Source organism: Pseudoalteromonas piscicida (assembly GCF_002744175.1).
Taxonomy (GTDB): Bacteria; Pseudomonadota; Gammaproteobacteria; order Enterobacterales; family Alteromonadaceae; genus Pseudoalteromonas; species Pseudoalteromonas piscicida_B.
On sequence record NZ_NKHF01000068.1, the window covers coordinates 1 to 57,671 of the forward strand.

General features: G+C 43.0%; 46 protein-coding genes (1 of these 46 running past the window's edge). 19 read left to right on the forward strand and 27 right to left on the reverse strand.

The window, feature by feature from the left end:
- Positions 1-406: 406 nt before the first annotated feature.
- The 3 genes from CEX98_RS14775 to CEX98_RS14785 all read right to left on the reverse strand — a co-directional run bounded on the left by CEX98_RS14775 (position 407) and on the right by CEX98_RS14785 (position 2,691).
- Positions 407-1,033 (reverse strand): NADAR family protein, encoded by a 627-nt coding sequence (locus CEX98_RS14775; RefSeq protein WP_099642817.1) that lies wholly within the window; start codon positions 1,031-1,033, stop codon positions 407-409.
- 4 nt (positions 1,034-1,037) lie between these two features.
- Entirely contained in the window at positions 1,038-2,045 is a 1,008-nt protein-coding gene (locus tag CEX98_RS14780; RefSeq protein WP_099642818.1) for a phosphoribosyltransferase-like protein, read from the reverse strand.
- 427 nt (positions 2,046-2,472) lie between these two features.
- Positions 2,473-2,691 (reverse strand): hypothetical protein, encoded by a 219-nt coding sequence (locus CEX98_RS14785; protein ID WP_099642819.1) that lies wholly within the window; start codon positions 2,689-2,691, stop codon positions 2,473-2,475.
- Between the two features lie 810 nt (positions 2,692-3,501).
- Between CEX98_RS14785 and CEX98_RS14795 the strand changes: the two genes are divergently transcribed.
- Positions 3,502-4,950 carry a RimK family protein gene (locus CEX98_RS14795; RefSeq protein ID WP_099642820.1) on the forward strand — a complete coding sequence of 483 codons (1,449 nt, stop codon included), beginning with the start codon at positions 3,502-3,504 and terminating at the stop codon, positions 4,948-4,950.
- Positions 4,950-6,059, forward strand: coding sequence for a GNAT family N-acetyltransferase/peptidase C39 family protein (locus CEX98_RS14800; RefSeq protein ID WP_099642821.1), 1,110 nt, complete (start codon positions 4,950-4,952; stop codon positions 6,057-6,059). The genes CEX98_RS14795 and CEX98_RS14800 overlap by 1 nt, the downstream gene beginning before the upstream one ends.
- 65 nt (positions 6,060-6,124) lie before the next feature.
- Here the strand turns inward: CEX98_RS14800 and CEX98_RS14805 are convergent, their stop codons facing one another.
- The gene (locus tag CEX98_RS14805) at positions 6,125-7,963 is read right to left on the reverse strand and encodes a di-heme-cytochrome C peroxidase (RefSeq protein ID WP_099642822.1); all 1,839 of its coding nucleotides are present in this window, start codon (positions 7,961-7,963) and stop codon (positions 6,125-6,127) included.
- A 184-nt stretch (positions 7,964-8,147) separates the two neighbouring features.
- Here CEX98_RS14805 and CEX98_RS23470 point away from each other — a divergent pair, with 184 nt between their 5' ends.
- From CEX98_RS23470 to CEX98_RS14825, 5 genes are all read left to right on the forward strand, one after another.
- Complete coding sequence (locus CEX98_RS23470) at positions 8,148-9,266, forward strand: ethylbenzene dehydrogenase-related protein (RefSeq protein WP_277948925.1); 1,119 nt, start codon at positions 8,148-8,150, stop codon at positions 9,264-9,266.
- On the forward strand, positions 9,266-9,658 hold the full coding sequence (locus CEX98_RS23475; protein ID WP_277948926.1) for an ethylbenzene dehydrogenase-related protein: 393 nt from the start codon (positions 9,266-9,268) through the stop codon (positions 9,656-9,658). The genes CEX98_RS23470 and CEX98_RS23475 overlap by 1 nt, the downstream gene beginning before the upstream one ends.
- Positions 9,655-10,326 carry a DUF1566 domain-containing protein gene (locus CEX98_RS14815; protein ID WP_099642823.1) on the forward strand — a complete coding sequence of 224 codons (672 nt, stop codon included), beginning with the start codon at positions 9,655-9,657 and terminating at the stop codon, positions 10,324-10,326. The genes CEX98_RS23475 and CEX98_RS14815 overlap by 4 nt, the downstream gene beginning before the upstream one ends.
- Positions 10,327-10,337: 11 nt before the next feature.
- Positions 10,338-12,302: a pre-peptidase C-terminal domain-containing protein gene (locus CEX98_RS14820; RefSeq protein WP_099642824.1), complete on the forward strand. Its 1,965-nt coding sequence runs from the start codon at positions 10,338-10,340 to the stop codon at positions 12,300-12,302.
- A gap of 243 nt (positions 12,303-12,545) precedes the next feature.
- Positions 12,546-14,276: a hypothetical protein gene (locus tag CEX98_RS14825; protein ID WP_099642911.1), complete on the forward strand. Its 1,731-nt coding sequence runs from the start codon at positions 12,546-12,548 to the stop codon at positions 14,274-14,276.
- Positions 14,277-14,350: 74 nt separating this feature from the next.
- Here CEX98_RS14825 and CEX98_RS14830 read toward each other — a convergent pair whose 3' ends face one another.
- Positions 14,351-16,579, reverse strand: a complete 2,229-nt coding sequence (locus CEX98_RS14830) for a TonB-dependent receptor domain-containing protein (protein ID WP_099642825.1) — start codon at positions 16,577-16,579, stop codon at positions 14,351-14,353.
- A 139-nt stretch (positions 16,580-16,718) separates the two neighbouring features.
- Between CEX98_RS14830 and CEX98_RS14835 the strand changes: the two genes are divergently transcribed.
- Complete coding sequence (locus CEX98_RS14835) at positions 16,719-17,183, forward strand: DUF4920 domain-containing protein (RefSeq protein WP_099642826.1); 465 nt, start codon at positions 16,719-16,721, stop codon at positions 17,181-17,183.
- Between the two features lie 7 nt (positions 17,184-17,190).
- Here the strand turns inward: CEX98_RS14835 and CEX98_RS14840 are convergent, their stop codons facing one another.
- The 5 genes from CEX98_RS14840 to CEX98_RS14860 form a co-directional block, all read right to left on the reverse strand.
- Positions 17,191-17,679 carry a hypothetical protein gene (locus tag CEX98_RS14840; RefSeq protein ID WP_099642827.1) on the reverse strand — a complete coding sequence of 163 codons (489 nt, stop codon included), beginning with the start codon at positions 17,677-17,679 and terminating at the stop codon, positions 17,191-17,193.
- A 113-nt stretch (positions 17,680-17,792) separates the two neighbouring features.
- The gene (locus CEX98_RS14845; protein ID WP_099642828.1) at positions 17,793-18,470 is read right to left on the reverse strand and encodes a glycine-rich domain-containing protein; all 678 of its coding nucleotides are present in this window, start codon (positions 18,468-18,470) and stop codon (positions 17,793-17,795) included.
- Between the two features lie 107 nt (positions 18,471-18,577).
- Positions 18,578-20,344, reverse strand: a complete 1,767-nt coding sequence (gene phaC / locus CEX98_RS14850; RefSeq protein ID WP_099642829.1) for a class I poly(R)-hydroxyalkanoic acid synthase — start codon at positions 20,342-20,344, stop codon at positions 18,578-18,580.
- Between the two features lie 62 nt (positions 20,345-20,406).
- Positions 20,407-20,754: a phasin family protein gene (locus CEX98_RS14855; RefSeq protein ID WP_099642830.1), complete on the reverse strand. Its 348-nt coding sequence runs from the start codon at positions 20,752-20,754 to the stop codon at positions 20,407-20,409.
- A gap of 110 nt (positions 20,755-20,864) precedes the next feature.
- Complete coding sequence (locus tag CEX98_RS14860; protein ID WP_099642831.1) at positions 20,865-21,614, reverse strand: SDR family oxidoreductase; 750 nt, start codon at positions 21,612-21,614, stop codon at positions 20,865-20,867.
- 272 nt (positions 21,615-21,886) lie between these two features.
- On the opposite strand from CEX98_RS14860, the gene CEX98_RS14865 reads away from it, so the two are divergent.
- Entirely contained in the window at positions 21,887-22,429 is a 543-nt protein-coding gene (locus tag CEX98_RS14865; RefSeq protein ID WP_099642832.1) for a hypothetical protein, read from the forward strand.
- A gap of 146 nt (positions 22,430-22,575) precedes the next feature.
- On the forward strand, positions 22,576-23,421 hold the full coding sequence (locus CEX98_RS14870) for a PD40 domain-containing protein (protein ID WP_099642833.1): 846 nt from the start codon (positions 22,576-22,578) through the stop codon (positions 23,419-23,421).
- 116 nt (positions 23,422-23,537) lie between these two features.
- Here the strand turns inward: CEX98_RS14870 and CEX98_RS14875 are convergent, their stop codons facing one another.
- Positions 23,538-25,166: a methyl-accepting chemotaxis protein gene (locus CEX98_RS14875; RefSeq protein WP_099642834.1), complete on the reverse strand. Its 1,629-nt coding sequence runs from the start codon at positions 25,164-25,166 to the stop codon at positions 23,538-23,540.
- Positions 25,167-25,793: 627 nt separating this feature from the next.
- Here CEX98_RS14875 and CEX98_RS14880 point away from each other — a divergent pair.
- The 4 genes from CEX98_RS14880 to map all read left to right on the forward strand — a co-directional run bounded on the left by CEX98_RS14880 (position 25,794) and on the right by map (position 29,767).
- The gene (locus tag CEX98_RS14880) at positions 25,794-26,171 is read left to right on the forward strand and encodes a rhodanese-like domain-containing protein (protein ID WP_099642835.1); all 378 of its coding nucleotides are present in this window, start codon (positions 25,794-25,796) and stop codon (positions 26,169-26,171) included.
- Between the two features lie 195 nt (positions 26,172-26,366).
- Positions 26,367-28,649: a TonB-dependent siderophore receptor gene (locus CEX98_RS14885; protein WP_099642836.1), complete on the forward strand. Its 2,283-nt coding sequence runs from the start codon at positions 26,367-26,369 to the stop codon at positions 28,647-28,649.
- A 145-nt stretch (positions 28,650-28,794) separates the two neighbouring features.
- Positions 28,795-29,028: a ParD-like family protein gene (locus tag CEX98_RS14890; protein ID WP_099642837.1), complete on the forward strand. Its 234-nt coding sequence runs from the start codon at positions 28,795-28,797 to the stop codon at positions 29,026-29,028.
- The gene (map, locus tag CEX98_RS14895; protein WP_099642838.1) at positions 28,997-29,767 is read left to right on the forward strand and encodes a type I methionyl aminopeptidase; all 771 of its coding nucleotides are present in this window, start codon (positions 28,997-28,999) and stop codon (positions 29,765-29,767) included. The genes CEX98_RS14890 and map overlap by 32 nt, the downstream gene beginning before the upstream one ends.
- Positions 29,768-29,780: 13 nt before the next feature.
- On the opposite strand, the gene CEX98_RS14900 is transcribed toward map, so the two are convergent.
- From CEX98_RS14900 to CEX98_RS23480, 5 genes are all read right to left on the reverse strand, one after another.
- A complete protein-coding gene (locus CEX98_RS14900) occupies positions 29,781-30,584 on the reverse strand; it encodes a methyltransferase domain-containing protein (protein ID WP_099642839.1) in 804 nt (267 codons plus the stop codon).
- Positions 30,585-30,604: 20 nt separating this feature from the next.
- Positions 30,605-31,360, reverse strand: a complete 756-nt coding sequence (locus CEX98_RS14905) for a Nif3-like dinuclear metal center hexameric protein (protein ID WP_099642840.1) — start codon at positions 31,358-31,360, stop codon at positions 30,605-30,607.
- Positions 31,361-31,486: 126 nt separating this feature from the next.
- Positions 31,487-32,560: an efflux RND transporter periplasmic adaptor subunit gene (locus CEX98_RS14910; protein ID WP_099642841.1), complete on the reverse strand. Its 1,074-nt coding sequence runs from the start codon at positions 32,558-32,560 to the stop codon at positions 31,487-31,489.
- 14 nt (positions 32,561-32,574) lie between these two features.
- Positions 32,575-35,685 carry an efflux RND transporter permease subunit gene (locus CEX98_RS14915; protein ID WP_099642842.1) on the reverse strand — a complete coding sequence of 1,037 codons (3,111 nt, stop codon included), beginning with the start codon at positions 35,683-35,685 and terminating at the stop codon, positions 32,575-32,577.
- On the reverse strand, positions 35,682-35,807 hold the full coding sequence (locus CEX98_RS23480; RefSeq protein WP_277948927.1) for a hypothetical protein: 126 nt from the start codon (positions 35,805-35,807) through the stop codon (positions 35,682-35,684). The genes CEX98_RS14915 and CEX98_RS23480 overlap by 4 nt, the downstream gene beginning before the upstream one ends.
- Positions 35,808-36,264: 457 nt before the next feature.
- Between CEX98_RS23480 and CEX98_RS14925 the strand changes: the two genes are divergently transcribed.
- Positions 36,265-36,732, forward strand: a complete 468-nt coding sequence (locus CEX98_RS14925; protein WP_099642844.1) for a hypothetical protein — start codon at positions 36,265-36,267, stop codon at positions 36,730-36,732.
- A gap of 62 nt (positions 36,733-36,794) precedes the next feature.
- Here the strand turns inward: CEX98_RS14925 and CEX98_RS14930 are convergent, their stop codons facing one another.
- The 7 genes from CEX98_RS14930 to dinG all read right to left on the reverse strand — a co-directional run bounded on the left by CEX98_RS14930 (position 36,795) and on the right by dinG (position 42,654).
- Positions 36,795-37,589, reverse strand: a complete 795-nt coding sequence (locus CEX98_RS14930) for an NPP1 family protein (protein ID WP_099642845.1) — start codon at positions 37,587-37,589, stop codon at positions 36,795-36,797.
- A gap of 253 nt (positions 37,590-37,842) precedes the next feature.
- Complete coding sequence (locus CEX98_RS14935; protein ID WP_099642846.1) at positions 37,843-38,004, reverse strand: YbaM family protein; 162 nt, start codon at positions 38,002-38,004, stop codon at positions 37,843-37,845.
- Complete coding sequence (locus tag CEX98_RS14940; RefSeq protein ID WP_099642847.1) at positions 38,001-38,273, reverse strand: late competence development ComFB family protein; 273 nt, start codon at positions 38,271-38,273, stop codon at positions 38,001-38,003. The genes CEX98_RS14935 and CEX98_RS14940 overlap by 4 nt, the downstream gene beginning before the upstream one ends.
- Before the next feature lie 28 nt (positions 38,274-38,301).
- Positions 38,302-39,207: a histone deacetylase family protein gene (locus CEX98_RS14945; protein ID WP_099642848.1), complete on the reverse strand. Its 906-nt coding sequence runs from the start codon at positions 39,205-39,207 to the stop codon at positions 38,302-38,304.
- Entirely contained in the window at positions 39,207-39,806 is a 600-nt protein-coding gene (locus tag CEX98_RS14950; RefSeq protein ID WP_099642849.1) for a primosomal replication protein, read from the reverse strand. Before CEX98_RS14950 ends, CEX98_RS14945 begins: the two co-directional genes overlap by 1 nt.
- A complete protein-coding gene (locus CEX98_RS14955; protein ID WP_099642850.1) occupies positions 39,803-40,582 on the reverse strand; it encodes a TSUP family transporter in 780 nt (259 codons plus the stop codon). Before CEX98_RS14955 ends, CEX98_RS14950 begins: the two co-directional genes overlap by 4 nt.
- Before the next feature lie 2 nt (positions 40,583-40,584).
- Positions 40,585-42,654, reverse strand: coding sequence for an ATP-dependent DNA helicase DinG (gene dinG, locus CEX98_RS14960; RefSeq protein ID WP_099642851.1), 2,070 nt, complete (start codon positions 42,652-42,654; stop codon positions 40,585-40,587).
- 166 nt (positions 42,655-42,820) lie between these two features.
- Here dinG and CEX98_RS14965 point away from each other — a divergent pair, with 166 nt between their 5' ends.
- The 3 genes from CEX98_RS14965 (at position 42,821) to CEX98_RS14980 (ending at position 51,697) form a co-directional block, all read left to right on the forward strand.
- Positions 42,821-45,157 (forward strand): DNA polymerase II, encoded by a 2,337-nt coding sequence (locus CEX98_RS14965; protein ID WP_099642852.1) that lies wholly within the window; start codon positions 42,821-42,823, stop codon positions 45,155-45,157.
- 446 nt (positions 45,158-45,603) lie between these two features.
- Positions 45,604-48,441: a TonB-dependent receptor domain-containing protein gene (locus CEX98_RS14975; protein WP_172439781.1), complete on the forward strand. Its 2,838-nt coding sequence runs from the start codon at positions 45,604-45,606 to the stop codon at positions 48,439-48,441.
- A 571-nt stretch (positions 48,442-49,012) separates the two neighbouring features.
- Positions 49,013-51,697 (forward strand): TonB-dependent receptor plug domain-containing protein, encoded by a 2,685-nt coding sequence (locus CEX98_RS14980; protein ID WP_099642854.1) that lies wholly within the window; start codon positions 49,013-49,015, stop codon positions 51,695-51,697.
- A gap of 98 nt (positions 51,698-51,795) precedes the next feature.
- Here the strand turns inward: CEX98_RS14980 and CEX98_RS14985 are convergent, their stop codons facing one another.
- Positions 51,796-54,132 carry a DEAD/DEAH box helicase gene (locus tag CEX98_RS14985; RefSeq protein WP_099642855.1) on the reverse strand — a complete coding sequence of 779 codons (2,337 nt, stop codon included), beginning with the start codon at positions 54,130-54,132 and terminating at the stop codon, positions 51,796-51,798.
- 153 nt (positions 54,133-54,285) lie between these two features.
- On the opposite strand from CEX98_RS14985, the gene CEX98_RS14990 reads away from it, so the two are divergent.
- Positions 54,286-55,116: a M90 family metallopeptidase gene (locus tag CEX98_RS14990; RefSeq protein WP_099642856.1), complete on the forward strand. Its 831-nt coding sequence runs from the start codon at positions 54,286-54,288 to the stop codon at positions 55,114-55,116.
- A gap of 57 nt (positions 55,117-55,173) precedes the next feature.
- On the opposite strand, the gene CEX98_RS14995 is transcribed toward CEX98_RS14990, so the two are convergent.
- From CEX98_RS14995 to CEX98_RS15005, 3 genes are all read right to left on the reverse strand, one after another.
- Positions 55,174-56,985 (reverse strand): DEAD/DEAH box helicase, encoded by a 1,812-nt coding sequence (locus CEX98_RS14995; RefSeq protein ID WP_099642857.1) that lies wholly within the window; start codon positions 56,983-56,985, stop codon positions 55,174-55,176.
- Positions 56,986-57,115: 130 nt separating this feature from the next.
- On the reverse strand, positions 57,116-57,379 hold the full coding sequence (locus CEX98_RS15000) for a GrxA family glutaredoxin (RefSeq protein WP_010378880.1): 264 nt from the start codon (positions 57,377-57,379) through the stop codon (positions 57,116-57,118).
- A gap of 92 nt (positions 57,380-57,471) precedes the next feature.
- On the reverse strand, positions 57,472-57,671 hold the 3' portion of the coding sequence (locus tag CEX98_RS15005; RefSeq protein ID WP_099642858.1) for a peptidylprolyl isomerase. The gene runs 79 nt beyond the window's last position; only the last 200 of its 279 coding nucleotides appear in the window; the start codon falls outside the window, past its right edge; it ends in the stop codon at positions 57,472-57,474.

The following is a 57,671-nucleotide window of genomic DNA, read 5'->3' on the forward strand; positions in this document are numbered from 1 at the left end:
CCTCCTCATTGAAGTTTGGAAATAGCTTAATCATTTTACTGAGTTACTGGCAGGTGCATTTTGCTAGACGCTTACCATCATATTACGTGGTAATTGCATAGCGTAGGCTCCTTGCTATTAGTAAACTCTATGAAAGATAGGCAAATATCACACCAACTAAATAAAACGCTTAGGTTTTTTAAGAGATATATATGCGATTAATTATCAAGTACACCCAAATCCCACCCTGCTTCAGATTGGCGTGTTCTAAAAATATCATTTAAGTTTTAATACTGAAGTGTATTGATGGGGGTCATTGATTTCCTCTCTTTTTGTACCAGCGTTGATGCAAATAGTAGTGGGTGTAGTGGTCAACTAGTTCCACAGTAGTGATAGGTGTCATCTGTTCGCTTTGATCGGTCTCTTGTTAAACGTCAAATATGTTGATTTGTGGGGCGGCTAAAATATTAGAGTCTGGTTTATTTACTGGCAAAATATCTTGGTTATAGAGTTTAAATTGAGAAATATTTAATGGAGGGACAATCATAAAGCGCTCTTTTTTATTATGTGTAACTTGCTCTCTAAGTTCCATCAGCAATCGCCCTAGCGCATTTACACCAACATACAAGTTTTGCTCCACAGGTTTTGCCCCCCAGAAGTCATCTTTATTCGAAAGCTCAACAATTGGCATATCCTGTGTACTCAGGAGGAGTGACGAAAACTCATCCCAATTTTGAGCTAACTTTACTCTTAAACACCACTTCATTACTAAAATTCTAACAGCAAGCCAGTCGTCTCTTGACTGTTCTCTAAATGGTTTGCCTACCATTTTCGCTGTCATAGGACTCCCTTGCGTTAGGATTTTTTCTTGTACATCTGGCAGGTGTGGAAAACGACAAGCTTGATACAGTGCTTCTACGCTTTTAATCGCCACGTTATTTACAACAACAGGAAAACCGCCCGCCATATTTGACAAACCACCCCACTGCTCGGTGGTTTTCTTAAATGCAGCTGCATTTCTTATGTCATATTGCTTTTTTTCATGTTGTTTCATAATACTAGCCGTATGTTTTCCTTTGTAGTAAAGGATACCACTTACCAAACGGATGTGCCGAAGAGTAATTAGGGTCCCCCCACCAAAACGCTAATGGGTTGTTATTTGGACAGTTTCGGAAACTAAAAACCGTAGAACCAAAGCCGAATCCATCAAAACGATTGTAGCCCAATGGCTTAACCACTTCGTTTGGAGATTGGCAGTAACCTAATATTTGTAAGCCCGCTTTGGTAATCGCCAACTCATATTGAGTTCTGCGCTTGCGAGAGAAAACTTTGTTTTTGAGATCATTCTGAACTCTAAACGTCGGCTCTCGTTCTTGTCCGGCAATGTATTCAAGAGCTTCTGGAATTTCCATTACAACTTCTTCTGGCCAAAATACATGAGACTTATCTTTATAGGTCAATCGATTTTCAAGTCGAAAATCCTCGATTGACCAGTATTTGAATGTAATGTTTTTTCCGTGTGTTTCTGCTAACTTTGGCAAAGTCCGCTGTACATACCAAATACCACTTTGATACCACCCCATAAGGACCACACTTATATGACAATTTTCAGGGGCATCGTTAATAATCCATTGACGAAGATCAGACACTAGGCGATTCCCCGAAAATAGGAAATCATCTAAATATATATAGTGCTCTGAGTGGCTATTTACCTTTGGCTGCAATCCGTACTTATTTTGAACATGTTCACGTACCAAAGAGACTAATTCAGTCTGGCTATTACCATTTAACTGAACATCGCAAAGAGACACCTTTGACCAAAAGTCGGCTTGATCCTCTGTAGAAAATTTCGGAGATGTGATCAATGACGATATGAAATTTGAGAATTCTTCTTTTGTAATATATGTACGTTTTAGAATTCTATTGGTCTCAGCCAAAACAACTTCACGGTCGGCCTCATCAAACTGTTCAATCCATCTTCGAACATGCGCTTCATCTAATCGACCAAACTCTCCATCTGCATAATCTACTATTATACTTGATATACTACTGATCAAATCTTCCACGATCCTATCCTTATCAATAATTACAAAACTCAAATTTGACGTTTAACACCCCCACTCACCGGAGTTTTAGGTGCGGAGCGAGTAAAATTTCCGAGTGCAGTGGCTTTTTAGTTTTTATTTGCTGCATACAGACTTATCAGCGACAACCCTTACGAATTAGCAATTTGGTAAAATTACGCCAATTTTGATATTTCTCTGAAACCTATTGCCGCAGCTTTTACAAACAAAGAAGTAAGGTGGTCTAGGATAAAGCCCTGCCATAAATCACTTCAATTCTTTTCCATTACTATTTCTGCTTCATACTCTGTTCCATCTGGTGTTTTAACCTTTGTCTTTCCTTTGATCGAGTAGCCGTTATAGATTGCGTAGATAAAAGTCGTGCCAACACCAAGAGCGATTATCGCTGTTAATGTTGAGCCACCGGCCACTAAGCCGACAGCACCTGCCCCCCAACAACAGGATTCCAAAAGTTGGTTGCTGCAACACCTGCTGCTCCGATAGCTGTAACTAATGCGGCTTTAGAAGCTGTTTTAACTGTTTCAATATTTGAAGCTAGGTCTGGATTAATAATGATAATTTTACGAGTATCTCGTTCCACTGCCCGCTTCAATTCTTCTTTTGTATTGACTACTGCGTAATCGTCCATTTTAAACTCCGTTTCTGATGTGAAATCTAACAGCTAATTAGCATGAACTCTTGAATATCCTACTTACCTACAAGTAAAAGCAACAATTATCAAGTCTTCTCTTGGCTCGCTAAGAACTAGTTGCAACTAGCTAAAGTATTAAAAGTACTCAACTTTAAATATCACAGGTGAGGTATCTGAGACCTTTTCACTTCTCATTGTATAGCAAATTTGCAACATACTTTTATCATTTATATTGAATAATTTAAATTACACTACATTACACATTCGCATTGCTTTCTCTTGATCGCGGCACAAGTAACCCAATTGCTGACATTCTTAACGATTCGAGAGACCATTAAATACCTATCTTGAATTCATCAATAGGGTGTAGCTCTGTGCACTCTCGCTGTTTACTCACGACGTCCTATCAGATGAACTTAAGGCTTATCAACTTGCGAATATAGGCAACAACAACCAAAGTACTCACTGCTCGTGGTGTTCCTAAGCATGCCTACGGCTTGCTATTTCATCCTTGATATCTGTTTGTAAACACGAGAAATCTTAATCGTTTCAATCAAATCTGATTGTACGTGCTTTTATGGTTTTTAACTGTTTGAAAATAAAGTGCTTTATTCCATTCGTCGACAGCAAAAAAGATTTATCTTGAGAATCAAAATTACTCAATTGCTAAGTGCGATATTTAAGATTACAACTACTCCACTTTAATGTGGGCCTTTGAATTTGCCCACTAACCCTATGTTAAATCGTGGGGTGCCTAAACCATCATGTACTGATGTGCCAACGCATCGCCACCTAAGGATTATTTAGATGCTATCTACTCTGTTCGTTGTTGATCAAAATGCAGATGTACTGCCTTTGGCAAATAACGTAGTGACGTTTGAAACGTATTTGCAAGAGTACCCAAAGCTCGGTGAATCAAAACTTCGAGTGATTAATTTATGTGACTGTGACCGTTATTTAAGCCAAGGTTATTACTGCTCTTTACTTGCTGAAGCGCGTAATCACCAAGTGCTTCCGAGTCTAAAAGTTATTAACGGTTTACGTGATGGCGATAATGCGTTGTTTTTATCGCAAGCTTGGTTTGATAAGCGTGGGATAGCGATTACTGATGACGCTGAGTTGATCATTTGTATGGGCGAAACCCAACAGCCAGAGTTTAGTAAGTTGGCGGCGTATTTATTTCAGCAATTTCCAGCGCCTTTACTAAAAGTGACACTACAGCAGCAAGACAAAGGCGTGCGTGTGCAGGTGCAGCGACGCGACTTTTCGACTCTGCAGGTGGCGCAGCTTGAGTTTTGTACTCAAGTATTAGGTCATGTGCATGCCACTCAGTGGAACAAACGTAAGAGTCACAAAAAGTATCGCTGGGATATTGCGATGCTGGTGGACCACGATGAAAAGTTGCCGCCAAGTAATAAAGGGGCGATCAGCCGCTTTGTTAAAGCCGGTGAAAAGCTTGGCATTAAAGTACATCCATTAGAAGCGGCCGAGTTATACAACTTAGGCCAATACGATGGGCTATTTATTCGTGAAACCACAGCGATTGACCACCATACTTATCGCCTTGCGCAAGAAGCAGAGCAAAAAGATTTAGTGGTAATTGATGACCCAAGCTCGATCCTACGCTGTTGTAATAAGGTGTTTTTGCATGATGCCTTTAATTACAAGAAGGTGCCAAGTTTAGAAACGCGATTTGTGAGTCAGTGTAATGAACAAGTAATCGATAAACTTGTTGCTGAGTTATCGCTACCTATGGTGCTTAAAATGCCTGAGAGTTCGTTCTCAAAAGGCGTATTTAAAGTAAAAACCAAAGAAGAGCTTGGCGAACGTTTACAAGAGCTGATGAGCGTTTCTGCGATTGTGCTGGCGCAAGCTTACTTATACACAGATTACGACTGGCGTATTGGGGTGTTAAACGGCCGTGCGATCTACGCATGCCGTTACCATATGGCACGTAACCATTGGCAAATCTATAACCATGAGTCAAAACGTAATTTCTCGGGTGGGTTTGACACGTTACCAACGTTTGAAGTGCCAAAGGCGGTGTTACGTGCAGCGTTAAAAGCGGCGGCAGTCGTGGGTAATGGTTTGTATGGTATTGATATTAAAGAGCACAACGGCAAAGCCTACGTGCTTGAAGTAAACGACAACCCGAATATTGATCAAGGGGTTGAAGACAAATATCTCGGTGACGAGCTGTACATGCAAGTGATGTCTGAATTTTCAAGACGTCTTGAAGCGAGAGGTAAAAAGTAATGTTGCAAGCCGCGTTGGTGCTTGAAAAGGCGACACTGCAAGATTTAACTGAGCTGAATGCGCTAGAGCAAAGCTGCTTTAGTGCAGATAGACTGAGTCGTCGCCAACTCAAGCATTACATCAGTTTTGAACATAGCCTGCTGCTCACTGCAAAGTTGGCAGGGGAACTTGTGGGCTATGGGCTGCTTTGGTTGCACCAAGGAACGCGGCTAGCAAGGCTTTATTCATTGGCGGTATCGCCTCATCATCAAGGAAAAGGGATCGCACGCCAGCTGATGTCAGAGCTTGAAGCCAGAGCGGGTGAAATGGGCTGGTTATATATGCGTTTAGAAGTGGCTAAACGTAATGACGCGGCCATCGGCTTATATAAACGCATGGGTTATCGTGTGTTTGGCGAGTATCAAAACTATTATGCGGATCATGACGACGCCCTAAGAATGCAAAAATGCGTGCGTAAGCTGTCGCAAAAGGCGGTGTTGCATCAGGCACCTTGGTATCAGCAAACAACGGAATTTACCTGCGGACCGGCGTCACTGATGATGGCAATGGCAAGTATAGATCCAGGCTGTATGGGCGATCAGGCCTTAGAGCTTGAGATATGGCGTGAAGCGACCACCATCTTTATGACCGCAGGCCACGGTGGCTGTCACCCATTTGGTTTGGCACTTGCGGCAGAGCGCCGTGGTTTTGCGGCAGAGGTGATGGTGAATACGGCGGGCCCGCTATTTTTAGATGGCGTGAGAAGCGCGCAAAAAAAACAGGTGATGACCTTAGTTCATGAGCAATTCCGTCAAGAGTGTGAATATCGTGATATTGCTATTCACCAAGCCGATGTAAAGCTTGAACAGGTTGAGCAATGGTTATTGCAGGGCAGTGCGGTATTGGCTTTGATCAGCACTTATCGGCTAAACGGTAAAAAAGCGCCGCATTGGGTGCTTATAACGGGGTTGGATGAGTTGTGTTTATATCTTAATGACCCAGATGTCGAGGACGATCAAAACCCTATCGACTGCCAGCAAGTACCCATCGCAAGGTCGGATTTTGAAAAAATGATGACGTTTGGTGCAAGCAAGTTAAGTGCGCTGGTGGTGTTGCACGAGTCATTTTAAATAACGTTTTCGGTTATAAGTCAAAGGGCCTGCATCGGCCCTTTGTTTTTAGCGGTAAATAGCGTTTATAACGTTTTCAAAAACTCAACGATTTGCCATTTTTCATTGTCACTTAACGTAGTGCCGTAAACGTGGCCGCTGTTATCATTGCCTGGCATAACCTCACCGCTGGCTTTGTTTACTTTAAACTCGTTCATGCCTTGATGGGTAATATAGCCAACGTTGATAGGATCGAATTCGCGACTGCCAACCCAGAAAGTATCCGGACGCGACTCTGGTGATTGTAATAGCGACCATAGGTTTGGCACAGAGCCATTATGTAAATAAGGTGCGGTAGCCCAAATTCCATTTAACGGCCTTGCTTTGTAGACACCCGCGTCGTAGAAACCATCAACACAATCTTCATTAGTGTTAGGACTCAACTTGTGTCTATTTTCGAGGTAGACTTTAAGGCGCTCTTCAATGGACTTTTTGACCGTGGTTTTTTGACCATCTGGCCCTGTTCTCTCTGCGACTAAGCCAGCCTCAATTGCTTTGATAGGATCTTTTAAGACTAAACCAACCACACCGTTGACTGGAATATCAATGGCGCTATCCACTGCTTGGAATTTGTCACCAATAAGAATATCAGTCTTAGTGCCTTCTAAAAATAAGGTCTTGGCCATATGACAGCTGGCGTTGTTTGACATAGTGGGATCGGTGCCAACCTCTTTCACTGGCACTTTGACCGCTTCGTAATCTTTAAGTAGATTTTTTTGGTCAATTAATTGATGGCAGCTGGCACAGTTTGCTTGAAATAGCAGCTTTCCTTGTGCCGCTTTGTTGGTGTCAATTCCCGGAAAATATTGTTCCGGCCAAGCGGGAGGGAGTAGCGTTTTTACCCAAGCTTCTAGCTGCCCTAATCCTTGTAGGTCAACGGTTGAGCTGTAACGCGCATGTTTTCCCCATACTCGTTGCCAAACCGGTGCCTCTTCGATAGACAGCGAACCAAAAACGCCTACCACTTCACCTATGTTTCTAACGAGTGGGCCAATGACTGGTACATTTGGTGCTGAGGCATTCCACTGCACTACATTGGATTGGTGCGTCCCCCATAAAAATGGATAGGAAACCGGTGCGGTAGGAGCATTTTTATTATTGAGATCATCAAGCGCAAATGCCGTACCAGCGTTTTGAATATTGCCAAAGGCGTCAAGTCGGGCATAGCTGGTGAAATCGTCTGGGTAGTCCTCGGGCAAGTCATTAACGGTTTGTCGCTCGGCGGTTGCAAGCGCCACATGCTTGAGATCATCTCGTAAATCATCAATTAATGCTTGCGATGCCCCTTCTTTTAATACGCGCATCGCGAAACGGCTAAATTTTTGATTATCGTTTAAGGTTGCTTCTAACGCCGCATTTAGACGACTGAAGAAAAGCACAAAGTTAGCAAGTGTAGGCGCTCCTTCTACTAAGATTTTGGTTCCCTGATAGTCAATTTGGTTGGTATGACACGCAGCACAAGTCATACCGACCCAAGCTTGTCCTGTGGTTTGATTGTTGTGTACAGCAAAGCCGATAGGCAAGCCCGATGGGTTATTGGCTGCGGTTTTACTGGGTAAATAGCGCAGCATTTCCATATGTTCGCTATCGCGAAAGAGCTTTTTACTGTTGGGCTGCTCTAGCCAAGTGAACCAAGTGTAGGGAATGATTTGTGACCCTTGCCCTGTGAACCAAAAGTCTTGCCGCAGTTTATCTGACCACCCCTGATTAAGCCAAACCCGCTCAGGCACTTGACCTGACTCTGTAACCGGGTCGAGCGTTTCTTTGGGGACTGAGGGTTTTTTACTTGGTGAGCTACAACTTGCAAGGAACAGTGTACAAGCCACTGCCGCACTTACATACTTTATTACTAGTCTATTGTTCATGTTGAACTGTCCGTGACGGTGGAAGTATCCATTACCTTAGTACAGTTTAGTTAACAATCAAGTTACACGATATTACATGTGCCTTTCAAAATAGAGGCTAGGAAATCTCACCTTTCTAAATGTGAAATATTTATGTAAATTTATTTGTTTACACTATATTTACTTTATTTGTTTGGGAGCGGTTGTGCGTCGCAGTAGTTTTGCCATTTTTCATCTCATGGCGGTAATCGTGATTTTGATCGGATTACTGACAGGCCCACGCTTGGGCATTATTAATCATGACTTTTTGGGGGTTCTTTCGCCGTTGCTTCCTCAAGGGGCGTTATTGTCAGTACATGTATTGTTTGGTTGCCTGCTGACGTTACTTGCGGTTGCTTTTATTGTGGTAACCATTCGAGCCCCTTTTCGCGGCTCGCCAAGCAAGTTTGATAAAGCCGTTAACTACCTTGGGTATCTTGTTATCGTACTTAGTATAGTTACAGGTTGGTTACTTTGGCTTAATCCAGAGAGTCTAAGTCTCATGATCCATGGGTTATCAGCGGCAGCTGTTTTCTTGTACTTAGTGTTACATGGCATAAAACATACGGTGTTTAAGGGTAAGCAAGTGCTGAGCGTGTTATTGCCTCGCAATGCGCTTTTTTTACTTAGTTGCAGCGTTGCATTGCTTTACTTTTGCGGTCTTGGCATCAAGCGTGTGGTTGCAGAGCAGCACTTACGCTTAGAGGTTGCACCGTTATCAACGCATAGCCACCTTGAAATAGACGGCAAAGGAGACGAACCGGAATGGCTGCATGCCAAGCCCGTTAAGCTAACTACATTTGGTGGTGCAAACTTTTTGGATGGGAGCAGTAAGGTCGAAATAAAAGCCCTGAGCAACCATGATGAAACCTTCTTTCTGATCCGCTGGCAAGATCCGAGTGAAAGCTTAGAACATTTACCAATCGAAAAAACGCTGAATGGTTGGCAAGTTCAAGAAAATGGCTTTTATCACTTTGACGAACGGACTTATTACGAAGATAAGTTTGCCATAATGCTATCAACGACTTGTGAGCTAGGAGGCGATGGCACGGTACAATACGGCGATGCGCCCCTTGCAAACAAACCTCGTAACTGGCATGGCAAGGGCTATCATGCAAGTTCAGACGGCCGTACGCGCGACTTATGGCATTGGAAAGCGCTGAGAACCAATGGTATGTACTTGGCCGACGATAACTTTTTTGGGCCACCCCAAAACGTGCCGTTGGGCAAAGACGCTATACCGCTGGGTATCAACCCGATGGCAAAGAAAGCGGTGCGTATGTAATGAACTGGCGTTGGTACTCACCAAGTGAGGTGACGCCAAAACGAATACCTGTGCCATCACCTGATATTTCTGATATTAGTGAACGTAAAGTACTGGATTGGTTTGCCAGTGAAACCTATGACCCAAAACGAGACATGGCAAAAATTGGCGAACAGCTTCCGTCAGTGCTGTATCGTTCAAATCGTTTTGAGGGAGATAGAGCAGATGTTAGAGCAAGAGGGGAGTGGCATGATGGTTATTGGACACTAGAGCTGGTACGTAAAAATCAAACGCACTCTAAGCTTGATGTTGAACTGCGCTCTGGTATTTGCATGTGGGTTTCGGCATTTGATCACGCTCAAATCGCCCATACTCGTCACCACAAAGCGATTCAATTGAGGTATAGGTTATGACTCCTGCCTCACGTTTCATACTTAGTATAGCTATTACAACATTGGCGATCAGCTACTTATTATTAAGCCCTCCTGAGCGAGAAATACCAACACACCCACGTTTTATTAAAGTCACCAATGATATGCAATTTTTGCCTGCTTGGCAGGGGCCTTGGCATTGTGTCTATGACAAAAAGCACAACCTGATTTGGGAGGTAAAACGAGATGATGAGTCTATTCACGATGGCTATTGGAGTTACTCCTGGTATGACGGAAAACTTGGTCGCGCTGATCAAGGCGATTGTTACTTTGAAGCATCTCGCTGTGATAGCCAAGATCTGATCAGAAAAACCAATCAAGCTGGATTATGTGGTAGCACCGAATGGCGCTTGCCTACACCCGATGAACTGCGCTCTTTAATTCAGGCGCCAAACAACCCCGGTGCGCCTCATATTGCGAGTGATTTTTTCCCACACATTAAAAATGGTGACTATTGGAGTGGTGAGGCCGGTGTCCCATTACCAAAATCGTTTAAGCGTGAAAAGTCAGGGGCAACGGCTGTAAATTTTCAATCTGCAAAGTCGCTTTCACTCCCTTATGCAAACGCTGCATTTGTAATGTTGGTGGCTACGCCGTCAACACCACTTTTATTGGCTCAAAGTCGTGCTGAGCCTGTTACTCTAAACTAGGAACCAAGGACATGAAATATACTCAAATGGCAACTTTTGTGGTTGCAGTTGGCATATCTTGTAGCAGTTTAGCTGCGAGTGATTACCATCGCTTGGTGTGGGACGCAAGCCCAAGCACTACGGCAACAATCGGTTTTACACCCACATCTGGCACTAATCATATTGTTAAGTATGGCAGCACAACAGATGAGCAGAGCTGGCAAAGCGCTTCGATCAGCGCAACGCATACCTTTGACGGTGGCCTCTCAAGCTCATTTGTGAAATTAACTGGCTTAACTCCAGATAGTGCGGTTTATTATCGTGTTTGTGATTCGCAAGGTTGCGGTCAACGTTTGTGGTTTAGAACTGCGCCGCAAACAGCGTCGGGGATCACTGCTGTGGCTGGTGGTGATACCCGTACAGGTTGGACAACGCGTCGCAAAGGGAATGAACTGATCGCTAAAATTCGACCGCTATTTATTATGCATGGTGGCGATTACACCAATGCAAACTCTGTTTCCGAAATGCGTGAATACTTAAAAGATTGGCAATTAACCTTTTCCGACGATTTAATTGATGGGGTCGCTTACAAGCGAATTTACCCATTTGTAGCAACACATGGTAATCATGAAGACGATAACTACAAAACACTATGTGAAGTCTTCGGTGTAGATTATGACCAAGATGGTACTTGCACAGCAAAAGATACCTATGGCGCTTTCAATGTGGCTGGACTACTAAGGGTTTATACTTTAAATAGCCAATTTAAAAACAGTGGCTGGTCGAGCTATGCCACAGCAATGAACAATTGGCTGAAAAACGACTTACAGGCCCAAGGCAGTAGCGCAGCGTGGCGCATCGCTCAATATCATAAGCCGATGTATCCTCATTATTCAGGTAAGTCAGACAACACCATATTACATACTTGGTGGGCACAAAACTTCTACAATAATGCAATGAACTTAGTGGTAGAGTCCGATACTCACATCAACAAACTAACATACGCACTCACGCCCACCAATAATGGCTTTGCGGCAACGACGCAAGGTGGCACCGTTTATGTGGGGGAGGGAAGTTGGGGGGCACCGGCAAGAAGCGCCAATGACCCAAAAAATTGGACTATTGATCTTGCGAGTATTCAACAGTTTAAAGTGTTGAGTGTGACAAACGATAAGCTCACGGTTCGAACTGCTGAGTTTTCGAATAATGCCACCGCGTTATCTAAAGCGCAGCGAGATGCTGACCCGCTCGCGTTACCAATGAATATGACTTGGTGGTATGCCGCTGAAGTTGGCGATGAACTAAACCTGATCAAAGCAAGCAATAACCTATCGGTGATAGAAACCATCATAGGGGAGCCTCCAGTGGTAATTGAACTTATCAGTGGTCAGCCACAAGAGAACCTCGCTGGTGCTAAGTCATCACAATCACTTTACTATATTGATTTACCAGAAGGAGCGACGCAGCTAAAAGTTGAAACGTCAGGCGGAAGTGGTGATGTTGATCTGTACGTGCGTTTCGATGTTGCGCCGACGACACAAAACTACGACTGTCGACCTTATAAATCAGGGAATAATGAAACTTGCACTATAGCGCCGGTACAAACCGGTCGCTACTATGTAATGCTTGATGGCTATGAGCGTTATTCAGGTGTTGCGTTAACGGCTACGGTTTACACCGACACTCCCCCTGACCAAGGTAAGAGCCAGCAATGGCTCGATCAGTCAGCCAGTAAAGGTCAATGGCAGTATTACACCTTTGATGTGGCAGAAGGGGCACAAAGCCTGCAAATAAAGACATCAGGCGGCAATGGGGATGCGGATCTATACTTACGTTTTGGGCAGCAACCTACCAGTAAGATCTATGAATGTCGCCCTTACGAAAATGGCAATAATGAAATGTGTACTATCACCAATCCAGATGCTGGAACTTGGCATATTGGCCTCTATGGTTATGCTGCTTTTTCAGGTTTGACTCTAGAAGCGGAAAGTCAATAATCAAGCTTAGCATGTCTGGTTACTGCATGAGTGGTAACCAGATTTATTTTTATTGGCTGATAGCGTGCCTGCTTACAATTAATGGAATTGCGACAATAATCGAGGTACAATACAGCTGCATTTTTGGACATACTATCGTCTTTATGCAACGACCTCTGACGCGCGCAATCGTTGCGGTTCGTAGGGAAGAATAAATCTACCATAGGTTTGGCTATGTACCGTGGTGATAACAAGGATCATATTATGAATACAAAACTTCTCGTTGGCTTAGGTGCTGTGGCTATTGCCGTAGGTGCTTATGTGACTACTCAATCCTCTTCTTCATCTAGCATCGCGATGGAACAGCTGGAATATGTTCCCGCAGACACGGCTTTATTCTGGGGCCAATTAACGCCTTTTGAGCAGCAGAAATATTTGTCATTTATGCCTAAAGAGCTCAGACAGATTCAAGATATTGAAGAGATAACTGAGTTGCTTAGAAAAGAAGATGACAAGCATCTGGACTTTTTAGCTACGTTATTAGAGCAGTACAACCTAGCATTGACTTCACCTGAGCAAATGAAAGCGATATTGGGGATGGGCGATACTATCCGCAGTGTGTTTTATACTGTTGGTTTGCTGCCTTCTCTTCGCTATGAAGTGGCAGATCCTGAAGCGTTTCAACGTACTGTAAAAATGGCGGCGAAAGACGCAGGCATTACTTATCAAGAAGATACCTTAGACGGTGTTGCGTTAACTCGCTACAAGCTAGAGTTCGCACCTGAGGTAAATCTTGAGCTTATCACTTCGGTACAAGGTCAGTGGATCACAACGACATTCAACACACCAGTGAACACCGAAGCCGATTTAAAAGTTGCATTAGGTATCGCAAAGCCTGCACAATCGCTGGCGCAATCAGGAAAGCTTGAGCAGTATACGAAACAGTTTGGTTTTGATGGTGCCTCAATTGCATTTCTTAACCATGTTGCAATCATTGATAGCATAACAGCGAATAAGCAGTCTGATCTGACTCGTATGCTAGATAACATACTCCAGTTAGGTGGTGGTGTGGACAAGCTAGCAAGTGTTCGTGTACCAGAGTGTCAAGCAGACTACAGTGCAATTGCAAACCAGTGGCCTGCAACAGTGATGGGGACTAAGAATATCCAATTTACTAATTCTACTATCGACTTTGAAGTTGATACTGTGGTGGTTGGTAAAGATACCGAATTAATGAAAGCACTTGGTTCGATCCGAGGCTTTATTCCGGCCCATGTGACCAATGGGGAAGAAAAGGTACTAGGGTTTGGCTACGGCGTTGACGTTGCTAAAGTTGCACCGCTTGTAAACACCTTGTGGGGCCGTTTTACTAAAGCCGAGTTTAGCTGTTCGGAATTGGTTGCTCTGCAGCAGCAAGCAAAGCAAAACAGCCCGATGGCGATCGCGATGATGACTGGAATGGCAAACTCTGTAAAAGGGGTAAGTGCGTCGGTATTTGATTTGGTTATGGATCAAAATGATCATGGAATGCCTGAGCCAAAAACGGTGGATGCGCTAGTGACTCTGTCAGCGGAAGATCCTTTGGTGCTTGTGAATACAGTGAAAGGGCTTGCACCGATGTTAGGTCAAATTCAGATCCCTGAAGATGGTAGCCCAGTATCAATTAATCAGTATATTCCTTCACCTGAGCCATTGGAAATGGACATCAAATTAGCTGTTAAAGGCGATCACTTAGTGTTGTTTACGGGTGAGAAGGCGACGGTTATTGCTGAGAAAATGGCGAACCAAGCACTGGAAACGAATGGCATGACGCACTTTAGCATGGATATGCAAGCATTCTTAGCACCAATGTTAGAAACCATGAAGGCCGCAGGCCAGCCTGTGCCAGAGAGCTTTGATGCGTTATTACAGCAAAATATGGTGTTTGAGTTTAGCATGGATGTCGCTGAGCACGGTCTAGTGTTTGGCACAGACATGAAGCTGAAAAAACTATAACGAGCAAAAATCAAATGATGTTAAAAATGCCGACTTTAAGTCGGCATTTTTGTTCTAAAACCTCATTTGCTTTGTCAAAATTGGTAGCTTATCGTCGCTTTAATGTTTCTGCCAAGTTCAGCTGGGTCATTCGCCGCACTTGCAGGGGCACGCAAATAGCGCTTATCGGTTAGGTTATCTATACCTAAGCGCGCTGAAAAACCAGATAACATTCCCACGCCTTGGTATTTTGCATTTAGGTTATAGACTGTATATGTTCCTGTACCGTACCCACGAGTTATGAGATCTTCGCTAAGTCGCTGCTGTGCTCTGTAGTGCAGTAATTGAAAACCCACATTTATATTGTCACTCAATTGATAATTAGTGTTCCAAGTCAGTTTATCTGCAGGTGCTTCAGAATAGGGTTGGGGAGTATGATCAATTGTGCCGAGAAAGAAGTTAGGCACACCGACAACATCCATATTCATAGAGGCATAGCCAAGGTAGATGTCCAAGTCTTTAAATGAATATTGTGCTTCAATTTCAATACCATGGCTGAATAACTTACCGATATTCTTTGCACTGTAGTCACGGTGTGTGGCAACAGGAACACCATTGCTTGGTTTGGGACCTGGTGAACCGAGTTGCTTATTGCCGTTCTCATCTATGTAGTACATAAAAGGCACATTATCGATGTAATTATTTACTTTACTGTCAAAGTACATGGCTTTTAGGCTGAAATTATCCGCGAAGGATAGGTCTTGCCAACTTAACCCAAACCCGACCTCGTAACTTTGTGAGTCTTCAGCTTGTAAATCCGGTTGTGGTTCGCTGAAACAAATTTTTCCGCCAATATGACATCTCCATTCATCTTTTTTGTATAGCTCTTGTAGTGAAGGTGCTCGAAATGCTTCAGCGGTTTTAGCATAAACATTAAGATAATCAGCTACTTTAAAGGTCACTCCCAACTCGCTAGATAGCTCAGAATCATCATTATCAGAATAGGCGACAAAATGATTACTTGAGCGAGTATATTTATCGAATCTCACACCTGCTGTTAGCAGTAATCTCTCATTTAGAAACTGACTTTGATCGATAACAGACATAGACCAGTTGGAAGCTTCGCTATCGCCATAGTAAGTTGATTTCTCTGCGGGGTTTTCATCCCATTGCTGCTGATCAAAGCTTTCGAACTCGTATTGTGCTTCGATAGCTAGCTTGTGTTCTATCTGCCCAGTAAAAGTAGCTAAGTTAGCGACTCTTAAGCCTTTGCGCGTACTCTCTCCATGTTTCTCGCCGTCAAAGTTTATCTTGTTGCTACCACGCTCAATATAACCTTTGGTGATTTCATCATAGGTTTTGCGTGCAAAAAATGCCTGTACGTCTAGGTCAATAAGCTCGCTTGCGCCTTGATATGTATAGTTGATCATTCCTTCTAAATAATCATTTTTATAATCTTCGGCAAGAGTTGGGTAAGTTAATGCTAAGTCTATACGTTGGCCATACGGCTGATCGATTGACTCAGTTTCACTGTAATCAACTTTACTGCTCAAAGTATGGTGTTCGTTGATGTACCACGTATTTTTTAGCGCCAGGTTTTGGCGTTTTGATTGATTCTTGATTTTACTGATTTGCTGGATGCTATCGTCTTCAGCAGCTGTACTGTCAGCCACAACATCGATATCGTTGAACTCTACTTGTCCGAATGAAAAAACCGTATCACTGAGCTCGTTTAGGTGAAAAACGCTAACATTAATGTCGTTGGCATCAGACACAGATAAATGTGTCACCGACATTTTGCCGCCAAAACCGGGCTGGTCATTTAGGTAATCAGCCGCATTTTTAGTGACTAAACGTATGCTACCGCCAATCGCACCAGAGCCAACTGTTAACGAATCTGCGCCTCGTAACACTTGTACTTGCTTTAGTTGATCCGGGTTTATTCCTAGAGAGTTAATTTGAGCGATGTTTTGGCTTCCGTCAGAATCAATTTTACGCTTCACATTATCCACTGAAATATGTATCCGTTCACCGTATAGCCCTCTAATTGTTGGTTGTCCAGATAGGGGCGTCACGCTACCAAATAATTCAACATTAGGGAGAGTCTTAAGTAACTGGTTCAAATCTGATGCCTGTTGTCTGGCGATTTGCTCCTCAGTGAGTGCGGAAACTGAAGCGGCAACATCATGATTTAACGTCGATAATTTATGTCCCAGTACTTCAATTTTTTCAATATCTGGGTTGGCAGAGTTGGGCGCTTCAGCATGTGCAGCAAAGCCGTAGAGCGTTGCAAAAATAGATAAAGAGAGAGTAGAGAACTTCATATTATTAATCCTTAATAAAAACAATTTCTATTTGCATTTGCGCCGTGGATGGTAGTTGTTATAAGATCTAATTGCAATAAATAATTACTTATAGTTATATATTGGGAAACGTTACTATTCTGACTTTTAAGGAAAAAACATGAAGAAGAAGCACTTGTTTTGTGGGTTTATTGCCGCGCTCCTAGTGTCAATCGTTGAAGCTAAAACCATCGAGTTTGGCGGCGGGGCTGATATGAATAAACTGGTTGCAGCAGCAGATGTATTGCACAACACCGAGCAGTTTGCTGGCAGTAAAATTACCCTGTCGGGTGAAGTGGTCAAAGTGTGCAAAAAGCGAGGCTGTTGGATGACACTGAAAGTGGATAACGGCGAGGAAATAAACGTAAAAGTACGTGACGGCGACATGGTTTTTCCCATGTCAGCGATTGGTAAACGTGCCTTTGCAACTGGTGTACTTGAACAGTTTGAGTTAGATCTTGAAAAGACTAAGCGTTATCTGGCTCATAGAGCTCATGAAAACGGTGAAGCGTTTGATGAGAGCAAAATTACTGAGGCGATGAATCTGGTTAGACTTAAGCCAAGCGCTGTAACCATCCAAGATTAGCTTCTTATCACTTCACAAGCACAGCGTACTCAAAGTTTGTACGCTGAGAGCTTGGACTGATGACCACTTGATAGGTCTCTGCACCCAGCATTACGTAATTAACTTTACCCACTTTGAGCGGTTTTGGTGTGGTATCCAAATCCATAAGCCAGACGCCGGTTTCTGTATCTGGTGCTAGGTTGATTAAGGTTCTTCCCGCATTATTAGGAATATACAAAGCGGCATTGCTACTTTTTCCCCAAATCGCTTTTAGTTTTTGGTTTTCAGTTACTAAGGTGTAGTTGGCAGGCCCTGAGGGACGCAGATCAGTTTGGTGTTTAACTTCACATTGTTCGCATTGAATAGAGGGCGCTGAAAGGTGAGTTTGCAGTTGTCCATTGAAGATGATCCCTTCTGAAGCTATTTTCCATAGTGGCTGACCTTCAGCCAGCTGTTTACACCCCGACACCAACAGGATTGAAAACAACATGCTGTAATATTTATGGGCTGTGGACACTTGATCACCAAATCAAAATACTTTTAATCGGTACAAATAGTAGCTAATCTTTGCCCTAATTATAAGAGTACAACGTTAACGAATGTAAAAGGTGCCTTCATTATGTATTAAGTTTAACTACTGCAGCCGCTACTGCAACTTGAATCACTACTGCAACTTGAGTTCGAAGTGCTTGAAGAAGTGCTGTTGTCGTTACTATCCATTGACGTACAACCAATGTGTCCGGCATACGTTGTATTGCCTAAATCGCCTTTGGCAATAGGCTCTCGAAAGTCAATTGCCGAGTAGTAATAACCATCTGGTATGTTAAGTGAGGCATCAAGTGCGAACAATATCGGTAGAGCAGCTGGCTTGCGTGGAGAGATCCCCTCGATACTACAGCAGGCTCGCCATGTTTTACGCAAACTGAGTTGAGCTTTGCTTTTTCCTATCATTGCCTCAGATGGACAATGATGTAAAAAACGACCAAAGGCCTCATAGCAAAAGGAATGATATTCTTGGGTGTGTAAAATAAACTCATGCCAAAGTGCATCTACAACCCGAGAAGGCATAGCAAGGGATTGATATTCTAGTAATAAGTTCGCTTGGAAAAACTGCTTAAGGCCGAGCTCAACCTGTGCTAACTGCTCACTAGTAAGTTTTGGATGATGGCGACTGAGTTTGGGTCTTAAATGCGTGAGGTCGTAATCTTGAATAAAAGTACGTCTTCGCGCCATCGTTTTTACTTTTCGATATTGTAATACACCAACAAAGACCACAAATGCCACAACAAGTAGAAGAAAACCAATCATGTTATTTCCCTATATTTTTGCTTCATAGATTGAATGAATGCATGAAATGTGTCAATAACGGGAAATACCAGAGACAAGCATGCTTGCCTCTGGCGATGGTAAATCTCTTAAATACTCTGCTTAACGTATTCTCCTGGGGCATCGTAAATGCCTGGGTGTTCGTCGTTTTGCGCGGCTCTTGCAGGAACGTACTCTGGTGCTAGTTGGTGTAACCATTGTGACCAATGAGACCACCATGACCCGCTTTCATGCTTTGCCGAAGCAAGCCAATCAGAGGGGGTTTCTTGGTTTTGTCCGTCAAACCAATAGCCATACTTATTTGCACTTGGCGGATTGACTACGCCCGCAATATGACCCGACTCACCCAGTACAAAGGTCACTGAACTACTGAGTCTTTTTGCCCCTTCATAGGTGCCTTGCCAAAGTGCGATATGATCATCGCGTGTAGAGAGAAAGTAGACCGGCTGCTTTACTTTGCTGAGATCAATTTTAGTGCCACGAATGCTTACTGCTTTGTCTTCGATTAGGCGATTATTGAGGTATAACTCGCGTAAGATAAAGTTATGGCATGCCGCGGTTAGGTTGGTGCTGTCACTATTCCAGTAGAGTAAATCTAAATCCGCAGGTGTTTTACCTTTCAGATAATTGTTGACGAAGTAGTTCCAATATAGGCTGTTTTCTCGCAGCATACTAAAAGAAGTACCAAGTAGGTGACCTGACATCACACCATTTTGATTATTATATTGCTCGAGTGCACTAATGGTTGGTTCATTGATAAAAGCGCCAATCTCTCCTGGCTGCGAAAAGTCTAAAATAGTAGTCAGTAAGGTAGCGCTTTTTACTCTTTGCTTCATGCGTTTAGCTGCAATATACGCCATACAAGTTGTTAGTAAGGTGCCACCAATACAGTAGCCCATAGCATGCACTTGGGTTTCGCCTGTTTGTTTTTCAGTTTGCTCTAAAGCACATAACACACCGTCAACAACGTAGTCGTCAAATGCAATATTGGCCATACTTGGATCTGGATTCTTCCAAGAGATCATCAGAACAGAATATCCCTGTTCGAGTGCCCATTTAACCAAAGAGTTGTCTGGTCTTAAGTCAAGAATATAGTACTTATTGACAAAAGGAGGTACGATAAGTAGCGGTGTCTTGTGTACTTCTTCTGTACAAGGGTGATATTGGATTAACTCAAACAGGTGATTTTGAAATACCACCCTACCCGGGGTGCAGGCAAGGTCCTCGCCAAGCGTATAAGCATTGTCATTGGTCATGCTTACTCGGAGCATTTCGGAACTTTTTCCCAAATCCTTTTTAAGTAGTGTAAGACCATCGAATAAATTTTGGCCGTTACTCTCAAGTGTGAGTTTGAGTAATTCTGGGTTAGTTGACACAAAGTTGCTTGGTGAGAGCGAGTTTACTGATTGTCTGGCAAAAAATGCTAATCGCTCTTTAAGCTTAGGGTCAAGTCCCGGCGTATTTTCAATGGTGTTCTGTAACGATTGCCCAAACCAAAGGTAGCTTTGCTTTAAATAGTTAAACCAAGGGTTCTCTTGCCAATCTGTGTCCAAAAAGCGCTTGTCTCCACGCTCTGGACTAATAACCTCTTCTTTTTCGTCAGTAGTTTGTGGCATAAAACTGTTTTGGAAAATAGCAAATTGAGTTTGCCACCATTCATTTTGCTGCTTGATGAAAGTGTCAGGTTGTTGGTTAATAGCAGTGAGCCAACTCTGAAAATCCGCTTGGTTTTGTTCGTTTAATGCCTGTTGTAATGGGTGTGCTTTACCAAGGTTTGTCGCAGCCAGTTGCCACAACTCTTGATTGTATTGCCACCATGCAGCGAACCCTTGCTCAATATTTGCTTGAGTGCCCATACTGGAAAATCCTTTGTATTTTTTGAAGGGATAAGGCGACCGAAATCGCCTAATGTTGCAGGTTATTGTGCTTTCGCTGTTTTTAGTGTTTCTTTGCTTAGTGATTCTAAGCTGTCTTTAAACTCTTGACCTAATTGAGAAAGCTTTTGACCGTCTTGGATCATTTGCTGGCTGAGTGCATTAAGCGCATTCAACTGGCTTGCATTAAAGTCCATCATTGATTTTGCATCTTTGATTTCAGTCGCTTGCTTTAATTGCTCGATTGACGTTTTAGTGATTTGCTCTGCACTATGAAGTTGAATTTTAGACAGGGCTTCGATGTTTTTCGCTACGATTTGATTAAACTGTACCGCAGGCGCAAAAAACTGCTCTGTCTGTTCGTTGAATGTTTTGAATAAATCGCTGTACATGGTCTTTTCCTTGTTATCGGTTAAATTAACACAATGGCTCAAGTATTAAGTCAAATGGTATGTTTGCCACCACACATCAGGTACAGCTCATTCCTTCGGCGGCTGTTATGTTATTGCATGTATAATCCGCCGTTAAGAGAGAGCGTCTCTCCCGTAATGTAGCCTGCTTGTTGCGATGCTAAATAGGCAACGGCTGCGGCTACTTCATCAGGAGTCGCCAGTCTTTGCATTGGTACTTGTGCTTTTATGCCGTTCAGTACATCTTCGCGCATGGCGCTGACCATAGGGGTTTCTGTGTAGCCTGGTGCAACTGCATTGACGGTGACACCGCTTCTAGCCCCTTCATAGGCTAAAGCTTTAGTAAAGCCAATCATGCCAGCTTTGGCGGCAGAGTAATTTGCTTGACCAAACTGACCTTTCAGCCCGTTCACACTCGATATATTGATGATCCGGCCTTGCTTGTTGGCACACATTGCTGCGAACACAGGGTTTGTCATATTGAATAAAGAATTAAGATTAGTATTAATGACTTCACTCCATTGAGCGTGTGTCATTTTTTTAAACGCTGAATCCCGTGTAATGCCGGCATTGTTAACGAGTAAATCAATGCTGCCAAACTCTTGTAATACTTGACTCATCGCGGTGTGACAGTGCTCGGCATTAGTAACATCTAAAAATAGAGGTTTTACTTTAGCCGGGTTGATTTGCACCGTATTGAGCCAATGATCAAAGTCGGCCTCATTGCGTCTTTCGCTTGCTACCGCGATAACAAAAAAATCTTTTTCAATGAGTGTTTTTGTAATAGCAGAACCAATACCACCAAATGCACCGGTTACTACTGCAATATGCTTGTTTTCCATAACGCTCCCGCGAAAAAAGAGGCTATACCAACATACTTCCTAGCCGAGTTAGCTTAATACTATTTTTACGCCTATTTATGACAAATAGGTCGCGAGTTTGTGTCAGTTTGAAGACAGTGGAAGCTAAATTAGGAACGCAAATATAAATTGCCTTAAGTTTATTATTGATTAACCGATATTAGACTGACGCTGCGAGCAAACCAGAGGTAAAAGGAAACTTAAAAATTATGTCGTCAGCATCAAGTTAACCATATTTATCCCAAGGAGTGAAAATGGATATCCGAATACATCAGAGTAATTTATCACCGTTGTCACCTAACGCTGTGGCTAAATCCCCAAGCACATCTCAAACTATCTCAGAAAAGCCGCAATCAGCACCCCAAAGCGAAGTCGAAAAAGAGCAAGATGAACAAGTGATGCTCTCAAAGGAACTTGATGAAGAGGCAACTGAGTACAAGGAAGACAACCCTGTCTTTAAAGAAGATTACGAAGACTTAGAAAAAGCGATGGACCTTATTCAAGCGCAAATTCATACTCTCCAAGAACGTATTAACAAGCTGATGCAATCTCGTGAGCAGCGCTTTATGAAAATAAACCATCAACAGAATACGGCACCCGATGAAGGAAAAGTCACAGTTGAACATATAGGAAGTAAAAAGTACCGCGATAATACGACGGTCGATGAAGTAAAAGAATTGGAAAAACAGCTGTCTGAGTTTAAGGGCCAAGAAGCTGAGCTTCGTATTCAAATGTTAAAGATGATTTTGGCAGAGCGAAAGCGGTTAGAAGAGCTTAAACGTAAGGGTAAGTTGTAGAAATCAGCCAAAAGTCACCAATAAATCAGCAGTAATTCAAGTAAATCTTGCTTACGTAGGTAACCTGAGATTTAGATAACAAATGAGGTAACTCATTGTTTTTAAAATTACATTAAATCAGTAGCTGACGAGAGTGAGTAATAAAAATGAATATAAAAAATGGGGTAGTGCTACTTATATTATTAGCGTCTGTAGAGTGCTATGGGCAGCGTATGTCTGGCCCTTATCTTGGCCAAACACCTCCTGGGAACACGCCTCAAGTATTTGCGCTTGGTACAGTTTCAACAGCACACAGAGATCACAATGCGTTTTTCTCTCCCGACATGAAAACTTTTTATTTTACACGAAAGGATCTGAACGAGAATCGCTGGAGTTTGATTGCATACGAGCAGCGAGGTGAACAGTGGCATGAGGAAGTAGTCGGCCCAAGAGTTGGTCGACCGTTACTAGCACCAGATGGCGTGACTATGCATATGGGGAAATATGTTATGACGCGTCGAGAGGGAAGCTGGTCTGAAGCCAAAAGTCTAGGCCCTATGTTTGATAAAGAAAGCTGGGGGATCATGCGGTTAAGTGCTTCAGCAAGCGGTACGTATGTGTTTGACGATTATAAAAGTGGTGATGTTATTAGGATCTCTGAAGTACGAGATGGTCAACGCCAAACACCCGTAAAGTTAGGCCCTGAAATTAACACAGGCCTTTATAATGCCCACCCATTTATCGCGCCTGATGATTCGTACATTATCTGGGACGGGGTTCGAGACTCAGGGTTTGGCAATTCAGATCTTTATATTAGCTTTCGTTTGAAAGACGGTAGTTGGGGCGAAGCGATTAATTTGGGAGACAAAGTAAACACGAGCGCGCGGGAGGCTTCAGCGAGTGTAACCCCTGATGGCAAATACCTGTTCTTTAACCGGACCACACCTTCAAGAGATGCTGATATTTTTTGGGTTGATGCTCAGGTCATCGAAACGCTAAGACCTGCCAATTAACTTATTGTTATGCAGCGAACAGTGGCTACTTTGGTGTATTTGCTAGGGTGCCGTTGAATGATACAGCGCCTAGCCGTTACCTAGGCTTAGGCGCTATTTATCATTATGGCGGTATTTTAGAGCGTAAACTTGTCGACTTGTGACTTTAAGTCGTGGGCAAGTTTACTCATTTCATTACACGCCGTCGCGGTTTGGTTGGCACCTTCAGTCATTTCAACGGCCGAGTAATTGATAGTTTCGATGTTTTTGTTCAATTCCTCCGAAACCACAGACTGTTGATGGCAAGCAGAGGCAATTTGTGTACTCATCGCTGCGATACTGTCAATCTGAGTTTCAATTTGGTGGATCATGTTACCTGCGACTTCCGATTGCTCAACACAAAGTGCAATACCTTGCTCACAGGTTTTTGTGGCAACGCCAGTTTCTTTGGATTTGGTTTGCAAATCAGTGACAATTTCAACAATTTGCGTGGTTGAATCTTGGGTCCTTTGCGCAAGTGAGCGTACTTCATCTGCGACAACAGCAAAGCCTCTCCCTTGCGCGCCTGCTCGAGCCGCTTCGATGGCTGCATTGAGTGCCAGTAGGTTAGTTTGCTCTGCAATTTCTCTAATAACATCAACAACAACATTAATATTATGCGAGTTTTTCTCTAAATTGTTGGCAAGCTCACCCGCTGAAGTAACGGTTTCTGCAACTTCTGAAATATGGCTAATATTGGATTTTAGAGCGTTGCTGCCATCTCTGGCTTTTTCACTCGCTTGATTCGCTGACTCAGCGCCCATTTCTGTACTTTTCGCAACCTCACTGATCGCCGCTTGCATTTCAGTCATGGCTGAGGCAACAGATTGTAGTTCATTCTGTTGTACATTCATGCCCTGGGCATTTTGGTATGAAATGGCATTCACTTCTTCTACCGCTGCGGTTAGTTGAATGGCTGAGTCATTGATCATGGTGATTAATGCGTGTAGCTGAGAGCGCATTCTTTCTAGTGATTGGGTTAACAACCCAAGTTCGTTTTTGCCCGTATCTTCAAGTGCTATAGCGTGGTTTAATTCACCACTGGCGATCTTGCTCGCAAGCTCAACAGACAACGCAAGAGGTGTTTTTATCGCTTTACTCAGGGCAAGACAGATAAGTACGATAGTCACTGCAACAAGTAATCCTGAAATAGCGAGTATAGATAGTGACCCTTTGACCGCTGAAATAGCTGATTGCTCTGATGTTTCAACACGTTTGTCATTCAATTGCTCGAGCTCAGTGAGCTCATCCATCGCTTTAGCAAAAAGTGGATAACTATCCAGAATAATTCTGTTTGCTTCAGTTGCATTACCACTTAAGATCAAGCTCTCATAGTTATAAGTCGCATCAGCATAGCGCTGCCATGCCCGCGCAAATTCGTTAAATAGTGATTTTTCTTCGGCACTTACTGGCAGTGATTGATACGTTCGGATCTTGTCATTGAGTGACTGTTTAAGGTCTCTTAAAATTGAGAGCCAATTTCTCACTTCTACATTTTCTGGGTTTAAGGCTGTGCTGAACTCATCTTTGCGTATTGTTGCAAGATCGATTTTGATGTCTTTGATCGTCTCCATAGACGGAATGCTAGTTCTAACGATGAAATTCAAGTTAGCATTTATTTCGTTCATTCCCTTGTAGCTCATCAGGCCTACAGTAACGAAAATAACAAATAGTAAGGTAAAACTTAGCGTTATTTGGTTAGCGATAGATAGTTTTTTCACGTTCATTATTGGTGCTCAATAAACCCATTTGGTGTGTGTGATATTTGAAGGGGCGCAATTGTATTTGAAAAGACAGTGCTTTTAGTAATTAAATATTTTTTGCTAATGTTTGCGGTTTGTTTTATTTGTTGATTAATTTTAATACAGAGTGGGTTGTTCTATTTCTTTTCAAGTTTAAGGTGACTTTTTATTCTCTTTTTAAGACTTTACTGTCGATTAAAAATCAAAATGTTGGCCCTATGTAAGATCATGATGAAGATAACTTATTGATATAAAGTGTGATTTTTATTTCTTGTGATTTCTTTTAGGTATAAGGTACTGTGAATTTAAATTCAGCTAGTACTTAATGTTGATAAAATTAGCATAATTAAAATATTTCCTAAAAATAGAAACGAGAGTCTGTGAAACTTTGTAAACTGACGCTAATTCTCGATACCTTTTCAGCACTAAACGCTAAACTGAAACGTATTCGTATATGTTAGAAAAAGCCAAGCCGGATGAAAGTGAGGGTAACAGATAGGATAATCTGGATCCTTAATGCGGATGGTACTATACGTCAGTTATGGCAAAATAAAAGAGATACAGAGCACTGGAAAACAGTGTTTGATGGACTATACAAAAAGAGCAGCAACGATGAATAACATATTAATAGCATTACTACTATTGTTGAGCGGCGTGTGTATGGCACAGTCTGCTGAATCTATCTCGCAACAACAGCTTTTGGTGAATCAAATGTCACAGGCTCCCTATACCATTGTTGATGTAAGAAGCCCTGAAGAGTTTGCGGCAGGACATATTAAAGGGGCAATTAACATTCCTTTTAACGAGATTGATAGCAATCAAGACAAGCTGTTAGCACTTACTGAGCAGCCACTTGTTGTTTATTGTCGCTCCGGCCGTAGAGCGGGTATTTTTATAGAGGCACTTTCGGAAAAAGGGTATTCACTTAAGCACCTTGCTGGTGATATACAAAAATGGCAAGAAAACTCACTTCCTTTAGTGAAAGAGTAATCACCTCTTCCCCTACGTGTTATTTCGTAGGGGAGAACATCATAAAAATCATCACCACGTCGACTCGCTTCTCTTCCTACCCAACACTCCTTTTAATTGATATTACATAAAACCTAAAAAAGGTACTTGTTTTTAATGTTGTTATAAATGATAATTACTTTCATTATCATCTGTGAGGTTAATTAAGGAATAATTATGCTTTCTTCATCTCTGCGCGGTAAAAAACATCCATTCAGACTCTCTCTTTGTACCGCCTTTGTCTTACTAGCAACAAGTAGCACTGTCGCTGCTGCAGAAATTGCAGATGCGGATGACGGTGATGCTACAACGGCAAAGTCTTCAGAAAAACGAGTTCAAGCGCTAGAACATATTTACGTTACGGGTACGAGTGTTAAAAATTACACCGAATCGGCGAACAAAGCGGCATTAAAAATGATCTTATCGCAACGCGAAACACCGCAAGCTGTTACTGTTATCACCAATCAAATGATGCAAGATTGGCAAACGGTAAATATCGATGAGATCTTGGAACATGCGACAGGGTTTTATGCAAAGCGTGGTGCGAGTTTAGATAGAACCCGTTTTTCTGTTCGTGGTGGCAATGTCAATTTAATCCAGATTGATGGAGTTCAGCAGTTTCCAGGTGGACGCAGACCGAATGTAAATGGTGATGCAGTCGCCTATGAACGCGTAGAAATCGTGCGTGGAGCAAATGGCTTATTAACGGGGGTAGGAGATCCAACAGCCACAGTTAACTTAGTAAGAAAGCGCGCAACAAGCAGTGAATTTAAGGGCAGTGTTGCGGCGTCAGCTGGCAGCTGGAATAACTATCGAACAGAAGTTGATGTTGCTAGTGGTTTGAATGAGGAAGGAACCGTTCGTGGACGTTTGGTCGCGGCACATTATGATAGAGACTCTTATATTGAGCGTTATAGTCAAAAGAAGACCTCTATTTATTCTACCGTAGAGGCAGATCTCACAGACTATACCTTGCTAAGGTTAGGTGTGGAATATGCTGATACAGCATCAAAAGGGGCGATAAACAGTCACTCACAGCCCTATTTTTATGCCGATGGAACTCGTTATCAAGGACGTCGCGGTGACACCGGTATGACAGCTAAATGGAGTAGCTGGCCGATTGAGGAATATACTTATTTTGCTGGGCTGGACCATGCTTTTGAAAACGATTGGCAACTCCATGCAATTGCAACCTACAACACCATAGAAATGCAAGGTGGACAGTTATTTTTTGTTTACCCTGTCAGTGCGATTAATCCTGATGGTAGCAGCGACGAGGGGTTTGATTACAGTGCGGTTATCAGCAGCTCTGAAGACAAGCAAAAAACCTTTGACATTTCACTTCAAGGTCCTGTTGAATTATTTGGACGCACTCATGATGTGATCCTAAGTTACAACCAGTTTAAGCGAGAGCGCACATCGTTTGGCAATGAAGCTGACCAAACTACCATTTCATTAGAAGGATTAAACTTCCACGATTGGACCGGTGATGTTCCCCGTTATCCGTTCAAAGATCTGGGCCGTAATAGTCTCACAGTGACTGATTCAAACGGCGGTTTTGTTGCGGTTAGAGTGAACCCACATGATGATGCAAAGCTCATTGTTGGTGCAAGGATCACCAACTGGGAATACGATATTGACCTATACAATCCTAAAAGTGGTCAGTTCTTAAAAAATCGCTACCATGAAAAAGTTGATACCGAGCTGACACCGTATGTTGGGTTGGTGGTAGATGTGAGCGACCAATATAGTGTTTATGCCAGTTATACCGAAGCATTTCAGCCACAAGCTTACTTTGATATCAACGACAAAATGCTGGACCCAAGCACCGGCGAAAGTTACGAGTTTGGTGTGAAAGGCGAGTTGCTGGAAGATACGTTAAACTTTACTGCTGCGGTGTATCGCAATGTTGAAAACGGACTTGCGATTGTTGACCCAAATTACCCAGATAGCTACTTAACACCGCAAGGAAATAGGCCTTATATTCAGCGTGGCAAAGGAGACACCACAGAGGGTTTTGAAATTGAGTTTACAGGTTCAATCAATGAGCAATGGAACATTAGTCTAGGCCTATCAAAGCATGATACTGAGTCTAAAGACGGTGAAAAGTTGCGGGCAGATCAACCAAAGGAGATGGTAAACCTATATACAACCTATGACTTTAGCAACTTTATTGAAGGCTTTACGGCAGGGGTTGGGATAAATTGGCAAGGGAGTTTTTACGCAACTCCAACACGACCACTACCAGGTGGAAAAAGTGAACCTTATAAAATTACTCAATCTTCCGGTGCTTTAATTAACCTGATGGCAAAATATGAAGTAAGCGAGCAGCTAAGTGTTTCGCTGAATGTGAACAACCTACTCGATGAACATTATTACAATAGTATTTCTTCTTGGGATGGATATGTGATGCATGGCGAGCCTCTCAATTGGCAGCTAGGCATGCGATACAGTTTTTAAGCAAGACTGAACTTGAATTAGATGCACTGCTTATGCGGTGCATTTTTTTAACTATGTGATTATCATCCGCAGCAGTGGTGTTTGATACAGGCAACTAGTTTAAGGTATTATATAAACCATATACGTTTTATAGTTGTTTTATATAATGGGCATAGTGAAAATCTCTGATGAATTACACGATGAAATTCGTGAAGCAAGCGCTGTAATGTCTCGTTCAATCAATGCGCAAGCAGAGTTTTGGATAAAAGTAGGGCGTCTGGCTGAAGAAAATCCCACCATGACCTTTACGGAAATCATTGCTGCAGAAAGGCTGCGGGTTAAATCATTGGAACAAAAAAGGACTGAGTATGCAGCAGGTAACGATCAAAACAGCCAGTGAAATTGAGTTAATGCGTGAAAGTGGTCGCTTGCTTACGTTAGTGTTTGATTATATTGATAGCTGGATTAAACCTGGCATTTCTACACTGGAGATTAATGACAGAGTACACAATTTTATTGTGGATGAGCTACACGCTCGCCCTGCGAGTTTGGGCCAATACGGTTATCAATTTGTGCTCAATAGTTCAGTGAATGAGGTTGTGTGCCATGGTGTGCCGCGTGCATCGCAAATTCTAAAACCAGCGGATATCGTGAATATTGATATTACACTAGAGAAAAATGGTTTTATTAGCGATTCCAGTAAAATGTATGTGATGCCAGAGGCATTATTACCTGCTAAAAAGCTTGTTGAAACAACCTATCAAGCCATGTGGGCTGGGATAAATCTGGTAAAACCAGGTGTTAGGCTAGGCGATATTGGTGCAGCGATTCAACGCATTGCAGAGCAAGCTGGATATAGTGTTGTGCGCGAATATTGTGGTCATGGTATTGGTAAAGAAATGCATGAAGCCCCAAATGTTTTACACTATGGTAAGGAAAATACGGGGATGACACTAAAGCCTGGAATGACCTTCACTATAGAGCCGATGATCAATCAAGGCAGTGCCAAAACTAAAACCAAACAAGATGGTTGGACGGTAGTGACACGAGATAAAAAGCTGTCAGCACAATGGGAGCATACAGTGTTGGTAACGGAACAAGGCTATGAAGTGTTGACGCTTAGAGCTGATGAAGCGTAAGCAGCCATTGCACTTACGCCAGCTTTAACATCAAGTGGGTATAACGGCCAAGAGAGGCATATGGCTCTTGGCGATTGTACTTAAGTTCTAACCCAAGCAACGCATCAAAATTTTCATCAGCTTTACTGAGCTCTCTTAAATAGTCATGAAAACAGCGTACACCGGTTTTTTGCGTGGTGGTGAGTTTTGCTGCTTCCAGCCAAGCCGTCATATCAGTTTGTTTTATTGGGTTATTTGGGCTTAACCCTACCTTTTGTTTAACCTTGAGTCCCTTTTCTACATAGTCAAAGTTGCCATACACCATGTTCGCCATTAAATGGGCCTCATGATTGAAATACATCAAAGAGAGCAACCCGTTTTCAGATAGCTGCGCCTTGAGTAAATCAATCGCACTTTGTTGCTCAACCAGCCATTCAAGTACAGCATGGCACAATACTAAGTCGAACTTTCCTAAGTTCAGCTGATCGAGTGCTTGTAGCGGCGCATGAATAAAATGCATCCGCTCACAAAGTCCCGCTTCGACTGCTCGAGTTCTTGCAAGCTCAAGCATGTCGTCAGAGATATCGATGACGGTAACATGGTGCCCTAGACCGGCTAGGTATAGCGCCAATTGTCCTTGACCACCCCCTACATCGAGTATTCGCTTATCGGTTGCTTGACCAAGCCACTCAAGTTGTGCATGGAGATCTCGCTGTAATACCGCCTCTCTGATCTTACCTTTGTTTGTCCCATAGATATTATTTTTAAACTTATGTGTTAGTTCACTAAAATCTCTATCAGAAGGGGCGGGTTTACCTGGGTGTTTTGTTTTCGCCATACTGTAATATTTACTTGAACTTAAACTGGATTGTCGATATCGATAAACTCAACATCTAGATTATATTGCTCTGCTAAATACTCGCCGAGTGCTTTGGCACCGTAGCGTTCGGTAGCATGATGTCCAGCTGCAATAAAATGTATTTGCTGCTCGTTTGAGGAATGGATCGTTTGTTCCGATGCCTCGCCTGTGAGGTAAGCATCTATGCCTTGGCTTGCGGCAAGATCAATAAAGCTTTGTCCACCGCCAGTACACCAAGCGATGGTGCGAATAAGGTGATCGCCTGCGATGTTTAAGAGTGGTTTGCGGCCAAGCTTATCTTCGATAAGCGCTGCAAAATCCTGTGCAGTCATCGGCGTGGTTAGCTTACCTTTTACCGCCACACTATTTTTGTTCCATGGCTCGAGCGGCCTTTCAATTTCAAGGCCTAACAATTTACCAAGCTGAGCATTATTACCAAGCTCTGGATGGACATCCAAAGGAAGATGGTAAGCAAGCAGGTTAATGTCATTAGCAAGCAGGGCCTGTAGCCTGCGCTTTTTCATTCCTGTTACGCATTGATCTTCGCCTTTCCAGAAGTAACCGTGGTGCACCAAAATGGCATCTGCACCACGTTCAATTGCAGCATCAATCAAAGCTTGGCTTGCGGTAACCCCTGTGACGATTTTTTGGATTTCGTCTTTGCCTTCTACTTGTAGGCCATTTGGACAGTAATCGTTAATTTGAAATGGCTTCAGTAATTCCGTTAACTGATTTACTAATTTGGTTCGTTTCATAACACCCCCTAACTGTTAGATGATGCTAGTTTACCTGTTTTGTGAAGAGATCAAAATTAATGGTGGGGGAAGAAAAATGAGCCGCTCGTCCATGAGTGAGCTCATTGGGCTAGTAACTGGTTGCTATTACGGGTTTGTCACCTCAACATCTTGACCTGTTTGGAGTCGCTCAGCGCCACGAATGGCTACCTTATCACCTGCGCGTAGGTGCTGTGCTTGGCGAGGAGTGATCTCTACCCACTGGCCTTTACCATTGCCTATGGTAATGGGGATCTGCTCAGCTTTATTTTGGGCGTCGATTTTGACCACATGAGAGCCTTGCTTTCGCAGAATAAGGGCATCGCGGTCAACTAACAGTACAGGCTGTTTGCTGGTTAGTGGGACTGTGACATCGACAAGTTGACCAATTGCCCAGTGGTGGCTTTGGTCAGGTGCAACAGAGGCTCGTACCTCAACTGTTTGTGAGCGAGGATCGGTTGAGGGGATCACTGCGGTAACGGTGGCGGTGGTATGTTCAGGTTGTGACAAGTCGCCAGCCTGAATGGGTAATTCGATACCAGGTTGCAAAAACTTAAGGTATTTCACCGGAACATAAAGACGAGCTTCAAGATGATGAACATCTAAAATTGTTATTAACTCATCTGCGCGATTAATTTCTCTGCCAGCACGTTTAAAGCGTTCACTGATCACACCATTGAATGGTGCGCGGATAGTGGCTCTTGAGAGCTTGTCTTCGATGACGCGAAGTTCAACTTCTGCCAGTGCGATATCAGAAAGTGCCAGATCATGTTTATTTTGTACTTCATCTACTTGGCTTTCTGCGGCACTGCTCGTTTTAGCAAGCTTTTTCAATCTTGATAGCTCTTGTTGATATAAGCGTAAATTAATTTTTGCTCGCTTGAGTAGCTCTGTTTGTCTTGCTTTATCTAGCTCGAGTGGCAAGGTGTCCATTCTGACCAGAACCTCGTCTTTGGTTACGGTTGTGCCAGGTGCGACTACATAAAGTAATCTACCGCTTACTCCAGACGTGAGTGTCACGTCATCTTTACCATATAATGTTCCACTGACTTCAATTTCATGGATGAGTGGCGCTTCGGTCACTTCTGCGACGGTTACCGGTACGACCGCATAGGCTTGTGACACAACAATACAAGTGCAAAGTGCCAAGGTTTTAACGGTCTGTTCTATTAGGTTCTTCATGTTATTCTCATTACTCACTGATTCGCGACTAAGCTAAGTGGTGCTTTGGTTACTTGCGGATTGTCCTGGGAAGGCGGCGTTTGTCGGCCTAGCTGTAATAAGCTGGGCATCAGCACTAAGGTAAATAGCGCGCTGATTGCCATTCCTCCAACGATAACGGTAGCAAGACCACGGTAAATCTCTGAGCCAACACCCGGCATAAGCATTAGCGGCAGCATACCGAATAAACTGGTTAATGTACTTAAGTACACAGGTCTCGCTCTCAATAGTACCGCTTGCCTTACCGCTGCTTCTCGACTCATACCTGATGCCATCGCTACGCGAGTCTGATCTACCAGCAAAATGGCATTATTAACGACCAGCCCAAGTAGGATAATAAAGCCAATCATGGTCAGTAAGTCTAACGACTGGAAGGTAAAAAGGTTCAATATATATAGCGCCAACACGCCACCAGCAATGGCGAGCGGCATCACTAACAATACCAAGGCACTGTCTTTTGCTGACTTAAATAGTGCCGTCATTAACAGGAACAAAATAAACAGTGCTAGTACGAAGTTCAGCGCCATTTCTGCCATTGCAGAATTCATTTTTTGGGCGTTACCGGCCAAAATCACACCAGCACTATCAGGCATGCTCTCTCTCACTTTTGGCATGACCTGCTCGCTAAGAATGGTTTGCACTTGCTGCAAACTCATGTCAGCAGGTGGAGTGACAACGATGCTTACCGTTCGACGACCATTTACGCGGCGCAACTGTGTTGGGCCAACGGTGCGTTCAATGTTGGCAAGCTCACCAAGCGTTTGAATACCGGATTGCGGGGTTACTATGGGTAACGCCTTGAGCTCTTCTGGGTTTTTCCATGGTATACCGCGCAAAATGACATTCATACGCTCATTACCATCGAAGTATTCATTGATAAATAACCCCCCCGTATACGCTTGAACCGCTTGCGATACATCGCGACGTGTCAGCCCTGCTTGCGTAATACGACGGTCGTTTGGTGTGAGTCTTAACTCCGGTTCAGCCATATCCAAACGGGGCTGAGGCCTTGCTGTAGCTTGTGGTAGTGCTTCTTTTACGGCTCGCAAAGCAACTTGAGCGCCCGCAACTAAGTCGTCCATATTTGGGCCAGTGAGATCAATATTGATATCGCGACCGTCACCACCGTTGGCGACTTGGATCATGGAACCTCGAAAGAAAAAGACTTGGGTATCGGGCAGGTCAACAAAAATTTCTTCTCGAGCGACTTTCATCAATTCTTCGACACGTTGGGGATCTGCGGAATAAATGAACCCACCTGCATTGGATCCAAAAGCATAAAAATTAAAGTCTTTAATTCCAGGCTCTTGTTCGCCTTCATAGTATGGCATCAAGCGTTTTTTCACTCTAAGTAATAGCTCTTCTTCCATAAATTGAACATTGCCACCAGGAGGCGTTACTAAGCTGAAGAAAAAGCCATCTGTCGGTGCCCGAGGCATAAAGTCAGTTTTTGGTAGCATCGTCATCGTAGCAATTACCGAGCCGCCAAGTAACACTCCGATCCAAGTGAGTTGCTTGATTCTACTGTTGGTTAATTTCATGATGAAATTTGTGAGCTTTTGCCAGTATTTATGGTAAGGGTCTGACTTTAGCTCACTGTCTGGCCAGAGGTGATTAGCAAGCGGAATGAGTGTGATGGCACAAAGCATGGAAGCGATAACCGCAATAGAGAGCGTCAGTGCTAAATCTGAAAACAGTTGTCCCTCAATACCAGCCATAAAGAGGATGGGTAAGAAGATAGCCACGCTTGTTGTTGTTGAGGCAAAGAGTGCGCCAGTTACCTGAGCTGCGCCTTTTAGAGCTGCTTTTTTCTTATCAAGCCCCTCGGCGCGAAGCCTTGCAATATTTTCCTGCACAATGATGGCCGCATCTAACACTAAGCCCACTGCAAATGCTAATCCCGCTAACGAAATAACGTTAAGACTACGCTCAAAAATATTAAGCGCTAAAAATGCGACCATAAGAGAGACGGGGATCGTTGCCGCAATAACGAAAGTGGCTTTGAATCCTCTGAAAAATAGCCACAGAATTAAACAAGAAAGCAGTACACCAAGCCCCAAATTGCCCTTCACTAATGAAAGCGCATTACGAATATGTACAGAGGCATCAAAGCTAAGCTCGATAGACAAGCCATTTTCTGCTAATGGACCTTGATTTAATTCATCAATGGCTTGGTTTATTTCATCCAGTAATGCCACGGTATTGGCTTCATTTGCTCTTGAAATTCGAATGTAATAGGCAGGCTTACCGTTACGACCACTCATGCCTAAGCGGTCTGAAAAGGTACGCTCTACAGTCGCAATATCACCTAAATATATTGGTCTGTCGCCAGAGTAACCAACGCGCATTTGTGCCATGCTTGAGAGGTCGTATTGACCGGTAAATCTTACCGTATATTGGCGCCTGCCAACGTTGGCAAGTCCTCCAGAGGTGTCTCGAGAGCTAGCCAAAACATTGCTGATTTGATTGAGGCTAATGCCTAATGCGGCGGCCTTGTGAGGGTCAAACGTAATACGTAATTCTTTAGGGCGCTCGCTGGCAAGGTCGACTCTGGCAACACCTGGGATCCGAGCGAGTCTAGGTTCGATAAACTCGTCGATTTGCTTTTGAAACTGCGCCATATCGAAGTCTAGGCTAGTCGCTTGATAGTCTTTTGGTGTAACTAACAAAGTCGCTGCGGCTTCGCCATTGTTGCCGCCAGCAAAAACCACAGGATCAATAGCATCAAGAGGCAAAGGCGGTGCTTGATTTAAGCTGGTTAGCACGTCCAACATTGCTTGCTGCATATTCGCACCAACAGCAAACGTAAGGGTAATGGAGCCATTGCCTCGATTGATATTGGTGTTTACCTCAAGTGCACCTGGGGTATTTTTTACTGCGTTTTCTAGTGGCTCAATAATCACCGATTCGATTTCTTCAGGGGCGGCTTGGCGCCATCCAGAAAAAATAGTTATTTGAGGTTGTTCTATATCCGGTGTTAACTGTATTGGGAGCTTAAAAATGCTCAATATCCCAAACAACATAATTAATACCAGAATGACAATTACACTCGCTGGATTTTTAAGCGAACTGCGTGTCACGTTCATTGCTGCACTTCCAATCTTGCTTTTTCTGCATTGTAGTGTGATGTAAAAAAAGTGCCAGTAAAGTAAATGTCACGTTTTTCGACGTTAGCGTCTAATCGGCGAAAATAAGCGATAAAGTGCATTTTCGTAATACCTTGTAACGCTTTTTTATAGTTTGAAAGACTTTTTGATCTGAAATAAAAGGCCGTGAATTTAGGGTAGCGCACTGAATTTAAGTCGCTACACTTAGCCAAGTATGATCAGCTCTTTGCAATAGTGGTGATCGGTGAATGAGAGTTAGATGTTCTAAATAACCTGAGCTTCGGATAACTAATGCCTTTCTAGCAGCCAGTTTTGGCGCTAGCTGCGTAAATTCGCCTTGCCTACAAGGATGTACGTAGCAGGACGCGAGCGCGGAGTTATCCTAAAACTTTCTGGCTAGAGAAGGAAGCAGCTTAACTTGATCTTAAAAACAGTGAGTTAGCTCGTTTCTTATTCAAGCCTTAGGTTAAATAAGCAATTTCTAACGCAGTTAGTGTTTGGGCCATTCCCTAAAGTTGGGCAAGTAGTAAGTCAAAATGGTATTAATAAGGAGAATTTATGTATGTAGCGCTAAAGTGGGATCACATTATCGGTGCGCATTTCGTGCAGTGGATAGTTGTGGAGTGTGATGGGGTAACGGATAAGTTTGGTTTGCCACAGGCTCTGCCGCCTCGACGTGATATTGCTTATTTCACCGATCCACAGTCGGCGGAACAAGATGCGAGAAATTTTGCAGACTATAAAAATACAGGGCAAGCCGAATGTGTTAGTAAAGACTATTCTCCAAATCTGAGTGAGCATCATGGCTTTTGTCACTATGCATGGGATCATACCTATCTCGGTGAACTGATTAAGCATGCTGTACTTTACTGGGAAGATGGTAAGCACTTTTCACCAGAACCGCATCGCAGTGATATTGCTTATTTTATCGACCCAAATACCAGTGAAACCGATAGCATCTTTTTTGCGCAATATAAATTAGCACGAGCTTGTCATGCCACATCACAACAAGTGATATCACAATAGAACAGCTATCTCACGCGCTAAGCGTTATAGGTATACTTAGCGCGTAGATTATTGGTTTTTGCTTACCTTGAGGTGTCTACATCGTTTTGGGTATAGACTGGGTAACCTGCAGGTTTAAAGCGATTTAAATTGTTTAGAAAACGGCTGTCTTTAACTGGTAGCGTGGCGGAGCCGTAGTCATATTGGTTTAGTTTTTCGCGCAGGCTGGCATTGGATATGCCATCTCCGGTCATATGATACCAGCTGATAACCGTTGGCGTCACAAAGCGGTGATAGTCGTTTTCAGCAATCTCATTTTGTTTGGCGAAACGCAGTGCATGGGTCAGTATGCCATCTTTATGATACACGATTTTTAAGTGACCATTTTCAAACGGCAGATCTCTAGCTGGTTTAGTAAATAGATCGCCATGGGCACTATAGCTACCATGCGTTACCACGCCGTCAAGGGTCCAAACGGCTGCATACTCCCAGTCATGTCGATGACCTCCGCCAAAATAGTCAAATACCTGATCTTTTTTAAAGTAAAGCGCATAAAAGTGCCCACAATATTCGCCATTAGCGGTCGTTTTACAGGCATAACGGTGCACGGTATTTGAGGTATTTAAAAACTGATTATCTCTGCAATCGCCAGTGATGCGGCCCGAGGTTTTTAATCCGGAGTTTTGTTGCCCTGTTCGGCTGATCCCGGCACTGGGGAGACAGCCATCGCCATCAAAATCAAATACAGGCTCTGTCCCGTTGATGATGTAAGGGGCGGGTAAAGCTTCATCTAAGGCTGTAAAGTCATTGGCTTGGGCAACTTGCACAGAAGCGAGCACAATTGCAATAGATAACAGGTGTTTATGTGATGTTGTCATACTTTTTCCTTAACTAAACTGAACCCGGGATAAGCAGTTATACCAATTGTATTAAGTAAACTCGCTATTTTTAAGCGGAGAAATAGCCTTAGTACCAAGGGATAACAGTGGCCAGAGAACAAGTTGTTACTCCGAGTTCAGACTGACTAATTCAATTGGCGTTAGCAATGTGCTAGCGCCAATATGCGAATCTGAAAATAAAGGGGAAGTATGACTCAAGTGTATATTAAATGTTAAGTTTTTTGTTGTTTATTTACTCTGAGTTCTGGTTATTTACTTTATTTTTGAAATCAGACTGCACGATTTCCAGTGCAGCCAGCACTTCTTCTGCTGGTAACTCATGTTGTTCAAGCAACATTATAAGGTCAACGGCTAGTTTTACATGGGTTGGAGCTTGTTCTAACGAGGTACTCATTCTTGAAACTGCTTCTTTTTAGCGATTTGGGCAACGGCAAATTCGATGGCGACTTCAACCGCCTTTTCCATTTTTTCTCTTTCGGGTTGAGGTAAATAGAACTCCATGTCTACATCATAGCGAATATAACGGGAAGGTAGCTGATTTAATACAGTGCAGCAGAAATCGGCCATAACATCTTCATCATAAACTTTATCTAGGTTGCGGCGAACAATATGGTCTACAACCAGTTTTTCGTAATAATTGTGTATATCGTCATGTAATTTCATACAGCCTCCTGCACATTCCTTTTTTAGTTTATATCATAATAGCGGGGTTATCTAACAAAGCCAAAAAGGTTTGTTGATGTACATCTATAAGATGGTCGATATCTCTTTGATAGCCGCCACCCAGAGCGATAGCTAAGGGAATATGATGTGTTAAGGCATGCTCAATAATGATTGAATCTCGGTTGTATACGCCTTTTAGGGATATATTGAAGTGACCTAGTTCATCGCCTCGATAAATATCTGCGCCAGCATTATATAAAATAATATCGGGCTGATGTATGCGTGTTGCAAGCGTTATCGCTTCTTGAACGGTTTCCAGATATTGCTTGTCTTCTGTCCCCACAGGTAAAGCAAAGTCTAAATCTGAGTGTGGTTTGACCCTAGGGAAGTTACTCTCGCAATGAATAGAGCAGGTGATAATATCATCGCGGTCAGAGACTAAAGTGGCTGTGCCATCGCCTTGGTGTACGTCACAATCAAAAATCAGTACTTTTTCTGCCCGCTGTTGTGCTACCAAGGTCGCGGCAACAACCGCCCAATCATTGAATATACAAAAACCACTGCCAAATTCGCGGTGTGCATGATGGTAGCCGCCACTTAAGTTGGCGCCAACGCCATGTTGCAGGGCAAACTCTGCCGCTGCTAGGCTACCACCTAAAGAAATCAACGTGCGTTCAACGAGTTGTTCACTCCATGGGAAGCCCATTCTTTTGATGGCTTTGTCGCTTAACGTACCAGCTAAAAAGGCGTCAACGTAATTACTGTCGTGGCACAGAAGGAGGGCATCGCGGGTAATTTTTTGCTCGGGCTGCTCGATATGCTGAGCAAATTTACAGGTATTGAGCCGTTGGTATAATGTGTGATACTTGCTGATAGGGAAGCGGTGCTTTTTTGGTAAAGCGAGTGCACTATAAATAGGGTGGTAGTAAAGCATTATCTATTTTGACTTTTTTCTACTTCTTGGATTTTTTGCTCGGTGGCTGTTATGGCTTTTCTGCAACGGCCAAGGCGAGCATGGAGGGCTAAGATTTCGGCATTTAGCTTAGCCGCTTCATTGCCATTCGCTTTGTCCATTTGCAATCTTCTCAGGTCGATCATTTCTTGTAATCTGCGCTCAAATTCATGATTTTGCGAGAGCTCTTGGTATAGCTCATGAGATGATTGCATGATTTTTTGTACGGCTTTTTTGTATACTTTGGCCTTTTTCGGAGTATTGAGCTTGTTTTCTTTGGCCCATACTGGCGTTGATTTTAAGACCTTTAAAATGGCTTCAATTTGGGAGCCAACCCTCTCGATTGCAAATGCGAACGCATGGCGTTGCTCACTCGGTGGTAGGTGCGCCATCGCTTCTGAGATTTCATCAACATAATCACTGAGTTTTAAGCTTTTGGTTCGAAACACTCGGGTATCGAAGAGACTCGGCTGCGCTTGCATATAGCGGTTCTTATCAAACCATTTAGCTGAATCAAATTGTGCGGCTTGTTGCCTCAAGCGGCTAATTTGCTGTTCAAGTTTGATAAGTCCAACACTCATGAGAAGTAGGCCTCAATGATGAGTTTACCAGCAAGAATAATGACAACGGTATTAAATAGCGGTTTGATTAGCTTATTGCCAAACTTTATCGCTGAGTGCGCCCCAAGCCATGCGCCAAACATTAAAAACGCACCCATAGTGACGCCCAATAAAAAGTTAACGTGTCCCAAAGCGACAAAGGTGATCAGTGAAATAAAGTTAGAAACAAAGTTCATCGACCGAGCCAAACCGCAGTTTAATAGCAAGCTCATTTTGTACAGCATGCTGTTTGAAGCGGTCCAAAAAGTGCCGGCACCAGGCCCAGCCATACCATCAAAAAAGCCAAGTGACAGACCTTGGAGCCACTGTTTTATTTTTAAGGCCCGGTTAACTTCAGGTAATGTGTGTGAGTCTGTGGGACTGAGTTTGCCGACTAAGCTGTAAATCGCAACAGCAATAATAATGACCGGTATTAGCTTATTTAAAAACTCGATACTAAGAAAGTCGACAAGTAAAGTGCCTAACACTGCGCCGATGGCAGTCGCGATAATAGAGCCTATCCAAAAGCTAGGTTTGAATAATTGTTTTTTATAATAGGTAAAGCTGGCGGTGAGTGAGCCAAAGCTTGCCGCAAGTTTGTTAGTGCCTAGTGTCAAATGTGGTGGGAGCCCGGCTGTTAGCAAGGCTGGCACGGTCAGCAGGCCACCGCCTCCAGCAATGGCGTCAATAAATCCAGCAGCCAGTGCGACTAAGCAAAGTAACCCCCAAGTGGTGGGGTCTAACGCGAGTTCAAACATTATTAATCAATTTGCCTTTTATAAGGTGGCAGAGTATCAAGCATGGCTTTGCCATAACGCTTAGTAACCAAACGTCTATCTAAGATGGTGATACGGCCGGAGTCTGATTCTTTACGCAGCAGTCTACCACAGCTTTGTACTAATTTCTTTGCAGCATCAGGTACAGTGATAGATAAAAATGGATTGCCTCCTTTGCTTTGTATGAATTCTGCTTGTGCTTCTTCGATAGGTGAAGTGGGAACAGCAAAAGGGATCTTAGTTACGATAAGGTTCTCTAAATATTTTCCGGGCAAATCTAACCCTTCTGATAAGCTCTGAGTGCCAAACAAAATGCTACCACGTCCTAAGTCAATATTGGCTTTATGACGTGTAAGCAAAGCGTCACGAGAGAGTTCTCCTTGTACCAAAATATTGAGTTTTTTGCTTCTTAGTTTTTCTACAACATGGTTCATTTGCCAGTAGGATGCAAATAGCACCAGATTGGCTTTGCTGGTATCTAAGTAGTCTGGCAGTGCGTCTGCAAGGTAATCGCTGAACGCTCTGTCCGTCGGATCGGTTTGTGTTTTTGGCAAATGCAGTGTTGCCTGTTTAGGGTAATCAAACGGCGAATCAGCTTTAATATATTTAACACCGGGTTCTTTTGCTAACCCGCTCTCATGGGCAAAATGATCAAATGTGCCTAATGCACTGAGTGTCGCTGAACATAATACGGCGCCCGCGCATTCTCGCCACAGGTTATCTTTTAGGTAGTAGCCCACTTCAATCGGGCAGTCGCACAATAAATGGTCGTGGTGATTTTTATATTCTAAACGCTTGATCCACCTTGCATGGGGAACATTTTCACCTTTCTTTGCATAGCTAAACCACAACTTATTTAGTTGCTCTAAGCGGTTAATGTATTGACCACTTTCTACTAGCAAAGGATCGGCCAAGAAGGCTTGTACATCGCCATCAGAGACATCACCCGACAGCGCGTCGTGCATTTTAGTCAAACAACGTAGCGCATCTTGTGTGGCATCAGCGATATCTTTTGCTTTCTCCGTGAGGCTTTCAGGCACTTCTCCATGACTAAAGCGGTAGGTATCGTCATCGTTGTAAGTAAAGTCACTTTGGTCAAGGATGTCGCGTACAGATTTTAGGTATTTAGCGGCATCATTGGCAGCATCATTAAGCTTAAAGTTTTGTCCTATGGCCTTTTGCGAGACTACTGTGTTAGCCATTTTTCCACTAAACTTAAGAAGTTTCTCAAGCCATTCAATGGTGCCTTTAATCGTAGCTGCGGCAGAAGAAAAATCACGAGTAATGTGGGGGAGGTGATGTGCCTCATCAATCACATAAAAGGTTTCTTCAGGCTCTGGTAAGATAGTACCGCCACCTAATTCTAAATCGGCAAGTAGTAATGCATGATTGATCACCAACACATCCATTTGTGCAATTTTTTGCCGAGCTAAATGAAATGGGCAAAGATGATGAGACTTCAGCTGACGTTGGCAAGCGTGTTTGTCACAAGCAATTAGATTCCAAACTTTGTCGGGAATGGTATCTTCCCAGCTATCTCTGTCTCCTTGCCAACGCTTTTCTTGGTAAGCAAGTGCTAACTCTCTTAAGCAGCTTTGCTCCATTTTCGATAGCGGACTATTGGTTGTTGGCATCATAGATAACTGCATTTCGTCATCGCTGACGGCAGCCATCAATTTTTGTACACAAATATATCGCTGACGACCTTTTACCAAGTCAAATTTAAAGTCAATGCCCGAGTGCTCTTTCAAAAACGGTAGCTCTTTATTAATAAGCTGCTCTTGCAATGCCACGGTAGCAGTCGAAATGACGAGCTTTTTTTTGCTTGCTAGCGCTACGGGGAGTGCCCCTAATAGATACGCTAGCGATTTACCAGTCCCTGTTCCTGCTTCAATTACGCAGATACGTTGGGTTCTATGATAATCACCTGACAGCGTTTTGGCTATTTCGGCAACAAGATAGTTTTGGCTCGGACGTGGACGAAAGCCATCTAAAGCAGACGCTACTTGCTGGTGTGCTTGACGGATGGTTTTTTTGAGTTTGTCTGAGAGCATAATCTATCTAGCCTAGAATTCAAATACGGAACAAGCCTACCACTTGAGCCACTATTTATAGTTAATCGTTATCCTAATTAGGTCGGTTTATTTGTAATCGCCTTTATGTTCAATAAACAGGTGGATATAATTACAGTGATTGGACTATTTTAGGGCGGTATTGAAGTTGGCACAAGCGATATATCAGGGCTTTGTTTTATCAAGACAGCAGATGCAGGTAAACGGTCAGCTACGCTTGTGCTATTGGCTTAAATCACAGCAGCATTTACTCAAGGTATGGGTAGATGGTGAGCTGCCGCTATTCTTCGTTAAACAAACGCAAAGCGCTAAAACTGCAGAGATCCTCAGTCGGGGACAGGTGCAGTTTGAGGTCTTTCCCAGTCAACTAAAGCATTTCGACCAAGAACCCGTTTGTGTAGTTAAGTTTTGCAATCTAAACCAGTTTTATGAAGCTAAGCAGTTGCTTGAAAATCAAGTTACGTTATATGAGGAGGATATTCGCCACGCAGATCGCTATTTAATGGAGCGATTTATCAAAGGGGCTGCTTGGGTTAAGGGACATGCGACACATAAACAAGGTTACATTGAAATCACGCAGGCACAATTTAAAACTTGCGATGATTACAGGCCACACCTCGACATGTTATCAATTGATATTGAGTGTAACGGTGAGGGGGTGCTGTTTTCTATTGGCCTTGTTACCCATTCAAAAAAGTTTGTCATCATGATAGGTGAGCCGCAACCTGCCGACGTCGATGTGATTTGGGTCAATGATGAAATCGCCTTACTGCAACAATTAGTTAAACAAATCAACCAACTAGATCCTGATGTCTTGATCGGCTGGAACGTGATTGAGTTCGATGCGAGCGTTTTAGCAGAGCGGGCTGAAGCGAATGGGGTGGCATTAGCTATTGGGCGTGACGGTGGAGTGATGTCTACTTTTAAAGGTAACTACACCCGTGTGTTAATTCCAGGCAGGGTAATGCTAGATGGTATTGATATGATGAAAAATGCCACCTATCACTTTGAAACCTTTAAGCTCAGCTTTGTGGCTGAGAAAATTCTAGGTCGCACTAAGCTCATCGCACAAGACGATAGACTTGAAGAAATTATCCGCCAGTTTCATCATGATAAGCCAGCGTTGGCTGCATATAATATGCAAGATTGCCAATTGGTCTTAGATATATTTATCAAGCTTAACTTGCTGGAGTTTGCGTTAGCCAGAACCCAACTGACGGGACTTGAGCTTGAGAAAATGGGGGGCTCGGTGGCAGCATTTACCAACCTGTACTTACCATTACTACATCGCAGTGGTTACATCGCACCTAATTTATCTGAACATGGTATCAATTTTGATAGCCCAGGTGGGTATGTCATGGACTCAAAACCTGGGCTCTATCAAAACATTTTAGTACTGGATTTTAAAAGCCTTTACCCCTCAATTATTCGCACATTTTGTATCGACCCAATGGGGTTAATTGAAGGGTTGCAAGCACCAGAAGAGGCGATTGAAGGCTTTAATAAAGGTAAATTTAGTCGCACCCGGCATCATTTACCAGGCTTGGTTGCATCGCTTGCGAGCGCCCGTGAAAAGGCAAAGTTGAATAACGATATGATGCTGTCGCAAGCGATTAAAATCATTATGAATAGCTTGTATGGTGTACTGGGCTCTAAAGGGTGTCGGTTTTACGACCCTCGTCTTGCCAGTTCAATAACGATGCGCGGTCATCAGATTATGCAACAAACGCGAACCTGGATTGAACAGCTTGGATATGAAGTGATTTACGGCGATACCGACTCAACCTTCGTTTGTCTACCAGAAGGGTTAGAGAGTGATGCTTGCCAAGCAATTGGCAAACAGTTAATGAAAACCATCAATGATAAATGGCGTAGTCGATTAGCTGAAGACTTTGGCCTTAAGAGTTATTTAGAAATAGAGTTTGAAACACACTATAGTCCGTTTTTTATGCCTACGATCCGTGGTCAAGAGGTTGGGTCTAAAAAGCGATATGTCGGCCAAGTGGTAGTGCGGGGTGAACCAAAGCTGGTATTTAAGGGAATGGAGACCGTTCGGAGTGATTGGACCGAAATTGCAAAAGAGTACCAGCAAGCCGTGATTCGCGCTTTGTTCGATGCAGGGGATACTGTCGCGATCACGTATCAATTCATCAACCGTATTTTTGCAGGTGAAGTGGATGAAAAGCTTGTATATCGTAAAAAACTTGGCAAGTCAGTCGAGTTATATACAAAAAACATCCCCCCTCAAGTACGAGCTGCCAAGCAAGCCATTGAAGAAGGGCTTTTGGCAAATGCTAAAAAAGGAACGCAAATTCCATATTATCTAAGCACTAATGGGCCAAGGTTCGCTAAGCCCGGTAAGTTGATTGATATTGATTACTATCAATATATCGAGAAGCAAATTTTACCTATCTACGAAATGCTGCCCAATGCAGCACACTTGTCTATTCGCCCTGATGGTCAGCAAAGCCTTGATTTGACTTAGTTATTATTGTCAATCCAGTGATTGTTTACATTTACTCATAAAGATTTAATTATCCCTAAAATGGCAACTGTTGTTTTCTTGCCCTCTTGGTACCTAAAAAGTGTAATTTCTTGTGTTTGTTTTGTTTCTTTTTTGGGGTTTTGTTGGTTTTGGGGTTTCTTTATTGTTGCAAAGTTGTGTTTCTGTTTTGGGGGTGTGGTTTGATTGTTTCATTTTTGGGTTGTTTTGCTGGTATTTTGCGCTTTTTTGTCTTGAAAACAGTAATTTATTTGTTTATTTTTTGTGTCTTTATTGGGTAATTGCAAAAATCGGTGCAATATTCCTTGATTATTTTACGTTTGGCTGTTTAATATATTGCGGTAATGTTGCTGTTTAAGATGATTCTAAAAGCAACTAATAATAAATAACACAAGCTGTTTACAATAAAATAATCCAGGGTGATTCACATGATAAACAATAAGTTAACTAAAGCCGTTCGTTTAGCGATCGCTTTTGGTGGTGCTAGTGCCGCTGTATTCACAGGAAACGCTATTGCTGAAGAAGAAGGCGCTGAAAGCGTCGAGAGAATTCAGGTCACGGGTTCACGTATCAAGCGTACTGATATTGAAACTACTGTTCCAATCACTTCAATTGGTCGTTCTGACATTGTACAAATGGGTGCGTTAAACGTTGCAGACGTACTAAACCAAAGCCCTGTAACCATTGCTGGTTCTGACCAATCAAACTCAGCTTTCACAACATCAGGCGTTGGTCTGAATACTACATCTTTACGTAACCTAGGTGAAAGTCGTACTTTGGTGCTTGTTAATGGTCGTCGCTTTGTTTCTGGTGTTTCACCATCTTCAGGCTACGCTGTTGACTTGAACTCGATCCCAACATCGATGATTGAGCGTATCGATATTCTTAAAAGCGCATCATCTGCCGTTTATGGTTCAGATGCTGTTGCTGGTGTAGTAAACATCATTTTACGTGACCAATTCGAAGGTGTTGAAATTAATGCTCAGACTGGTATTTCTGAAGAGTCAGACCGTGAAAAGTATACTCTGAACCTAACCGGCGGTAACGCTTGGGATACGGGTAGCGTAACAGTAGCGATCGGTTACGATGACGATAAAGGCTTAAAGTCAACAGACCGTGAGTTTTCTGCAAAAGACCGTGCTATCTTGGTTGATGAAGATGGTAACGAGTACGTTGGTGAGGTGTTCTCTTCATACCCACCACAAGGGCGTGTAGGTGGTTATAACGCCGATGGTACGCCATATACAGGAACCGACAGCTTTAACCGAGCTTCTTATCGTCAGCTAGTTACTCCTCTTGAGCGTAAGTACGCTGCAGTAAACTTCAGACAAGAGTTAAGCGACACAGTATCAATGTTTACTGAAGCCAACTGGAACTCGTCGAAGACATATGATTCAACGATCGAGCCTACGCCGTTTAGTATTGGTGATGTATTCCTAAATGACCGTGGGGGCACAGGTGGTATTAAGCTAGGTAACCCATTAGTACCTGAATTGCTGCGTAATAATTTGATTCAGGACTCAATTGATGATCCTGACAGAGAAACGCTAACACTTGACGATAACATTCCTGGTTTAGTTCGTCGTATGGTTGAGTTTGGTGCGCGTTCAACAGACCTTGAGCGTGACACAATCCGTATCGCAACAGGTGTTAACTGGTTTATTAATGATGATTGGTCACTTGAAACTTATGTTTCTTGGGGTAAAACGGATCAGCGTCAAGAAAATGGTGGTCAGGTTAACATCGAACGTGCTGCACAAGCGTTCAACGTGGAATTCAACTCTGAAACTGGTCAACTTCAGTGTGTTGACGAAATTTCTCGTCTACAAGGCTGTGTTCCACTAGACTTGTTCGGTGAAGGCTCTATTTCACCAGAAGCTGTTGACTATGTTCGTGTTCCTGCAAAAGTATTCGGTCAAACAGAGCAGTTTGTTATTGCTTCATCGCTAGTTGGTACGCTACCTGTAGAGCTTCAAGGTGGTAACATTGGCGTGGCATTCGGTGTTGAACACCGCCTTGAAAAAGGTGTTTTCCAACCTGGTGACCTTGCACAAACTGGTGCGTCAAGTACTAACCGTTCGTTACCAACAGATGGTAGCTTCTATACAAACGATTACTATGCAGAAGCAATTGTTCCAATCCTAGAAAATCTAGAACTAGACCTTGCGGCTCGTTACTCTGACCATGAGATTGTAGGTGGTCAAACAACTTGGAATGTTGGTGTGCAGTACAGCCCGATCGAGTCACTTAAACTACGTGCATCTGCTGCAACGGCGATTAGAACACCTAACATCGCTGACTTGTTCGGTGGTCGTGGTCAAACATTCGCTGGCGTAACAGATCCTTGTAGTGGTATTAAAGCATCAGACACTGGTAACGTAGCAACAAACTGTTTATCAATTCCTGAAATTGCAGCACGTGTAGCACGTGATGGTGAGTTTGTACTAACTCAGACAGAGTCGCAAAGCACAGGCGGTTTCATTGGTGGTAGTGTTGATGTTAAAGAAGAAACGTCAGATTCTTATAGCTTAGGTGCTATTTGGCAGATCACTGATAACTTCTCAATGACAGTGGATTACTATGACATCACTGTTGAAGATGCAATTTCAACTACTTCTCGTACAACAGTGCTAAACCGTTGTTTCGATGTAGCTGCTGCTAACTTTGACCCAAGCTGTGGTGGTAACGCCAAACGTGATGTTAACGGTGCATTGTTTGAAGTTAACTCTGGTACAAGTAACGAAAACAATCTCTATACAACGGGTGTAGACATTGAGTTTAACTATAACCTTGAGACAGAGTTTGGTGATTTCAACGCTCAACTACTTTGGAACCATATTTCTAAGTTCGATGAAGAAGGTATTGAAAGTGGTGATGTTGTAGAGCGTGCTGGTGAAATCTTTACCCCTGACAATCGCGCTAACTTGAATGTTGGTTACACAAAAGATGACTTAAGTGTTTCATGGCGCATGAGATACTGGGAAAGATCACTTGACAGTGCAGATGGTGGCAACTTCAACTTCACGAACTTCGGTCCTTTGGAAAAGTATAACGAGTACCCATCAGCGGTTTATCATGACCTAGCTGCAACATACCACTTTACAGATAGCACGGAAGTTACATTCAACATCCGTAACCTATTTGATAAAGAACCAGCAATTGCACCACAAGGTACTTCTGCAGGTGGTACAGGTATCAATACGGTATCTGAAGCTTACGACGTAACAGGTCGTTACTTCCAGTTAAGCCTTACAACTAAGTTCTAATACTTAGAATTTTTAAACTAAAATCGGCCTCAATAGAGGCCGATTTTTTTGCCTTTAGTTTATTTGAACATGGGTAATTTAAAAACTGATAAATAATGGTTATTAATTGTTACCCAGATTTTGCGCCTAACCTCCTCTCTTTTTGTTACTTGCCACTCAAAATCACTCAGTAAGGGGTGGTTCATTATTGAACTTATTGGATGAAATGCACTCTCGTTTAGGCGTAAATTGAGCGGAAAAGATAACAGCTTCTGTATTTTGTTAAGGGGATGTACCTGATTTGGGGCGTGTATGGCTTTTTTGAAAAAAATTAAACTTTTTTTGAACTTTATTTGAAGCTAATTAAGCTTATGTATTTTAAGAATATTTCTTTCTGTTGGAATGTGAAGTTTGGAATCGATTTAGTTTAAATTATGAAAATGGATGTTGACCCTATGTTGGTACTAAAAGTAGTATAGTCCCACATGAAGTGATTTGTTCCTAATGTTAGACAGATTTGTTCTTGTATAAGTGTCTGATATTAAGGCTTTTTTCCGATTGTTCACATAAAAATAAAATCAGGGAGAAATCAATGTTAACTAATAAAGTAAACAAGGCTGTACGCCTTGGACTTGTCTTCGGTGCAGCTTCTACTGCTGTTTTAAGCGCAACAGCTGCTGCTGAAGAACAAAGTGCAGAGTCAGTTGAGCGTATTCAGGTAACTGGCTCACGTATTAAACGTGCAGATCTTGAAGGCGCTTCACCTGTTGTTTCTATTTCAAACGAACAGATGACTAACTTAGGCTTCCATAACGTTCAAGACGTACTAGAAAACATCACGTCAGTTACTGGTGCCTTAACTACCCAAAGTATTCACGGTTTCACGCCGGCGGCTTCATCTGTTAACCTAAGAAACGCAGGTTCAAACAGAACGCTTACACTAGTAAATGGTAAGCGTTTGGTTCAGTATCCAAAAGCACTTGGTGGTACTAGTACATTCCAAAATACTGGTAACCTTCCTATTGAAGCTATCGCTCGTATTGATATCTTGACAGCTGGTGCGTCAGCAATCTATGGTGCGGACGCTGTTGGTGGGGTAATCAACGTAATTCTTAAAGAAAACTTTGAAGGCTCAGCGCTAAAAGTAAAATCGACTCGCTACTCTGAAAGCGGTGGTGCGACTAACCAGTTTGCATACTCTGTAGGTGCAAGCTCTGACAAACTTAATGTTTCTTTGTTCCTAGAATATGAAGACAGCAAAGATATTAAGGCAACTCAGCGTGAAGAGTTTGGTGTTCATACGGATAAAGTCCCACATACAGAGCGTTCTAATTATAGCTCTTACGGTGCGCGTATTGACGGCCCAGGTACTTCTAGCGATTATACATTGCCTAAAGACCGTTGTAATAATGAAGGTTTCTTCTACGATGATGCCAATGCGCGTTGTGGTTTTGACCGTTCAACAATGCGTGACCTAAAACCTGCAACAACAAAAGGTATCGCACTAACTACTTTCAATTATCAGCTTGCCGATGAGCATAAGCTTTATGGTCGTTTCCAATATAGCCGCTCAACGTCACAACGCGATATTGAAGCTATGGGTATCAACGATGTGACCGTAGATATCGCTGGTGACAAAGCAACCTTAAACCTTGACGAGCATAGCAAAGAGTTTAACCGTGATTCATTCTGGGGCGGTCAATTTGCAGACGCTAGATATGTTGACGGTGAGTATACAGTAATTCGTCGTTTACATGAATTTGGTCCGCGTGGAAATGAAACAACGGGCACAGAGCATGGCTTTAATCTTGGTTTAGACGGTCAGATCAATGATACAACTTACTACCAAGTCGAGTGGGCATACGCAAATGCACAAGTTGATGTTGTAAATGAAACTTATGCAACAATCGACGGTATGTTTAAGTTCTTATCTGCCGGTGAAAACGGCCGAAATCTACTTGACCCGTTCTCTGAAGAAGACGTGAACTCTGTTAAGTATGTACCGAGTGAACGTAACAAGTCTTCACAAAACAATTTCTCAGCAAACATTTCTGGTACTGCCATGGAGCTTGCTGCTGGTGCATTAGATTATTCTGCAGGTGTTGAGTACACCAAACAAACTTTTGCAACTGCTTCAGATACAGAAAGTGAAAAAGGTGCAATCCTAACAACAGGTGGTTCTTCAGGCGCGGGCTCTCGTGATTTCTACTCTGTTTATACAGAAGTGAGAGCAGATATCACAGAGACTATCGTTCTAAACGCAGCTGTACGTTACGATGATTATAGTGACTTTGGTGGAAATGTTACGCCTCAGGTTAGTATTGAGTATCGTCCAACTGAAGAGCTTTTATTACGTGCTGCTTATGCTGACGTATTCCGTGCTCCAGATATGCAACGTGTTTACGGTGATCCTTCAAATGGCTTTTCTACAGTTATTGACTACAAAAAATGTAAAGAGCTAGGTGGTAAACCTGGAGATGAACTAGCGGGCACAACTGAATGTCACGAGCATCACATCAGCACAATTACCGGCGGTAACAAAGATCTTGAAGCTGAAACAGGTTACAGTGTAAACCTAGGTTTAGTTTATGGTACTGAAAACTTCGATTTGACACTTGATGCTTGGAAGTGGGAATTGGACGACATGGTATCGACAGTAAGTGCAACACGTATCGCTCGTGAATATGAAACTTACGGTGATAATATTACACGCGATGCAAACGGCAGTATCACTCTGATTAATGCAACAGCACAAAACTTGTCGTTCTCTACAGTGTCTGGTATTGACTTCGATACAGGTTATCGTTTCGATTTAGCTGATTTAGGTAATCTACGTCTTGGCTTGAAAGGTACTTATCTTACAAAATCTGAGTCACAGCTTGATCCGACATCAGAAGTACGTGATGAGCTGAATGACTATGGTTTACTTCCTGAGTTGAAGTTGAATGCGTCGATTGTTTGGAACTTTGATGACCTTAAGATAAGCGTATTTGGCCGTTATACTGATAGAGTAAATGGTACAAACTACTATGATCTTAAAGACGCAACGGACAACACAACTAACGGTGGTAAGGTGAAAGTTGCATCTCAAACAACATGGAATGCTTCTGCAAAATACTACTTCAACGATGAGACCTCGGTTATTGTTGGTGCATCAAACATCTTTAACAAGGGTCCAAGCTACGATCCAACAGATGCAAGCTGGCCGCATTACCCTCGTTCAATCTATAATGCGAATGGTCGTTCGGTATACGCTCAAATCGATTATAAATTCTAATCTAATCTGATTTGATACCGAAAAGGCCTGAAACTATGTTTCAGGCCTTTTTTTATCAATATTAACTTGACTAAGATTTCAATTTTATCTTGCTAATCTCAAGTAATGTTAACCACTTTACTTGCCTTCCTATAGCGTATCTTAAACCCACTCCATGCGGGTAATTCCCAGCGCTTTGGTGCGTCTTTTCGTGTTCCACGTGAGTGAGTAAGCTCAATGCTTTTGCCTTTAAAGTTGTAGCTTACATGAATTGCTAACTCTGGCAGTGACCATGTTAACGGAAACTTCTCGATAAACGGTTGCAACTCCCAAGCCTCTATTTCATTAAAACAGAGATCTTGTTCGTTAATAAGCTCAAGATCCTCATATGTTTCAATACCAAGATTCACAAGTTGATTGCTCAAAAAGGTATGCAGATCTGGCACAGATGCATCATGTCCATGAAACTGGTAATACAAAGCGCTGTAGTTAATCTCGGTTTCGATTTGACTCGCCAAACCAGGGAAAAGAGTATCATTTTGGATAAGAAATACTAAGGCTTTAATAACATCTGTTGGGTGCTCAATGGGCGCGGTTTGGTGGCCTAATACTATGTCACTATAATGGCTAACAAACTCCCCCCAAAGTGCGTCGTTGTCTATGTAGGCTGAGTGCAATTGCTGTTTACCTAAACCAATGTCGAGTAACTGTTTCTTGGTTAGCATAGCGTTACACATGGCAAGAGTCTTAGCCTGCTTAGTGCCTCTTCCTGCTAGTGAGAAAGTGTCTAAAACTAATAATGCTTCTGCATTTTCGGACACTCTAGTCTGGTTGGAAAGGAGCACTTCAGTGTGCCCGTTGTTAAAACCATTGCGGCGATTTTGCTTGCTGATGTATACCCAGTTAGGCATTAATTTAGCTAATTCAAGGATCAGTTTTTCATGGTCATAACTTGCCGCATTTTCTAATGCAGGTAAGGCAAAGGTTTCACGTAACAACGCGCTAAATTGTCTTGCTTCTTGCAACGCTTCGGGTTCAATATTAATGAGATCTTCAGTACGTCCTCTAAGTACTGCGATAGCAATTTCTATATCGGAGCCATGTTTAAATTGATTATTGACTCTAGTAAGGCGCTCGACATCATTCGGCAGTTGATATACCCGAGCAGGCACAGACAATACCGAAACCAAATCAACCGCGGCTTGGCGAAGCGTATTAGAACTCATCTGATGAATGATATAGCCAAACTCGAAGTCTACCGGAAGCGGATATAAACGCGCACCAAGCTCGGTCGCAATGCCATGCTTATCGATTGCTTCCAGTGCTAGTAGTTGCTGCTCTGCTATATCTAATGAGCGTTTTGGCAGTGGTTCGATAAAACTCAAAGACGAAATGCCTGTGGTTGCGCAGCCTGCTGCAAGTACCAACTCAGCCAATGACTCTCTTTGAATTTCAGGCGGAGTACTGGCTATTAACGGTGCGTATTGACCATACAACCGAATGCAAATTCCCGCCTGTGTACGTCCTGCACGTCCCAAACGTTGCTTCGCTGAGTCTTTGCCTATGGCATCTAAGCCGAGCACTGTTTTACCAAGGCGCAAGTGGGTGCGACGCTCTAGCCCGGAGTCGATTACGCAAGTGACGTTGGGAATAGTAAGTGAAGTTTCTGCCACATTTGTTGCAAGAATAATACGACGGGTGTTTTGCACCGTAAGCGCAATATATTGTGCCTCTGGGCTGCATCCACTATATAACCCTACAGCTATCACAGGTAAGGATTTTACCTTAGCTAGACAAGCTTGGATCTCAGCTTTACCTGGTAAAAAAACTAGAATGTCCCCTTGGCAATGCGTTAACGCATCTTGGCACGCACTAAAAACACGGCTATCCAGTTGCGCTTTATCGGGCATAGCTCGTGGCTCTGAGGCATGAAAATACTCTGCAACAGGGTAGAGTGACCCTTCGGACTCTAACACTGGCGCGTTCAAATAAGCCGCCAACTTTTGACTGTTTAGGGTTGCGGAAGTCACAATCAATTTGTGCGTTTGAGACTGTTTTAACAAAGCTAATAATAAGTCCATGTCCCAACGTCTTTCATGGAATTCATCTAGCATGACAACGCCAAAATCGGCAAGCTTATTGTCAAAAAACCACCTTAGTGCAACGCCAGGGGTGGCATAGATGACTTGCGAATCTGCTGAAAATTTGCCTTCAAATCGGATAGCAAACCCCACTTTTTCACCAAGTTGAGAATCACACTGTGCCGCGACATATTCAGCTAGGGAAGTACAGGCGATCCGTCTAGGTTCAACCACCAAAACTTTACCATGTTTGGTTGCCCAAAGTGGCAGCTGAGTTGACTTGCCAGAGCCTGTTGTAGCACATACAACAATCGCACTTTGTTCACTTAGCGTTTTAGTAAACTGAGGCTGTAAAGATTCAATAGGTAAAGACATAGCGGTTCATTTGCATTTTTTCGCCATAGTAACAAAGTTTGCTTGAAAAAGCGGGAGTCAGTACCAATTTATCTTTGCAGACTTATTCAACTTGAACTAGGAATAAGAAGTTATTATTTCTAGATTTAGGTTACTTTATAAAGGCCTACAGCCATGATAGAAATAGCGCTAATTGTTGGCCTTATTCTATTTGTTTCCTTGTATTGGAACTGGGAAAAAATTCAAAGAGTACGGTGGCAAAGAAAATACCAAGATCAAAGTCTAAGTGCGCCAGACAAACAGGTGCTGCTAAAGTACATGCCCATCTATCGCAATATGACAGATGCAGACCGCGAACAGCTAGAAAAACATATTATCTGGTTTCTTGGAGAAAAGCGCGTATTGGGTAGAGATGGGTTAAGGGTGTCACGAGCGATGAGTTTAATTATCGCAGCAGATGCTTGTTTACTGGTACTGAAGCAAAGTTGGCCACTGTATCCCAACGTAAAAGAAATACTGCTATACCCCAGTAGCTATTACGCGCCACAGACCTCAAGAGACGGTGCAGGTTTGGTTAGCTTTCACCAGACAGTACGCCAAGGGGAGTCTTGGCCTGGAGGTACGTTAGTACTGAGTTGGCACGATGTGCTTGAGGGCAATCGATTACCTGAAGATGGTCACAATTTGGTATTTCATGAATTCGCCCATCAACTTGACCAACAAACTGGTGCGACGAATGGAACTCCTACATTACCTATAGGAATGAGTTACCAAGAGTGGGGCAGGGTGCTATCAAAGGCTTACCAGCACTTAAAAATGCAGCTATCTTACAATATGCCTCATGCGATCCATTCATACGGTGCGACAAACGAAGCGGAGTTCTTTGCTGTGGTAACAGAAACATTTATTGAAAAACCGTATGAACTCAAACAGGAAAACCCAGAACTATACAATTTGCTGAAGGACTATTATCAGTTTGAGCCAAGAGATTGGCAGCGACATTAGCAGCAAATATGAAATAAAAAAACCGCTCAGTAGAGCGGTTTTTCTTAAGAGGTTCGATTAAGAAAAGCTTATTTCTTTTCTTTCGCGACGGTCTCTTCTTTGACCTTCAGAGCGGCGCTTATCACCACCACCACGAGGATCTTTGAAGCTACGCTTGCGATCTCTTGATTCTTCACCTCGGCCTTGGCCTTGATCGGCTGGGTGCGTGCTCTTAGTCATATTCATAGGGCGCTGACAAATGTGTACGCTCTTGAAGTGGCTAAGTACATCAGCTGGCATGTTCTGTGGTAACTGTACCGTGCTGTGCTCGTTGAACAGACGAATCTCACCGATGAACTTGCTTGAGATGTCCGCTTCGTTTGCGATAGCACCTACGATGTTCTTAACTTGAACACCATGCTCACGACCCACTTCAATACGGTAAGTATCCATAGGGCCTGCTGCGCGGTCACGGCTACGAGGTTTGCGTTCACCACGCTCACCACGGTTGCCATCTCTATCGCGGCGATCGCCACGACGGTCGTCACGCTCTCTACGTTCACGCTGCTGAATTTGAATTTCTTCAACTTTCAACGGTGTTTGTTTCTGTGCAAGACACAATAGCGCTGCGGCAAGGTCTTCTTGGCTCAGCTCTAGCTTTTGTGCAAGGCCAGATGCCACTTTTGAGAAAAACTCAATGTCTTTGTGTTCAAGCGCTGTAGAGATCTTAGTCTCTAATGCACCAATACGCTTTTCTTCAACTACTTTCGCACTTGGTAATTCTACCTGTGCGATATCAGAGCGCGTATGACGCATGATGTTCTTAAGTAAATAACGCTCGTTGTTCTTCACGAACAAGATTGCTTTACCTTGACGACCAGCACGGCCTGTACGACCAATACGGTGAACATAAGCTTCACAGTCTTGTGGGATATCGTAGTTAACAACAAGGCTTAGACGCTCTACGTCTAGACCACGTGCTGCAACGTCGGTTGCGATAACGATATCTAGTAAGCCGCTCTTAAGTCGGTCTACTGTGCGCTCACGCGCTTGTTGGTTCATGTCGCCGTTAAGCGGTGCAGCTGAAAAGCCTTCACGCTCAAGTAGCTCAGCAAGTTGAACCGTATCGTTACGTGTACGTACAAACACGATAGCGCCATCGTAATCTTCCGCTTCTAAGAAACGTACGATCGCTTTGTTTTTGTGTGCCGTTGCACGCCAGTAAACTTGCTCGATCGTTGATACTGTAGAGTTACGCGGCGTGATTTTAACTTGCTCAGCGTTATCTAAATATTTATTACAGATTGACTGGATCTGCTTAGGCATAGTTGCAGAGAACAAACAAGTTTGCTTCTCTTCAGGGGTTTTTTCCATGATGCTTTCAACATCATCGATAAAGCCCATGCGTAGCATTTCATCTGCTTCATCAAGTACAAGAGCATTTAGACCTGACAGGTCAATCGTCTTGCGGTTGATATGGTCAATTAAACGACCTGGTGTTGCCACAATAATTTGGGCACCACGGCGTAGAGCACTCAGCTGAATGCCATAGCTTTGACCACCATAAAGCGCTAACACTTCAACGCCTTTGGTATATTTAGCATATTGCTGGAATGCTTCAGCAACTTGAATAGCTAGCTCACGCGTTGGCGTAAGCACAAGGATCTGTGGTTGTTTAACGGATGCGTCTATTTGGTTTAACAATGGCAGTGCAAATGCTGCCGTTTTACCTGTACCCGTCTGCGCTAGTCCCAGTACGTCTTTTCTTTCTAGCAATAACGGTATACATTGAGCTTGGATCTCAGAAGGTGTTTTATATCCTTGCTCTTCGACTGCTTTTAAAATTGCAGGTGAAAGGTCTAAAGATTCAAACGTAACTGGTTCTGACATTAATGCGCCTCAACTATTTTAAAGAGGCGCGAATTGTACAGGAAAGATAAAACAAAAGCTTGCATAAATTCACACTATTTTATATGTGCCTGATATTGGTTAAAATTTAATCTGCTTGAGTTTAGGAAATTTACTGATATAGGCCTAAGTTAGCTTTTGCATAGGCTTCAAATTCGGTAAAGCCGCCGATATGATCTTGGTCGATAAAAATCTGAGGTACAGTAGGGCAAGGCTTGCCTGCTGATTTTTCAAGATCCGCTTTGCTCACACCTTCCTTAATAATGTCGACATAACGAAAATTAAAATCATCGCGTTCTTGTGTTAATCGCTCGGCAACTTCTTTAGCACGAACACAAAATGGACACCCCTCACGGCCAAAAATTACAGTAAACATATGCTTTCTCCTCTAAGTGAATGATTCTAGTATAGAGGAAACAAACTGAAGGTAAATCGTATTAAAGTGATAAAGCTAATCTAAAAAAACGATTAGCTCCGATAGACAGTTTTAATCAGGTGAAAACCAAACTTAGTTTTTATAGGGCCGTGTACTTCAAATAATGGTTTTTTGAATACTACATCGTCAAAGGCTTTAACCATGTCTCCTTTGTTGAATTCACCCAGATCACCACCGCGCTTTTTCGATGGGCAAAGAGAATACTGCTTTGCTAATTTGCCAAAATCGGCTC

What these genes read in the sequence shown, in the direction of transcription:
- CEX98_RS14775 (WP_099642817.1), bottom strand. Translation starts at nt 1,033, where the DNA reads ATGAAACAACATGAAAAAAAGCAATATGACATAAGAAATGCAGCTGCA.
- CEX98_RS14785 (WP_099642819.1), bottom strand. Translation starts at nt 2,691, where the DNA reads ATGGACGATTACGCAGTAGTCAATACAAAAGAAGAATTGAAGCGGGCA.
- CEX98_RS14795 (WP_099642820.1), top strand. Translation starts at nt 3,502, where the DNA reads ATGCTATCTACTCTGTTCGTTGTTGATCAAAATGCAGATGTACTGCCT.
- CEX98_RS14800 (WP_099642821.1), top strand. Translation starts at nt 4,950, where the DNA reads ATGTTGCAAGCCGCGTTGGTGCTTGAAAAGGCGACACTGCAAGATTTA.
- CEX98_RS14805 (WP_099642822.1), bottom strand. Translation starts at nt 7,963, where the DNA reads ATGAACAATAGACTAGTAATAAAGTATGTAAGTGCGGCAGTGGCTTGT.
- CEX98_RS23475 (WP_277948926.1), top strand. Translation starts at nt 9,266, where the DNA reads ATGAACTGGCGTTGGTACTCACCAAGTGAGGTGACGCCAAAACGAATA.
- CEX98_RS14815 (WP_099642823.1), top strand. Translation starts at nt 9,655, where the DNA reads ATGACTCCTGCCTCACGTTTCATACTTAGTATAGCTATTACAACATTG.
- CEX98_RS14820 (WP_099642824.1), top strand. Translation starts at nt 10,338, where the DNA reads ATGAAATATACTCAAATGGCAACTTTTGTGGTTGCAGTTGGCATATCT.
- CEX98_RS14825 (WP_099642911.1), top strand. Translation starts at nt 12,546, where the DNA reads ATGAATACAAAACTTCTCGTTGGCTTAGGTGCTGTGGCTATTGCCGTA.
- CEX98_RS14830 (WP_099642825.1), bottom strand. Translation starts at nt 16,579, where the DNA reads ATGAAGTTCTCTACTCTCTCTTTATCTATTTTTGCAACGCTCTACGGC.
- CEX98_RS14835 (WP_099642826.1), top strand. Translation starts at nt 16,719, where the DNA reads ATGAAGAAGAAGCACTTGTTTTGTGGGTTTATTGCCGCGCTCCTAGTG.
- CEX98_RS14845 (WP_099642828.1), bottom strand. Translation starts at nt 18,470, where the DNA reads ATGATTGGTTTTCTTCTACTTGTTGTGGCATTTGTGGTCTTTGTTGGT.
- phaC (WP_099642829.1), bottom strand. Translation starts at nt 20,344, where the DNA reads ATGGGCACTCAAGCAAATATTGAGCAAGGGTTCGCTGCATGGTGGCAA.
- CEX98_RS14855 (WP_099642830.1), bottom strand. Translation starts at nt 20,754, where the DNA reads ATGTACAGCGATTTATTCAAAACATTCAACGAACAGACAGAGCAGTTT.
- CEX98_RS14860 (WP_099642831.1), bottom strand. Translation starts at nt 21,614, where the DNA reads ATGGAAAACAAGCATATTGCAGTAGTAACCGGTGCATTTGGTGGTATT.
- CEX98_RS14865 (WP_099642832.1), top strand. Translation starts at nt 21,887, where the DNA reads ATGGATATCCGAATACATCAGAGTAATTTATCACCGTTGTCACCTAAC.
- CEX98_RS14870 (WP_099642833.1), top strand. Translation starts at nt 22,576, where the DNA reads ATGAATATAAAAAATGGGGTAGTGCTACTTATATTATTAGCGTCTGTA.
- CEX98_RS14875 (WP_099642834.1), bottom strand. Translation starts at nt 25,166, where the DNA reads ATGAACGTGAAAAAACTATCTATCGCTAACCAAATAACGCTAAGTTTT.
- CEX98_RS14880 (WP_099642835.1), top strand. Translation starts at nt 25,794, where the DNA reads ATGAATAACATATTAATAGCATTACTACTATTGTTGAGCGGCGTGTGT.
- CEX98_RS14885 (WP_099642836.1), top strand. Translation starts at nt 26,367, where the DNA reads ATGCTTTCTTCATCTCTGCGCGGTAAAAAACATCCATTCAGACTCTCT.
- CEX98_RS14890 (WP_099642837.1), top strand. Translation starts at nt 28,795, where the DNA reads ATGGGCATAGTGAAAATCTCTGATGAATTACACGATGAAATTCGTGAA.
- map (WP_099642838.1), top strand. Translation starts at nt 28,997, where the DNA reads ATGCAGCAGGTAACGATCAAAACAGCCAGTGAAATTGAGTTAATGCGT.
- CEX98_RS14900 (WP_099642839.1), bottom strand. Translation starts at nt 30,584, where the DNA reads ATGGCGAAAACAAAACACCCAGGTAAACCCGCCCCTTCTGATAGAGAT.
- CEX98_RS14905 (WP_099642840.1), bottom strand. Translation starts at nt 31,360, where the DNA reads ATGAAACGAACCAAATTAGTAAATCAGTTAACGGAATTACTGAAGCCA.
- CEX98_RS14910 (WP_099642841.1), bottom strand. Translation starts at nt 32,560, where the DNA reads ATGAAGAACCTAATAGAACAGACCGTTAAAACCTTGGCACTTTGCACT.
- CEX98_RS14915 (WP_099642842.1), bottom strand. Translation starts at nt 35,685, where the DNA reads ATGAACGTGACACGCAGTTCGCTTAAAAATCCAGCGAGTGTAATTGTC.
- CEX98_RS23480 (WP_277948927.1), bottom strand. Translation starts at nt 35,807, where the DNA reads ATGCACTTTATCGCTTATTTTCGCCGATTAGACGCTAACGTCGAAAAA.
- CEX98_RS14925 (WP_099642844.1), top strand. Translation starts at nt 36,265, where the DNA reads ATGTATGTAGCGCTAAAGTGGGATCACATTATCGGTGCGCATTTCGTG.
- CEX98_RS14930 (WP_099642845.1), bottom strand. Translation starts at nt 37,589, where the DNA reads ATGACAACATCACATAAACACCTGTTATCTATTGCAATTGTGCTCGCT.
- CEX98_RS14935 (WP_099642846.1), bottom strand. Translation starts at nt 38,004, where the DNA reads ATGAGTACCTCGTTAGAACAAGCTCCAACCCATGTAAAACTAGCCGTT.
- CEX98_RS14940 (WP_099642847.1), bottom strand. Translation starts at nt 38,273, where the DNA reads ATGAAATTACATGACGATATACACAATTATTACGAAAAACTGGTTGTA.
- CEX98_RS14945 (WP_099642848.1), bottom strand. Translation starts at nt 39,207, where the DNA reads ATGCTTTACTACCACCCTATTTATAGTGCACTCGCTTTACCAAAAAAG.
- CEX98_RS14950 (WP_099642849.1), bottom strand. Translation starts at nt 39,806, where the DNA reads ATGAGTGTTGGACTTATCAAACTTGAACAGCAAATTAGCCGCTTGAGG.
- CEX98_RS14955 (WP_099642850.1), bottom strand. Translation starts at nt 40,582, where the DNA reads ATGTTTGAACTCGCGTTAGACCCCACCACTTGGGGGTTACTTTGCTTA.
- dinG (WP_099642851.1), bottom strand. Translation starts at nt 42,654, where the DNA reads ATGCTCTCAGACAAACTCAAAAAAACCATCCGTCAAGCACACCAGCAA.
- CEX98_RS14975 (WP_172439781.1), top strand. Translation starts at nt 45,604, where the DNA reads ATGATAAACAATAAGTTAACTAAAGCCGTTCGTTTAGCGATCGCTTTT.
- CEX98_RS14980 (WP_099642854.1), top strand. Translation starts at nt 49,013, where the DNA reads ATGTTAACTAATAAAGTAAACAAGGCTGTACGCCTTGGACTTGTCTTC.
- CEX98_RS14985 (WP_099642855.1), bottom strand. Translation starts at nt 54,132, where the DNA reads ATGTCTTTACCTATTGAATCTTTACAGCCTCAGTTTACTAAAACGCTA.
- CEX98_RS14990 (WP_099642856.1), top strand. Translation starts at nt 54,286, where the DNA reads ATGATAGAAATAGCGCTAATTGTTGGCCTTATTCTATTTGTTTCCTTG.
- CEX98_RS14995 (WP_099642857.1), bottom strand. Translation starts at nt 56,985, where the DNA reads ATGTCAGAACCAGTTACGTTTGAATCTTTAGACCTTTCACCTGCAATT.
- CEX98_RS15000 (WP_010378880.1), bottom strand. Translation starts at nt 57,379, where the DNA reads ATGTTTACTGTAATTTTTGGCCGTGAGGGGTGTCCATTTTGTGTTCGT.